We start from the raw sequence: 56,463 nt of genomic DNA, 5'->3' as shown, positions 1-56,463 counted from the left end.
CAACTGGAACTTCTCCGACGACCACCGCTCCGGGGCTGTCCTCACCCAGGGAAGCTGCGCGAGCGGCTCCTTCGGCACCGGGAACCTCAAGGAGTCCGGCCGCTGGATCCGGGACCGGATCCGGACGGCGGACGACTTCTAGACCGGCTGGGTGCCGGGTAGGGGTGAACAAGGTTCAGCCCCGCCCGGCACCCATCGTGCACCACTACGCTCCATCCATGTCTCACACCGTGTACGTGATCGGCGCCGGACCGGCCGGACTGGCAGCCGCCGCGGCCCTGCGGGCGAAGGGCGCTGACGTCACGGTCCTGGAGAAGTCGGAGCACGTCGGCAACGCCTGGCGGCACCACTACGACCGCCTGCACCTGCACACGACACGCGGACTCTCGCAGCTGCCCGGTCTCCCGATCCCGCGCGAGTTCGGCCGCTGGGTGGCCCGGGACGACGTCGTCCGCTACCTCGAGGCGTATGCCGCCCACCACGACCTGCGGATCGAGCACGGCGTCGAGGTGACGCGCCTCGACCGCGCCGACGGCGTGTGGACGATCACCACCGGCGAGGGCGACGCCGAAGGCCGGCGCGCGGCGGACGCCGTCGTCGTCGCCACCGGGTACAACCACACGCCGCACCTCCCCGACTGGCCCGGCCAGGACACATTCCCCGGCCAGGTCGTGCACGCGAGCCGGTACCGCAACCCGGCCCCGTACGCGGGCATGGACGTGCTGGTCGTCGGTGTGGGCAACACAGGCGCCGAGATCGCGCAGGACCTCGCGGAGAACGGCGCCGCGAGCGTCCACCTCGCGGTCCGCACACCGCCGCACATCGTGCCGCGCAACCAGGGGCCGTGGGCCGCGCAGTACACGGGCCTGCTGGTGCGCCACCTGCCGACCGCCTTCGTCGACGCCCTCAGCGTCCCCGTCCGCAAGGCCAGCTTCCCGGACCTCGCCCACCTCGGGCTGCCGATCCCGGAGGTCGGCCTGGCCACACGCGTGGCCCAAGGCTCCATCCCCGTGCAGGACATCGGCCTCGTCGCCGCCGTCCAGGCCGGCACGATCCGCGTCGTCAGGGCGATCGAACGGTTCGACGACGGCGACGTCGTCCTGACCGACGGCGCCCGCCTCACCCCCGACGTCGTCCTCGCCGCCACCGGCTACCGCCGCGCGCTGGAGCCCGTCATGGGCCACCTCGGCGTGCTCGACGAGCACGGAAAACCGATCTCCACGAACGGCCGTCCGGCCGCGCGGGGCCTCTACTTCACGGGCTTCACCAACCCGATCTCCGGCATGTTCCGCGAGATGGCCGCCGACGCCCACCGGATCGCAAGGAACGTCACCGCAGGCCGCTGAGACCGCGACACGACATTGCGTGAGACGGAAATTGCTTGACAGTCCGACGTCGGACCGGAAGCGTCCGGCGCATGAACCGCCGAACGTCCCTCGCAGCAGGGGCCACCGCAACCCTCGTGGCCCTCACGCTCACCGCCTGCGCACCGTCAACGGGTAGCCCGGAACCCGGTGGGGCCGCGGGGGAGGGATGCGACGGCGACGCGGTGGCGCTCGACGTGTGGTCCTGGCGCACCGAGGACGTCAAGACGTACGAGAAGATCTTCGACGTCTTCGAAGAGGCCAACCCGTGCATCACGGTGAACTTCCAGGCCCACCTCAACACCGAGTACGACCAGATCCTGCGGACCGGCCTGACCGGCTCCGACGGGCCCGACATCGCACAGGTGCGGTCCTACGGCCTGCTCCAGCCGCTCGTCGAGGGCGGCAACCTCGAGCCGCTCGAGGACCTCGTCCCGGCGCTCGGCGAGTTCGACGACGCGATCCTCGACGGCGCTCGCGGACGCGAGGACGGCGCGGTCTACGGCGTGCCCCTGGCCTCCCAGACGATCCAGGTCTACTACAACACCGCGATCTTCGAGGAGAACGGCCTGGAGGAGCCGGAGACCTGGGACGACTTCGTGGCGATCAACGACAAGCTCCTCGCGACGGATGTGACGCCGCTCGCTGTGGGCGCGCGCGACGGATGGTTCGTGCCCACGGTGCACGACGCCCTGACGTCCGCCCAGTACGGCGGCGCGGACTTCCAGCAGAAGCTGCGCGACGGCGACACCGACTTCACCGACCCGGCGTACGTCGACTCGATCCAGACGCTCAAGGACCTGCAGAAGTACATGCCCGAGGACGTGACCGGCGTGGCGTACACCGACGCGCAGGTGCTGTTCACCTCGGAGCAGGCGGCGATGTTCGCCGGCGGCTCGTACGAGCTGGCGTTCTTCCAGGAGGCGAACCCGGACCTCGAGCTCGGCGTGTTCCAGGTGCCCCCGCCGCCCGGCGCGGCGCTGGACCACCCGGTCAGCCCCGGCTACGCGGACGGGAACTGGGGCCTCTCGGCCGCCACCGAGCACCCGGAGGAGGCCGCGACCCTGCTGAACTGGCTGGCCACGCCGGAGTTCGGGCAGCTGGTCGCCGACGAGCTCAAGCAGTTCTCGCCGATCCCCGGCGTCGAGTTCTCCGACCCGGTCCAGCAGGAGATGTGGGACCTGTACCAGGAGAACCCCGCGCCGTACCTGCTGCTCGTGGACTACCGCTACGGCGACCCCGTCGGCACCGACCTGATGGGGGAGGCGGGCCAGAAGCTGTTCCTCGGCGACGCCGACGCCGAGCAGGCCGCGGGGATCATCCAGGACGGCCTCGCGGCCTGGTGGACGCCGGGCGAGTGAGCGGCCGTCGCACAGCGGCGCTCCCCACGTCGGTCGCACTGCTCTTCCTGCTGCCTGCGGCGGCGCTGTTCGCCGTCTTCGTGCTCTACCCGATGGCGACGGCGCTCAGCTACTCGATGTTCTCCTGGCGCGGCACCGCGCAGGACTCGTTCGTGGGGCTGGACAACTTCGTCACGCTGCTGACCACCGAGCCGTACCGCAGCCAGCTCCCGCGCGCCTTCGCGCACAACGGGCTGCTGTTCGTCGGCGCGATGGTCGTGCAGAACTCCGTGGGCCTGCTGCTGGCGTACGTGCTGCACAAGCGGGAGCGGATGCGCCGGCTGTTCCAGGTTCTCTACACGATGCCGTACCTGGTCTCGCCGCTCGTCGTCGGCTACCTGTGGTCGCTGCTGCTCTCGCCGCTGTTCGGCCCGGTGAACGCCGCCCTGCGCGCCGTCGGCCTGGAGTCGGTGGCCCAGCCCTGGCTGGGTGACCCCGACACCGCCCTGTGGGTGGTCGTGCTGGTGACGGCGTGGCAGTGGGTAGGGTTCCCGCTCCTGGTCTACGGCGCCGCGCTCGGGTCGCTCGACCCCACGACGGAGGAGGCCGCGATGCTCGACGGCGCGTCCTCCCGCCAGCGGTTCTGGTACGTCACGCTGCCCATGCTGGTGCCGGTGATCGGCACGGTGAGCGTGCTGACGTTCATCTTCTCCATGGAGGCGTTCCCGATCCCGTACGCCCTCGGGGGGTCCAACGGCAGCCCGGCGGGGGCCACCGACGTCATGTCGCTCCTCTTCTACCGCACCGCGTTCAGCTCGGGCGCCTCCAACGCGATAGGCGTCTCGTCGGCCGTGGCGATCCTGCTGTTCGTCGTGATCGTCGGGGTGTCGGTGCTGTTCACGCGGTGGTTCCGCCGCGTCGAGCGAGGCCTGACGTGAAGCGCGCTGCGGTGCAGGTGGTCCTCTGGGGCTACGCCGCGGTCGCGCTGGTGCCGCTGCTGATCATGGTGTGGAACTCGTTCCGCACCGACCAGGAGCTCGTCGCCGAGCCGCTCGGCGTGCCGGTCAGCCCCTCGCTGGACGCGTACCGCCAGGCCTGGGTGGAGGCGTCGTTCTCCACGTACTTCCTCAACTCGGTGCTCGTCACGACGGCGTCGGTCCTGCTGTCCACCGTCGTGTCCCTGCTGGCGGCCTACGCGCTGGCCCGGTCGCGCTCCCGGCTGATGGGCGTCATCGAGCAGGTGTTCGTGTCGGGCTTGATGATGCCCGTGTTCCTCATGATCGTGCCGATCTTCTACCTGCTCGACACGATCGGGCTCGCCTCGACCCGGACCGGCCTGATCCTGGTCTACGCGGCGGTGTCGATCCCGTTCTCGGTGTTCGTGCTGGCCACGTTCCTGCGCCAGCTCCCGGACGAGCTGGAGGACGCCGCCCGGATCGACGGCGCTGGCCCCTTCCGGACCTTCTGGTCGGTCCTGCTGCCGCTCGTGCGTCCGGCGGTGGCGACAGTGGTGGTCTTCCGCTTCGTGCCCATCTGGAACGACTTCTTCTACCCGCTCATCCTCGTGCGCGACCGCACCCAGTACACGCTGCCCGTCGGCCTGACCACGTTCTTCGGGGAGTACCAGACGTCGTGGTCCACCCTGTTCGCGGGCCTCGTCATCGCCACGCTGCCGCTGGTGGTCCTGTTCCTCGTGGCCACACGGCAGATAGTGGCTGGTCTGACGGCGGGGATGGGCCGCTGAGGGCCGGCGGATGCCGGACGGTGTGCGGCACGCCACCGGTTTGCATTCGGCGCCTGTGGTCGTGGGGCGTACCATTGACGGGTTGCCCGTGCGTCTCTCGCACATCGTCGTCAGCACGGCTGTCAGCGAGCAGCGGCAACTGAGCTGAGCATCCCCGCGCCACCCCGGGAAGCAGTAAGCCGGCGTGCGCGCACCCCCGACATTCTGGAGACCATCGAAGTGAAGAGCGCCGTCGAGACCCTGGAGCCCACCAAGGTCAAGCTGACCGTCGAGGTGGACTACGACGAGCTCAAGCCGAGCATCGATCACGCCTACGAGCACATCGCGGAGCAGGTGAACGTCCCCGGCTTCCGCAAGGGCAAGGTGCCCCCGCGCATCATCGAGCAGCGGGTCGGCTGGGGCGCAGTGATCGAGCACGCCGTGAACGACGGCCTCTCGGGCTTCTACCGTGACGCGCTCGGCGAGACCGAGCTGCGTCCGCTGGCCCAGCCCGAGATCGACGTGACCGACGTGCCGGCCAAGGCCGGCGAGGGCCAGCTGAAGTTCACGGCAGAGGTCGAGGTGCGCCCGGAGATCGAGCTGCCCGAGCTGTCCGACGTCGAGCTGACCGTGGACTCCACCGAGGTCACCGATGAGGACGTCGCGGAGCGCATGGACGCCCTGCGGGAGCGCTTCGGCACCCTGGTCGGCGTCGACCGCCCGGCCGTCGAGGGCGACTACATCGTCATCGACCTGAAGGCCGTCATCGGTGACGAGGAGGTCGACTCCGTGTCGGGCGTCTCGTACCAGATCGGCTCCGGCAACATGCTCGAGGGCCTGGACGAGGCCCTGACCGGCCTGTCCGCCGGCGAGACCACCACCTTCAAGGCGCCGCTGGCCGGCGGCGACCACGAGGGCAAGGACGCGGACGTCACCGTCACCGCGACCTCGGTCAAGCAGCGCGACCTCCCCGAGGTGGACGACGACTTCGCCCAGCTCGCCTCGGAGTTCGACACGCTCGAGGAGCTCAAGGACGACCTGAAGACCCAGGTCGCCGGCATCAAGACCTCCAACCAGGCCGTCAGCGCCCGGGACGCCCTCATGGAGAAGCTGCTGGAGACCGTCGAGGTCCCCGTGCCGACCGGTGTGGTCCAGGCCGAGGTGCACCGCCACCTCGAGTCCGAGAGCCGCCTGGAGGACGACGAGCACCGCGCCGAGGTCACCGCCGACGCGACCAAGGCGATCAAGAACCAGATCCTGCTCGACACCCTCGCCGAGAAGCTCAAGGTGCAGGTGAGCCAGGGCGAGCTCGTCGAGTACCTGGTGAGCGCCTCGCAGCAGTACGGCATGGAGCCGAGCGAGTTCATCCAGTCCCTCGAGCAGGGCGGGCAGATCCCCGCCATGGTCGGCGAGGTCGCGCGCTCGAAGGCCCTCGCGGTCGCCCTGCGCCAGATCGAGGTCAAGGACTCCGACGGCAACGTCGTCGACCTGAGCGAGTTCATCGGTTCGGAAGAGGTCGACGAGGCCCAGGCCGCGCTCGACGCGGCAGTGGCACAGGCTCAGGAGGCCGGTGACGACGAGGCACCCGAGGCGCCTGCCGAGGGCGCTGCGCCCGAGTCGTCGGAGCCCGCGAAGGCCTGACGTACACCCGGCCCGAGAGGGCCGATGCATGACGCCCGACGGCGGTCCGCACCCTCGGCGTGAGGGTGCGGACCGCCGTCCGCGTTCCCCCGGACTTCGCCGTGGGCAGCACCGATGCGCTGTAGGCGAAACGGGCTCCGAATCAGGAGTTCCGGCGGGCGGGGGCACGTTAGGGTCGAGCGAGACGTCAATGGGACGTGGTCCAGAGACGTGGTCCAACAGACGAGAGTCAGAACCGAGGAGATGGACGTGAACGATCTGCTGCGGATGGATGCCGGGCCGGTAGCACGGGCGGAGGGTGCTGGTTTCGGGCTCAACGACTCCATCTACAACCGGCTGCTCAAGGAGCGCATCATCTGGCTGGGGTCGGAGGTGCGCGACGAGAACGCGAACGCGATCAGCGCGCAGATGATGCTTCTCGCGGCCGAGGACCCCGACAAGGACATCTGGCTGTACATCAACTCGCCGGGCGGCTCGATCACAGCCGGCATGGCGATCTACGACACGATGCAGTTCATCAAGCCGGACGTGGCGACCGTCGCGATGGGGATGGCCGCGTCCATGGGGCAGTTCCTGCTGTCCTCCGGCACGAAGGGCAAGCGCTACATCACGCCGCACGCCCGCGTGCTCATGCACCAGCCGTCGGGCGGTATCGGCGGCACGGCGACCGACGTGCGGATCGGCGCGCAGCTCATCATGCACATGAAGAAGGTGCTCGCCGAGCTGACGTCCGAGCAGACCGGGCAGCCGATCGAGAAGATCATCAAGGACAACGACCGCGACAACTGGTTCACGGCCGCCGAGGCGCTGGAGTACGGCTTCGTCGACCACGTCGTCGAGAGCGCTGCGCTTGCCGGCGGCGGCGGCATGGCCAGCTGACCGCCCGGAAACTCATCAAGACCTGATCGACGAGGAGATCCACCGTGAGTCCTGAAGCCCAGTTCATCGCAGCCGCAGAGCGCCTTGCCGGTACACGCGCCCACCCGGTCGCGGGGCTGCCTTTTGCCACCGCTGGCGCCATGCCGTCCGCCCGCTACGTGCTCCCGCAGTTCGAGGAGCGCACCGCGTACGGCTTCAAGCGCCAGGACCCGTACACCAAGCTGTTCGAGGACCGCATCATCTTCCTGGGTGTCCAGGTCGACGACGCGTCCGCCGACGACGTCATGGCCCAGCTGCTGGTCCTGGAGACCCAGGACCCGGACCGTGACATCTCGATCTACATCAACTCGCCGGGTGGCTCGTTCACGGCCATGACGGCGCTGTACGACACCATGCAGTTCATCAAGCCGCAGATCCAGACCACCTGCCTCGGGCAGGCGGCGTCCGCCGCCGCGGTCCTGCTGGCCGCCGGTCAGCCGGGCAAGCGCCTCGCACTCCCGAACTCGCGCGTGCTGATCCACCAGCCCGCGATGGAGGGTGGCGGCTACGCGCAGGCCTCGGACATCGAGATCCACGCGAACGAGCTCATCCGCATGCGCGAGTGGCTCGAGCTGACGATCGCGACGCACAGCGGCAAGTCGCAGGAAGAGGTGCGCAACGACATCGAGCGCGACAAGATCCTCACCGCCGCCCAGGCGAAGGAGTACGGTCTGGTCGACGAGGTGCTCCAGTCGCGCAAGCCTGTCACGGTCGTGACGAACTGACCTTTCCGGTCGGTTCCGTCGAGACCGCTTCCGACGCCGGGGCGTGCCACCAATAGCGGTGGACGACGAGCCCCGGCGTCGGGCATGGTGGGACACGCTGCACAGAACATGACAAAATTGTCATGATGTGGTGAATATCGGTCGTGCGACCCGCCGGGCCGCCGGGCTGACAACGAGCCACCGGTGGTGTGGAATGGATCTAAGACCGCTCGACGTTGCGGATCTGCTGGGTCAACCGGCCTGTGCGGGACTCCGTGAGGGTGCACAAGGCGAGGAGACAGGTAGTGGTGCGAATCGGTGACGGCGCGGAACTGCTGAAGTGCAACTTCTGCGGCAAGTCGCAGAAGCAGGTGAAGAAGCTGATCGCCGGGCCGGGCGTGTACATCTGCGACGAGTGCATCGAGCTGTGCAACGAGATCATCGAGGAAGAGCTCGGTGAGGCAGCCGAGCTCGGACTGACAGAGCTGCCCAAGCCGCGCGAGATCTTCGACTTCCTCGAGCAGTACATCATCGGCCAGGACCCCGCCAAGCGCGCCCTGGCCGTTGCTGTCTACAACCATTACAAGCGCATCCAGGCGGGCGAGGCCGGCCGGTCGATCAACCCGGACGAGCAGGACCAGGTCGAGATCGCGAAGTCCAACATCCTGCTCATCGGCCCGACGGGCACGGGCAAGACCTATCTGGCGCAGACGCTCGCCAAGATGCTCAACGTGCCCTTCGCCATCGCCGACGCGACCGCTCTCACCGAGGCCGGCTACGTGGGCGAGGACGTCGAGAACATCCTGCTCAAGCTCATCCAGGCCGCGGACTACGACGTCAAGAAGGCCGAGACGGGCATCATCTACATCGACGAGGTCGACAAGGTGGCCCGCAAGGCCGAGAACCCGTCGATCACGCGCGACGTGTCCGGTGAGGGCGTGCAGCAGGCACTCCTGAAGATCATCGAGGGCACCACCGCATCGGTGCCGCCGCAGGGCGGGCGCAAGCACCCGCACCAGGAGTTCATCCAGATCGACACGACGAACGTGCTGTTCATCGTGGCCGGCGCCTTCGCAGGGCTGGACGACATCGTGGCCGCCCGGTCCCGCAAGCGCGGCATCGGGTTCAGCGCCCCCATGGAGTCGATAGTCCCCGACGCGGACCTGTTCGCCGAGGTGCGGCCCGAGGACCTGCAGAAGTACGGGCTGATCCCCGAGTTCATCGGCCGGCTGCCCGTCATCGCCTCCGTCTCGCCGCTCGACCGGGACGCGCTGGTGCGGATCCTCACGGAGCCCAAGAACGCGCTCGTGAAGCAGTACCAGCGCATGTTCCAGATCGACGGCGTGGAGCTCGAGTTCGACGAGCCGGCGGTGGGCGCCATCGCCGAGCAGGCGCTGCTGCGGGGCACCGGGGCGCGCGGCCTGCGCGCCATCATGGAAGAGGTGCTCCAGCAGGTCATGTTCGACGTGCCGAGCCGTGACGACGTCGAGCGCGTGCTCATCACGCGCGACGTGGTGCTCGACAACGTGAATCCGACCGTGGTGCCGCGCAAGAGCCCCGTACGGGGCCGCCAACCGCGCGAGAAGAGCGCGTAGCCCCTCTCGCCGGGTACGTCGAAGTAGAGCGCCTGTCCAGCGCTCCTGTGGTCACCACGGGAGAACTGGACAGGCGCTCTACTTCGACAACCCGGGCGAGGGTCAGCGGGTCGGGGCGGGGAGGGGCGCCCCATACAGCGCGTCGACAGCGCCGGCGAAGTCGGCGAGCACCTTCGCACGCTTCACCTTGATGGACGGCGTGAGATAGCCGTTCGCCTCCGTGAAGTCGAGGTCGAGCACCATGTACTTGCGGATCGACTCGGCCTTGGAGACCGCCTCGTTCGTGTGCTCGACCGCCTTGTCGAGCTCGGCCAGCACCTTCGGGTGCACGCGGGCCTCCGCGACCGAGAGCCTGCGCAGCCCGTTTGCCGAGCACCAGCCGGGCAGCATCTCGGCGTCGAGTGTCACGAGGGCGCCGATGAACGGGCGCTGGTCGCCGACGACGACCACCTGGCTCACGAGCGGGTGAGCGCGCATGCGGTCCTCGAGCACTGCGGGGGCGACGTTCTTGCCGCCGGCCGTCACGATGATCTCCTTCTTGCGGCCGGTGATGTGCAGGTGGCCGTGCTCGTCGAGGCGGCCGAGGTCACCGGTACGGAACCAGCCCCCGACGAACGCCTCGGCGGTCAGCTGCGGCTCGTTGCGGTACCCGCGGAAGATGTGCGGCCCGTGCAGCAGCACCTCGCCGTCCTCGGCGATGCTGACCTCGGTGCCGAAGAACGCGGGGCCCACCGACCCGATGACTATCTTCCCGGGCAGGTTGACCGACGTCGGAGCGGTGGTCTCGGTGAGGCCGTAGCCCTCCAGGATCGTGACGCAGGCGCCGCGGAAGAAGTGGCCGAGTCGTTCGCCGAGCGGCGCGCCGCCGGAGACCGCCCACCTCAGCTGGCCGCCCATGGTCGCCTTGAGCTTGCTGTAGACCAGCTTGTCGGCGATCGCGTGCTTCCGCTGGAGCGGGCGATCGGGACCGTCCGGCGTGTCCAGGGCGCGCGAGTAGTCCTCGGCGACACGGGCGGACCAGGCGAAGATCTTGGCCTTGAGGCCCGACGACGCCTTCTGCTCCGCGCTGTTGTAGACCTTCTCGAAGACGCGTGGCACGGCGAGCAGGTAGGTCGGGCGGAAGGAGCCCAGGTCGGCCACGAGGTTCTTGATGTCCGGGGCGTGGCCGAGTACGGCGTCGCCTGCGATCGTCGCGACCTCGACGAAGCGCGCGAACACGTGCGCGAGCGGCAGGAACAGGAGCGTGCGGGCGTTCTCGGCCTGCAGCAGCTCCGGGATGCCGATGGCGGCGTTCATCGCGAGGTGCGCGAAGTTGCCGTGCGTGAGCTCCACGCCCTTGGGCCGCCCGGTGGAGCCGGACGTGTAGATGATGGTCGCCAGGTCGTCCCGCCGGACGGCGTCGCGCCGGTCGGCGACGATGCCCGCGGAGAGATTGATGCCGGCCTTGCGCAGGTCGAGGATCGCCTCGTCGTCGATGAGGAGGATGTCCTCGAGCGTCGGCAGGCTGGGGCGCACGCTGCGGACGATCTCGGCGTGCGCAGCGGACTCGACGACGACGAGCCGCACGTCGGCGTCGGACAGGATCCACTGGACCTGCTCGGCGGACGAGGTCTCGTAGACCGGCACGGCCACGGCGCCCGCGGCCCAGATGGCGAAGTCGAGAAGGGTCCACTCGTAGCGCGTGCGCGACATGATCGCGACCCGGTCGCCGGCGGAGATGCCACGGGCCACGAGGCCGCGGGCGACGGCGAGGACCTCGTCCTCGAACTGGCGGGCAGGCACTGCGACCCAGGGGCCACCAGGGGTCTCGCGTCGCTCGATGAGCGCCTTGTCTCCGGAGCGGGCCACGCGGTCCGCGAGGATGGTGTTGATGCTGGTGCCCTCTGGCACCTCCACCAAGGCCGGCGACGTGGCGAGTGTCATCTGCTGCTCTCCGTTGAAGTCTTGAAGAGGTGAAGCCAGAGTTCTGGGCCTTCACCAAGTTGCGTGCCTGCTCGCAGACTGTAGCCGATCCGCGTAGCGGGTCGGAACAGCCTTCGCCGGTACGGCCCTCGGCCGGTTAGCCTCTTCCTGTGTCTGACAACGAACCGACCAGCGCTCCGGTGCCGTCCGAGATCATCCGGCTCCGCGGGAGCATCGACAACATCGACGCGGCGCTCGTGCACCTGCTCGCCGAGCGGTTCAAGATGACGCGGAGGGTCGGCGAGCTGAAGGCGGTAGGCGGTCTGCCGCCGGCGGACCCGTCGCGGGACCAGCAGCAGATCGCCCGGCTCACGGCGATCGCTGAGGAGTCGGGCCTCGACCCCGAGTTCGCGGTGCAGTTCCGCCAGTTCATCGTGAGCGAGGTCATCCGCCACCACGAGCTCATCGCCGCGCGGCACAAGGGTGACAACCTCCCTGAGGTGGACACATACGCTTGAAGGGGTTAGCCCTTTGAGGTGCCTTTGCCGCTTGCTGGTCTGAGGTCAACTTCCGGTGGTGAAGATTTGGTGCCCCGGTCACAGGCAATTCCGGCCTGGGGGTGGCGTGTCCTCGTGATCCGTCGTTTCCTGGAGGGAACGCCGGGGCGACGTCGTGCGGTACGGCTCTTCTTCGACCCCGGCGGGAGACGCGGAGGTTTGTATGAAGATCGACTGGCTCAAGCCCCTCCTCGGCCACCAGGGCCCCTTTGCGACCCTGCACCTGGACGCGACGCCGTCCGAGCAGGCCGCCGAACGTGACGTCGAAGGCCGATGGAACTCGGCGCGCAAGGACCTGGCGCAGCAGGGGACCCCGGACGCCGTCCTGGATGCCATGGGAGAGGTGGTGCTGCGACCCACGAGGGTCCCGGGACCCCACGGCCGGGTCGTCATCGCCGACGACACCGGCGTGCTGGTGGACCGCGTGGTGAACAACCCGCCGGCCGGCACGACGTGCTCGTGGGCCCCCGTGCCGGCGCTGCTCCAGGCCGCGCTGGCCGCCGACGAGTCGGTGGAGCTGCTCAAGGTGATCGTGGACCGGCAGGGCTCCGACTTCATCCGGGTGGGGCCGAGCGGCAAGGAGCACAGCACGTTCCAGGCGCCGCACGACGAGATCGAGAAGACCGGGTCCGCGCGAGGGGTCAAGCGTTCACGCATCGAGTCACGGGCGGAGGACTCGTGGGAGCGCAATGCGGAGGCGATCGCGGCCGAGACCGAGCGGCACGTCGCCGACACCAAGCCGGAGCTGGTGCTGTTCACGGGGGACAAGCGGGTCGTGTCCCTGGTGCGCGCGGCACTGACCCCGCCGACGGCGGAGAGCGTGGTCGAGGTGCCGGGTGGCGGTCGTGGCAGCGGAGTGCACGAGGGCGCCTTTGCCGAACGGGTGTCGGAGGCGCTCGACTCCTACCGGGAGCGACGCCGGGAGCGTGTCCTGGCGGAGCTGCGGCAGGAGCTCGGCCGCGAGTCGAACGCGGTGATGTCGGTGGACGACGTCGTCGCGGTGCTCGCGCGCGGGCAGGTCAAGGAGCTCGTCCTCGCTGAGGAGTACGGCACGGGCAACGCGCCCATGAACGGTCGCAAGCTCTGGATCGGCCCGGACCCGATGCACATCGCGGCCTCCCGGTCCGAGCTCGAGGCGATCGGCGTGACGGAGCAGCTGGAGGAGCTGCCGGCCTCGGTGGCGCTCGTGCGCGCCGCCGTGGGGCAGGACGCCGGCCTCACGTTCGCCCCGGAGGGCTCCGTCGAGCTCATGGACGGGGTCGCCGCGACGCTGCGCTGGCGTGACGAAGGCACGCCAACGGAGGCGCTCGCGAGCATGTCGGGGGATGATCGAAGGTTGCACTGACGTCTCGCGTTAACTCGAGGTGAATTCACCCGCCCGTTCTGGGGGACTAATGCCCCCAGAACGGGCATGAATTCGTATAGATTTTCCGTTTTACCGCCTATGGGAAAATGTTGCGTGGAAACGTGTCCGTTTTGCCCATACACACGGAAACGCATTATCGGTACGGTCACGGGCCATGGGGATGATTCATTGTGAGTACGCGCGGCTAGCCGCCGAGGACTTCGACAAGGCACGCACCGATCCGACCTGGGCGCTCGAGCACATCGACGAGCTCGCCGGCGAATGGGTGCAGATGGACCTTCCGGCACAGGAAGCGAGGTACTTCAGCATCGGGACCGTCTGGGGGCCGCTGCACAACGTGCTGCGGACGCACGGCGGGATGCCCGTCGACCCGGTGCAGGGTGGAGCCGAGCTGGGTTCCGCCGACGGGATCACGCCGGTGCGCTATCTGGGCCCAGACGACGTGGAGAAGGCTGCCGCGTTCCTGGTCGGTACGTCGTTCGACACCCTGGCGCCGCTCGCCGACGCTGCTCAGGTGTGCGACGAGGACGTCTGCCCGGACCCGGGCGAGCACGCCGCCGAGACGGACGCCGAGCGTCTGGCGCAGGCCTACGGCGAGCTGACCGCGTTCTACGGTGCCGCCGCCGAGGCCGGCGACGCGGTGGTCCTGATGCTCAACTAGCTCAAGCGATGGCTCGCCGACTTCGGTCGGCTGCTCGGCAGGCTTCACGACTTCGGTCGGTTGCCATGAGATCGGTCAATCAAACGACCGATCTCATGGCAACCGACCGAAGTCGCGGAAGGGGTGTGAGCAGCCGACCGAAGTCGTCTGCCCTGTCGGTCAGCCCTTGTTGCGCGGCGGGGCCTCACCCAGCTCGCTCGAGGTCACCACCATGCCGCCCTGGACCGCCTGGTCACCCTGCCCCTCGGCAGCGGCCACCAGGTCGAGCACACCGGTGACGCGGCCCGCGGCCTTGATGTCCTCGACCGCGGTCTCGACGGCGGTCAGCGACGCGGCCGGCACGGCCAGCGACGCGGCGACGATCGGGGTGCGCATCGAGGCCTTGGCCTCCGACTTCACCTTGCGCAGTGCTGCCAGGGCGTGTCCGGCCACGGCGAGGTCCGCCGGGTCGGAGCCGTCGGACGCCGCACGCAGCGGCCCCGAGACGGGCCACTCCGCGCGGTGCACCGAGCCCTCGCGCCACCAGGACCAGACCTCTTCCGTGGCGAACGGGAGGTAGGGCGCCAGGAGCCGCAGCATGGTGTCGAGCGCGATCGCCAGCGTGGTGCGGGCCGACGTCGTCTCGGCGGAGAGGTTCGCCGCGTCGTCACCGGCGCCGTAGGCGCGGTCCTTGACGAGCTCGAGGTAGTCGTCACAGAACGCCCAGAAGAACGTCTCGGTGAGCTCGAGCGCGCGCGTGTGGTCGTAGGACTCCAGCGCCGTGGTGGCCTGCTCGACCACGCTGGCCAGCCCCGCGAGCATGGACCGGTCGAGGGCAACGGTCACCGCCGCCGGGTCGAGCGCGATCTCGCTGCCCGCGCCGCCGCCGAACGACAGCGCGAACTTCGAGGCGTTGAGGACCTTGATCGCCAGACGGCGACCGATCTTCATCTGCCCCACCTCGAACGCCGCGTCCGTGCCCAGGCGGGCCGACGCCGCCCAGTACCGCACCGCGTCGGAGCCGTGCTCGACGAGCAGGTCCATCGGCGTGACGACGTTGCCCTTGGACTTCGACATCTTCTTGCGGTCGGGGTCGAGGATCCAGCCGCTGATCGTCGCGTTCTTCCACGGCAGCACCTTGTTCTCCAGGTGCGAGCGCACCACCGTGGAGAACAGCCACGTGCGGATGATGTCCTGGCCCTGGGGGCGCAGGTCCATCGGGTACACGCGCTCGAACAGGTCCTGGTCCCGCTCCCAGCCGCCGACGATCTGCGGGGTCAGGGACGAGGTCGCCCAGGTGTCCATGACGTCGGCGTCGCCGACGAAGCCACCGGCCTGACCGCGCTGGTCCTCGGTGTATCCGGCGGGCGCCTGGGACGTCGGGTCGATCGGCAGTGACTCCTCGGCCGGGACGATCGGGTGGTCGTAGTCGACCTCGCCGTTCGCGTCGATCGGGTACCAGAGCGGGATCGCGACGCCGAAGAAGCGCTGGCGGCTGACCAGCCAGTCGCCGTTCAGGCCGTTGACCCAGTTCTCGTACCGCACCCGCATGAAGTCCGGGTGGAAGTCGAGCTCCTTGCCGCGGCCCAGCAGCTCCTCGCGCAGCGACTTGTCCCTGCCGCCGTTGCGGATGTACCACTGGCGCGAGGTCACGATCTCGAGGGGCTTGTCGCCCTTCTCGAAGAAGTTGGCCTTGCGCTGGGTGGCCACCGGCTCGGTCGGCATGTCGCCCGACGCGACGAGCGCGTCGACGATCGCCTTGCGTGCGCTGAACGTCGTCTTGCCCGCGACCTCGGCCTCGAACAGCTCAGCGCCCGGGCCGCCGGGGAGCCACTCCGGCACCTCACGGGTGATGCGTCCGTCGCGGTTGATGATCGAGCGCGTCGGCAGCTGCAGCTCGCGCCACCACTGCACGTCGGTGAGGTCACCGAAGGTGCAGCACATCGCGATGCCCGCACCCTTGTCCGGCTCGGCCAGGTGGTGCGCGAGCACGGGGACCTCGACACCGAACAGCGGCGACTTCACCGTCGTGCCGAACAGGTGCTGGTAGCGCTCGTCGTCGGGGTGCGCGATGAGCGCGACGACGGCGGGGATCAGCTCGGGCCGGGTCGTCTCGATGTAGACGGGCTCGCCGTCGGCCTGGTGGAAGGCGACCTTGTGGAAGTGGCCGGGGTAGTCCCGGGCCTCCAGCTCGGCCTGGGCGACGGCGGTCTGGAACGTGACGTCCCAGAGACCCGGCGCCTCGGCCTGGTAGGCCTCGCCGCGCTGCAGGTTACGCACGAACGCGCGCTGCGCGGTGGCACGCGAGACGTCGCCGATGGTCTGGTACGTCTGGGCCCAGTCCACCGAGATGCCCAGGCGGCGCCACAACTCCTCGAACTGCTTCTCGTCCTCTGCCGTGAGGCGCTCGCACAGCTCCACGAAGTTGCGGCGGCTGATCGGAACCTGGTCCGCGGCCTTGACGCTCTTGCCGGTGCCCTCGAACGGGGGCGTGAAGTCCGGGTCGTAGGGCAGCGACAGGTCGACGCGCACGCCGTAGTAGTTCTGGACGCGGCGCTCCGTGGGCAGGCCGTTGTCGTCCCAGCCCATGGGGTAGAAGACCTCGAGGCCGCGCATGCGCTTGTAGCGCGCCACGATGTCGGTGTGCGTGTAGCTGAAGACGTGCCCCACGTGCAGGGAGCCCGAGGCGGTCGGCGGCGGGGTGTCGATCGAGTAGATCTCGTCGCGGGTCTTGGTGCGGTCGAACGCGAAGGTCTGCTCGGCGGTCCAGCGCTCGTCGAACTTGGTCTCGAGACCGTCCGTGCTGACCTTGTCCGGTACCTCCTTGACCACCGCGCGGACGACGTCGGCGCCGGCTACCGAGGTGGCCGAGGAGTCGAGGGCGGGTGTGGTCGCGGCCGGGTCCGTCGGCCCGGAGGAGGCAGGAGTGCTCATGCGCACCAGTGTCCCAGATTCGAGCAAGCCGAAGTACACGTTTCCACGGTCACGGAGTGATCGGTAGTTCTGCCCCGTACGGCTCAGCCGGCATCGGCGACTGCCTGCTCCAGGGTCGCGTCGGTGCAGGTGTCGGTGGCGACCGGGCCGTCGATCGAGAGCTCGACCACGGCGTCCTGGTGCTCGGGCGACGACTGGCCGCCGCCGGTGAGCTCGACCGACCAGCCGTTGGCGGCCACGGACTCCACCCAGATGTCGCCGCCGTGCTCGGAGTGCTGCTGCTCGGACATCGGCTCCATGCCGTGCTCCTCGAGCACGGGGTCGACCTGCGCGGCGAGCGAGGCGAGCAGTGCCTGGGCATCGTCGATGGTGCCGGTCCCGTTGGCGCTCGTGACGAAGAGGTAGCAGAGCCCGTCTTCCTGCTCGGTGACCGACGGGTAGGTGGCCAGGGACTCGGCCCATGTCAGGTCACGTGCGTCCGGCGTCTCCCGGAGGGCGGCCAGGACGTCGTCGTACAGGTCGGTGTAGGTGGTGAGGGCCTCGTCGAGAGGCGGTGCCTGCTCAGTGGGGCCGTCCGGCGTGCAGCCGGTGAGGGCCGTGGCCGCGAGCGCGGCGGCCAGGGCGGGGACGGTCCGGGATGCGCGCACGAGGTGCTCCTTGACGAGTCGTGGGCTGCTTGCCCGTGATCGGTCCGGACGTTATCAGCGCCCGCAGCGGCTGTCTCGACCCTGGCAGGGGGAGCACTACCCATGGTCAGCCGGCCGTGGTCAGCTGGCCATGGTCGGTGGGCCATGGTCAGCCGGCCAGGTGGGACCACTGCGGTTCCAGGTCGCGCCAGTGCCCGACGGCGGCGACGCGCCCGCCGTCGAGCACCACCACCCGGTCGGCGGTCGCGAGGGTCGCGGCGCGCGATGTCGTGCCGAGCACCGTCGTGCCGGCGGACCGCAGCCGGGACCAGACCTCCGCCTCGGTGACGGCGTCGAGCGCGGAGGAGACGTCGTCCACGAGGAGGAGGTCGGAGCCGGTGGCCAGCGCCCGGGCCAGACCGAGCCGCTGCACCTGGCCGCCCGAGAGTCGCAGGCCACGATGCCCCACCAGCGTGGCCGTGCCGCCCGCCTCGGCGATGTCACGGCCGAGCCCGGCAGCGGCCACGGGACCGGTGACGGGGCGGTCGTGGTCGAGGCGTACGTTGTCCGCGAGGGTTCCCGACACGACGTGCGGCACCTGCGCGACGTGCGCGACACGAGGCGGGCGCAGGAACGTCTCGGGATCGCTGATCTCCTCGCCGTTCCAGCTCAGCCGCCCGCCGACGTCGACGAGGCCGGACAGCGCCCCGAGCAGCGACGACTTGCCGGACCCGACCCGTCCCACGACCAGCACGAGCTCGCCGCGCCGGACCGTGAGGTCCACGCCCGCGACACCTACCGTGCCGTCGTCGTGCGTCGCGCTGACGTCGTCCAGCCGCAGCTCCCGCAGCCTGCCCGGCGCGGCGGAGGCTGTCCCCGCCGCATCTGATGCCGCCGAGTCCGACGCCGCCGCACCCGAGTCCGCCGCACCCGACCCCGCCAGATCCGACGTCGCCAGGTCCGCCGCGTCCGGGTCCGCGGTGCCGGCGAACAGGTCGAGGTCCCTGGGCACGTCGGCGAGCCGCTCCGTGCCGGCGTACCGGGAGGTGACCTCTACCCAGCGGCGGGCGGACGCGGCGCTGGTGACGAGCTGCCCCAGCCCGTACCCGATCCAGCTGAAGGTGCCTATCGAGGTGCTGACCAGGAGGGTGGTGGCGAGCGACCACGTGCCGCCGAGGTGCAGCGACCACGCCAGGACCATCGCGATCCGGCTCAGCACCGAGGGCGCGAGCCCGACGAGGAAGCTGGTGCGCTCCTCACGCAGCGAGGCCTGCACGCGGCGTCCGTCCACCCGGGCGACCTGGGCGAGGACGCCGCCGGTAGCGGCAGCGAGCTTGACCGTGCGCACCGCGTCGAGGGCCGACCCGAGCAGGCGGCCCAGCTCGGCCGCGGCGTCACCCGCGCGCCGTGCTGCGGCCGCGACGGACCGGCTGCCCAGTACCTGCGCCGTGAACATCACCGCCGCCATGGCCAGCCCGATCGCACCGGCGAGGAGGCTGTCGCTCAGCACGACGAGCAGTGCCAGCGTGAACGGCGCGGTGACCACCTCACGCCAGGCCTGGGTATGGCCGGTGAGCCGGTACTCCTCCTGGGCCCGCGCGGCGATCTCACCGGGGGCGTCACGAACCGTGCGGCGCTGCGCCGTCTGCCCGCGCAGGACGGCGAGGCGCAGCCGCAGCCGCGAGTCGGCCCACCAGCGGGCGCTGGTCAGGCGGATGGTGAACGGCAGCAGGGTGTTGGCCACCACCGCGGCAAGGACTGCGCAGGCCAGCAACCAGGGCGCCGAGCCCTGCTCCAGCTCGACGACGAGCGACGCCCACAGCCAGCCGACGATCAGACCGGTCGTGGTGAGGTAGTCGGTGAGCTCCCAGACGACTGCCGGGAGCAGCAGGCCGAGCGGACGGGCGCGCAGCGTGCTCCACACCGCGCGGGCCATCGACGTACGGGGCGGCGGCGCGGGATCCCTGTTCTGTCCGGCCCGTGCGGAGCCGCCCGCCTGGTCGTCGACGGCGAGCTCCGCGGCCGGCGTCCGTGGGGCTCGGTCGGTGCCGGTATCTGAGCCGGTACCAGAGCCGGTACCAGAGCCGGTATCAGAGTCGGTATCTGAACCGGTGTCCGCGAGCGGTTCCGTGAGCCTCGCCGCGGCGACGAGCTGGGCGAAGTGCCCGTCCGCGGCCGCCAGCCGGTCCCAGGGGCCGTGCTCCACCAGGCGCCCGCCGTCGAGCACAGCGACCGTGTCGGCATGCCGCGCGGTGGGCAGCCGGTGGGCGACGACCAGCGCCGTCCGGCCCGCCAGGAGTGCCTGGGCGGCGAGGGTTACCCGCTCCGCCGTCGCCGGGTCCATCCGGGCGGTCGCCTCGTCGAGCACGACCACCTCGACGTCGCGGACGAGGAGCCGCGCGAAGGCGACGAGCTGTTCCTCCCCGGCGGACAGGGTGACGCCGTCGGACCCCAACCGGGTGTCCAGGCCGTGCGGCAGCGACGCGACCCAGGCCTGCAGGCCGAGGGCGTCCACCGCCTGCTCGACGCGTTCGGTGGGTACCGGTGCCCAGAGCGTGATGTTCTCGGCGAGGGTCGCGGCCAGGATCTCGGTGCGCTGCCCGACGACGCCGACGCGCGTGCGCAGCTCGTGCAGGTCCAGGCCGGTGATGTCCTGACCCTCCAGGAAGACGCTCCGGGCGGGCGGCTCGACCGCCCGGGACAGCATCTTGGTCAGGGTCGTCTTGCCCGAGCCTGTCCGCCCCACCAGCGCACACGTGCTGCCCGCCGGGATGGTCAGGGACAACGGGCCCAGGCGGAAGCCACCGCCGTACCCGAACGTCAGATCACGCAGCTCGACGTCGACCCCCGTGGCGCGGCGGGGGAACGCGTCGCCGCCGACGGGTTCCTCGGGCACACCAAGCAGGTCGCGCACGCGGTGGAAGGTGCCGATCGCCTCCTCGACGCGCGGTAGCAGGCGGCCGAGGACGTCCACCCGGCCGACGAACCCCGTGACGAGCAGCCACAGCGTGACCAGCCGGGCGACGTCGAGCGTGCCTCCCGTCACCGCCCATACCCCGCCCACGAGGACGGCGCCGACCAGTGCGTCCAGCGGGAGCTCGGTGCGCAGCCGCACCCGGGAGAACACGACGGACCACTCCTCCCGGAGCCGGATCTGGCGCGCCGCCAGCTCGGCGTACCGGCGCAGCACGTACCGCTGGCCGTGGGCGGTGCGCAGGTCGTCCCGCGCGGCGATCGCCTCCTCGAGCTGAGCCATGTGGTCCGAGCCGGCCTCCGAGCTGCGTCTGCTGAGGTCGCGCAGGGGCCGCGCCGCCCGTCGCGCGAACACGAGTACCACGGCGGCCACCAGGGGAAATGCGATCCAGGCGGGCCACCACACCAGGCCGGCGGTCACCCAGCCGACCACCAGGCTGATCGCCGCCTGCCCCAGCGTGATGCCGATACCGCTGATCGCCCGCGTGAGCCGCTCGGGATCGCCGTTGACGCGGTCCAGCAGCTCGCCCACCGCCTGCTCCTCGAGCGCGGGCAAGGGCTGGCTCAGGGCCGCTGCGGCGAGGTCGACCCGAAGCATGGCCTCCGCACGGGCCACCGCACGCTGTACGACCAGCCACGTCACGGCGTCCAGCACGATGACGGCCGCGCTCACCGCGGCGAGAACGATCAGCGTGTCCCGGGCCGGATCGGCGGCCATCCGGCCCGTGACCACCGCAGCGTACGACGAGGCCCCGGCAGCCAGCAGCGCGGCCGGGACCGCGACAGCGGCCACCCGCAGTGCGCGCCGACGCCACGAGGTGCGGCTCGGGTCGCCGGGCTCGTTCGTTCGACGGCTCGGTCGAGCCGGGGTGTGGGGCATGGCTCGACTCTGCCACCGGTCACTGACACTCGGTCCGGCCTCCAGGACGCGCCGCCAGGGTGGCTCCTGCGGCCCCGTGGTCCAACCTGATGTGGGTGTCAGAGGGTCGACGTAGCGTGGATCTCGTGACCTACCGCGAGCTCGCACCGCCCACCGGCCTGCTGCCGGTGGTGGCCTGCCTGTGGGAGCACGACCTGCCGCCTGACCACGAGCAGCGGATCATCCCCGACGGTTGTGTCGACCTGGTCCGGCTCGAGGGAGAGCTCGTGGTCGTCGGCGCGGACACGGGCCCGGTGGTCGCCCGGTCGCACGCCACGGCGGCGTCGGCACGGACCAGCGGCATCCGGCTCCGGCCGGGCGCGGCGGGCGCCGTCCTCGGCATCCCTGCCTCGGAGGTGCGCGACCTGCGGGTACCGCTCGCCGACGTCTGGCCCGACGTCGGCCCGGCGCTCGCCGACGCGCTCAGCGCGGCGGACCCAGCGGGGCGGCTGGACCTGCTCGCCCGCACGGTGCTGCGGCGAGGAGCCGAACGGGACGGGCTCGTCGCGGCGGCCGCACGGCGGCTCGGGGTCCCGGGCTCGCGGATCTCCGGCGTCGCCCAGGACCTGGGCGTGAGTGAGCGGCACCTGCATCGCCGGACCGTGGACGCGGTCGGCTACGGGCCCAAGATGCTGGGGCGGGTCGCCCGGCTGCGGCGGCTGATCTGCCTGTCCGCGGGTGCGCCGTCGTCCCTCGCGGACCGTGCGGCCACTGCCGGGTACGCGAGCCAGGCGCACATGTCCGACGAGGTGCGCCGGCTGACCGGCCTCACACCCGTCCGTTTTCTGGAAGACGCCGCCCTGACGGCCGCCTAGCGTCGAAGCCATGAGCGCAACAACGAGAATCGACATCGGAGCCGCGAGGCGGTTCATCTACGACGACGCCCGGCTGCTGGAGCGGCACCGCCTCGCGGTGCTGTTCGACGGCGCACCGGGCAGCCGTGTCCTGGACGCCCTGCGTCCTTACCGGAACGACGACGGCGGGTGGGGCCACGCCCTGGAGCCAGACCTGCGCGGGCCGGACAGCCAGGTCTCGAGCGCGCTGACCGCGCTCGAGGTGCTCGCCGAGCTGGGGACCGCCGCCGACCCGGCGGTGGCGCCTCTGGTCACCGAGACCGCCGACTGGCTGGCGTCCGTCGCACTGCCCGATGGGCGGGTGCCGCACGTGCTCCCGACCGGCGTCGGCTACCCGGCAGCGCCGTGGATGGGGGAGCCGAGCGACAACGGACTCCTCACGTACGCGATCGCGGGCCACCTGTGGGAGCTGGGCGTGAACCACCCGTTCCTCGACGCCGCGACCGCGTGGTGCTGGGGACAGATCGAGGGGGAAGAAGCCCTCGTGGGCGGGTACACCGTCGAGTTCGCCGTCCACTTCCTCGACGCCGTGCCCGAGCCGGACCGCGCGGCCGCCGCGATCGAGCGGATCCGGCCGCTCCTGCGCGCCGACGGCACCATCCCCGTCGATGGCGGGCAGAACGACGAGAAGCTCAGGCCGCTGGACCTGTCCGCGAGGCCCGGTGCGCCCAGCCGGGCGCTGTTCTCCGCGGACCAGATCTCGGCGGAGCTCGACCGGCTGGAGAGCGAGCAGCTGGACGACGGCGGCTGGGACTTCGACTTCCTGCACTGGTCACCGGGGCAGACCGTGGACTGGCGCGGCATCGTCACCCTCGGAGCGCTGCAGACCCTTCGAGCGCACGGCCGGCTTCCGTAGCCTGCTCGGTCGTGTGCCGCACGAACCTCGCCACGTCGGGCGACGTAGCGGTGCACGCCCATGCGACCCGGAGCTCACTGACCGAGAGGCCGATGACCGGCACGACCACCGTGCCGTCCGTCGGCCGCTCGGGCACGTGGGTGCTCGGCATGAAGCCCACGGCCTGACCGAGGCGGATGCTGCCGGTGTACTGGGCGGCGTCGTGCACCACCGGACCGGGCCGCCAGTCGTGGTGCTCCAGGTCTGTCCCGGTCCAGAACGCCATGGCGGCCGGCGGGAGGTCCGGCCAGACCGGGAACGCCTCGCCCGCCAGCTCGCTCCGGTGGACGACGTCCCGCCCGGCCAGCCGATGGGACCCGGGCAGCACGGCAACCCGCGGAACCGCGCTGATGAGGTCGCTGTCCAGGCCCCGGTGGTCGAACGGGCTGCGGAGCAGCGCCACGTCCGCGGCTCCCGCACGCAGCTCGCCGGCCTGGGCACCGACCTCGACTATCGCCGCCCGAGCGGGCAGCTCGTCCGGGTAGCGCTCGTTGTAGGAGTCCACCAGACGCCGCAGGGGTTCGACGTCGCACGCGCGGGCCGTCACGCGCAGGTGCGGCTCCTCCCGCCCGAATCTCGTCGCCCGGGCCAGCGCGGCCTCGGCCGCCTCGACGACGACGCGGGCATCTCCGCTGAACTGCCGCCCGGCCTCGGTGAGCGCGACTCCTTGGGGCTGCCGCACGAAGAGCGTGGACCCGATGGCGTGCTCCAGCGCGCGGATCGCCCGGGACAACGCGGGCTGCGTCATCCCCAGCCGTTCCGCGGCGCGGGTGAACGTGCCCTCGTCCGCCACCGCCACGAAGTAGCGCATGTGCTTGAGATCGACATCCGGTGTCACGGCGTGAGCATCGCATGCCCAGGAGCCATGCCGCCAGGGCATACCCCCATGCCACGTGGGCCTTGGATCATTTCTCGCGACTCCGGTGTGCTGGATGCAGGGCCGGCCGACCGGCCTGCATCCAGCACAAGGAGAGAATGATGGCGCAGAACGCAGTAGTTACCGCGGGCACCCGCGGGATCGGCGCGGAGGTGGCGCGGCAGCTGGTCGAGCGCGGTTACGCGGTGACCGTGGTGGGCCGCGACGCGGTGCACGGACCAGAGGCAGCCCGCCGGATGGGCGGCGCGCGATTCGTCCAGGCGGACCTCTCGGTGCTCGCCGAGGTCCGCGCGCTGGGCGAACGGCTCGCCGCCGAGGGCCCGCTCCGGCTCCTGGTGAACAACGTCGGCGGCATGTGGTCCGAACGCCGGGAGACGGCCGACGGCATCGAGGCGAGCTTCACGGTCAACCACCTGTCCCCGACAGTGCTGACCGAGGCGCTGCTGGACGCGCTGCGCGCCGGCGGCCCGAGCCGGATCGTCGGCGTCACGTCGTCGTCCATCGGCACCCTGACCGGGCCGCCCGTCTACGACGACGTCGAACCGGACGAGTACTACGGCATGGCCGTCTCCGGCCGGGCCAAGCTCGCCCATCTCGCGTACACCCTGGACCTGGCCGAACGGCTGCGGGGCACCGGCGTCTCGGTGTTCGCGGCGGATCCCGGGGCCGCGGCCACGCCCAACGCCGCGGAGATGACCCCCGAGATCCTGCCGCCGGCCCTGCGTCCCCACTGGCAGCAGATCCTCGACCTGCAGCGCCCCGCCGCCGAGGCCGCCCGTTCGGTGGTGTTCGCCGCCACCGACCCGTCGCTGGCGGACCGGACCGGCGTCGTCCTCGACCCGGAGTGCAAGCCGTCGGACGCCCTGACCGGCGCGATCACCCCCGACCTCCTCGCGGCCTCCCAGGCACTCACCGAACGGGTGCTCAAGGCCACCCTCTGAACCAAGCCCCCGCCGTCTAGGCTGTCCGGGTGGTGACCATCGGCTATGCCGCGATGCTCGAGCAGTTCGCGCCCCGGGAGGCGGTGGAACTGGCGGCGTTCGCTGAGGCGCACGGCTTTTCCGGCGTCATGGCCGCGGACCACTTCCAGCCCTGGACCCCTGCCCAGGGGCAGGCGGGCTTCGTCTGGAACGTGCTCGCCGCGGCCGCGGAGCACACCACGGGCGACCTGGGCCCCGTGACGGCGCCGACGTTCCGGTGGCACCCCGCGGTGGTCGCCCAGGCGTCGGCGACGCTCGCGGCGATGAACCCGGGCCGGCACTGGCTGGGTGTCGGCTCGGGGGAGGCGCTCAACGAGCACGTGGTCGGCGGCTACTGGCCGGAGGCCGCCGAGCGCATCAACCGCATGTTCGAGGCGGTGGAGATCATCAAGAAGCTGTTCGCCGCATCGCTGGCCGGACGCGACGTGAAGCACGCGGGAACGTACTTCAAGCTGGAGTCGACGCGGCTGTGGACCATGCCGGCGGAGGCCCCGGAGATCCTGGTCGCGACGGCGGGTCCGGTCACCGCTCGTCGTGCGGGGCGGACGGCGGACGGCCTGATCACGCAGGCCGCGCCCCTCGACCGGATGGCGTCGCTGCTGACCCGGTTCGCCGACGGCGCCCGCGAGTCCGGCCGTGACCCGGGGCGCATGCCGAAGGCGCTGCAGCTACACCTCTCCTGGGCGCCCACGCACGACGAGGCGGTGGCCAACGCCCTGACCGAATGGCCGGTGGGCGGCATGCGGTTCCCGCGGTCCGACATCCGCTCGCCGCACGACTTCGCGCAGCTCGCGCGGATGGTGCGCCCCGAGGACTTCGAGGGGCGCGTGCTGATCTCCGCCGACCCGGACGAGCACCGGGCGTCGATCCAGCGGTACGTGGACCTCGGGTTCGACCGCATCTACCTGCACAACGTGGGCCGCAACCAGCGCGAGTGGATCGAGACGTTCGGCCGAGAGGTGCTGCCCAAGCTGGTGCGGTGACGCGCTGCTCGTGGTCGGAGGGGAGACCTCCGGACGTCAGCTCGTGGCGGCCCAGTGGTAGCCGTAGCCGTACTTTTCCTGCTTCACCTCGACCGCGAGCAGCGTACCGACGTCGGGCAGCGTCACCGTGACGGTCACCGGGTTGGCGTCCATGAGGTTGCCTTGCGTCCAGAACGTGTCCTCCGCCGCCGCGTCCGCGGGCATGCTCTTCACTGCTTTTCCGTCCGGCCCGACGGCGTAGATCCCGAGATGCGCGTGCGGCGTCGGGTTGCCGTACACCTCCGTCCCCGTCTGGTCGCACGCGAGCGTCAGCGTGGCCTGCCGCCCCTCCACCCCGATCACGTTGGCGATCCAGCACGAGCCGGCGTCCAGATGTTTGGCGTCTCCCTGCGGCCAGGGATGATCCCGGGTGCCGTCGGCGACCAGCTGGACCGGGCTCGGGCTGCTCTGCGGCGGCGGCGTCAGTGTCTGCTCCGTACCGGCGGGCTCCCGATCGTCGTCCGTGAGCGAGCTCCAGACGCCGAACGCGGCCCCTGCCAGCACCGCCGTCCCGGCGGCCACCGAGCTCAGGACCACCAGGGGCCGTCGGTGACGGCTTCGGTGTCCGTCGCTCCGCAGTACGTCGCTCCGTCGTGCGCGACGTCCGGCGCCGCGCACGCGCCCCGGCTTGACCAGCGGAAGTGTCGCGCCGGCCGGCTCGGGAGCGCCGAGCGAGTGCAGGATGGCGTCGAGGGTCGGACGGTGGTCCGGGTCCTTGACGAGGAGCGCGTCGAGGAACGGGCGCAGGTACGGGGGACAGTCGTCGTAGGACGGCGGGGACGCCGCGACCCGGTACAGCACCACTGCCGGATGGTCGCCCTCGAAGAGGTGGTTCCCGGTCGCGGCGTAGTACGCCAGCGCGCCGAGCGCCCACACGTCGGCGGCCGACGTTGTCCGGTTGCCCGATGCCTGCTCCGGAGCCATGTACATCGGGGTCCCGACCGGCTGCCCGGTCATGGTGAGCCGGGTCGCGCCGACCGAGGCAACGACGCCCAGGTCGATCAGGCGCGGTCCGTCCGGGCCGAGGATCACGTTGGCCGGCTTGACGTCCCGGTGCACCAGGCCGGCGCGGTGGATCTCGTGCAGCGCCTCGGCGACCCCGGCGACCAGGCGCAGCACCTCGTCCTCCGACAGGGGGCCCTGGGCGGCGAGGGCCTGCGAGAGGGTCGGCCCGGGGACGTAGTCGGTGGCGAGCCAGGGCAGCTCCGCATCGGGATCCGCGTCGACCAGGTTCGCGATGAACCGGCTGCGGACCTTGGCGGCGGCCCGGACCTCCCGCCGGAAGCGTGCGCGGAACTCGTCGTCGTGGAGCTGGGCGCCCCGGATCAGCTTGATCGCGACCTGCTCTCCGCGACGGTCGGTCCCGAGGTAGACGTCGCCCATGCCGCCGCTGCCCAGCCGGCTCCGGACCCGGAACGGCCCGATGGCGCGGGGATCGCCGGACCGCAGGGCGGCGGGCTCGGGTACGGGAACCGTCCTCTGAGCGGGCGGGTCGTGCAGCACCGGACGCTTCCCCCATCGATCGCAGTACGAACCAGGCACAGCTGAACCAGACAGCTGTGGCCTGGACGCCTGGCAGGGTATCGCGCCGGCACGGTCGACCGCCTTGATACAACGGCCACAAGCGGACGCCGCGCTCCGGTGTGCGGTCGTGGTGTGAGGATGGTCCCCGTGGAACGACTCAGCATCTGGGCCCCCGACGGGCTGCCCGAGATCAGCCCCGGCGACGACCTCGGCGAGCTGATCGCCGGCCTCCTGGCGAACCAGGACGAGCAGGACCGGCCGCGGGACGGCGACGTCGTCGTGGTGACCTCGAAGATCGTGTCCAAGGCGGAGGGCCGGGTCGTGGCCGCCGACGACCGCGAGCAGGCGATCACCGACGAGACCGTCCGGGTGGTCGCCCAGCGGCAACGGCCCGGGCTGCCGCCGCTGCGGATCGTCGAGAACAAGCTCGGCCTGGTGATGGCGGCGGCGGGTGTGGACGCGAGCAACACCCCGGAGGGCACGGTCCTGCTGCTGCCCGTCGACCCGGACGCCTCGGCGCGCACGATCCGCGCCGCGCTCACGCAGCGGCTCGGTCTGCGCCACATCGGCGTGGTGGTCACGGACACGGCCGGCCGGCCGTGGCGCGACGCCCTGGTCGACATAGCGATCGGCTGCGCGGGGATCGCGCCCACGGACGACCTGCGTGGCAGCACCGACGCCCACGGCCGCCCGCTCAACGTGACGGTCACCGCCGTCGTCGACGAGATCGCGGCGGCGTCCGAGCTGGTCCGGGGCAAGTCGAGCGGGCGTGCGGTCGCCGTCGTGCGCGGCATGGGCCACCACGTCACCGCCGACGACGGCCCGGGTGCCCGCGTCCTGGTGCGGAGCAGCGCCGACGACCTGTTCCGCGAGGGCTCGGCCGAGGCCTACGCCCGCGGCCTGGCGGACGGCGGCCGGTGACGGGCTGACCCCGTCGGGCCTCGGCGTACCCAGTGATTCGGCCCGAAGATCGCTCGATTCCGGGCCGGATCACTGGGCTGCCGGGGCCACCGCCCCGTCGAGCCCTACAGGGTTGGGCGGCGCGAGGTCATCTTGACGACCGGTGACGTGTCGTCCCGGTCCTCCGGGGTGACGGTCACCGACCAGTCCGGCTCCGGTCCGGCGCTCTCAGCGGTGTCTGACGCCGATACCGGGTTCGGGGCCGAGCCTGAGTCCGGTTCTGCCGTCGCGGCCGGGTTCGAGTCCGAGGCTGGGTCCGTGGCCGACGTCGGTTCGGACCCCGACTCCGACCTGGGAGTGGGCGGCGGAGGCACCGCGGGCACTCCACGCGGCGGCGTGGGCGTTCCGGAGTCGGCGGTGGGAGCCGGCGTGCGGGGTGCGGGGGCAGCGGGGTACACCACACCGGTCTGCGGCGGAGCTGCGGGTGCCGGAGCGGCCTGCTGCGGAGCGGCGGGCGACGGGCTGGCCTGCGGCGGACCTGCCGGTGCCGGACCTGTCGGTGCCGGAGCCGCCGCAGACGTGGCGCCCTCCGGAGAGAAGGCGGGCGCCGACGCTGCTGACGGGACGGTCGGCGTCGACCCACCGGACGACCCGTCCGCCGGAGCGGCACCCGCCGGAGCGACGGTCGGCGTCGGCGCTGTGCCCACCGAAGCTGTGCCCACCGAAGGTGGGGGAGCAGCAGCCGTCGTCGGCCCCTCGGCTGGCCGCGCGGGGATGACCGGCGTCGGCGTCGTCCTGGCCGGTACAGAAACACCCGCCCCGCCCCGGGTCGGCGAGGCGACCGGGTCGACGTCGGGCAGCGGGGACTCCAGCAGGACCACGTCCACGCGCGACTCCCGCATCTCCCGGCAGGTCGCGAGGCCGATGCCGCCCACGTAGTCCTCGAGGGTCTGCAGCAGCTTGAGCGGCGTCGCCAGGATCATGTGGAACCCGAACGCGGCGAACGTGTCCATGGCGGTGCGGGTGAACGCCGTGTCGGCCTTGTCGAAGGCCTCGTCCAGGAGGATCGAGCCGAAGGCGGGCGTCGCGGAGTCCGAGGCGCCGGCGAGCTGGTACCGCAGGGCGGCGGCCAGGCAGAACACGACGAGCTTCTGCCGCTGGCCGCCGGAGAGGCCGGCGGAGGAGTCGTGCACGGCCAGCGCAATGCCGCCCGCCGTGACCTCGACGCCCGTGAAGTGCACGTGCCGCCGGGTGTCGAGGCACAGTGCGCGCCACGCGCGGTCGGCGGGATCGCTCGATCCCAGGCGGCGCACCAGGCGCTCCAGCACCTCGTACTCCGGCTCGGTGTCGCTGGTGAGGGTGTCGAGGGTGGCGAGGAACTCCTCGACGGCCGCCGGCCGGCGCTCCTTGACGCGGATCTCCAGGTATCGGTCGGTGTCGAAGGGCGAGCGGCGCAGGGACGTGTTGACGCCGACGATCCGCTCGCGGATCGCCGCGGGTGCCTGCCGGATCTCGGCGGCGAGCTTGCGCAGCGCGCGCCGCGCCTGGTCGGTGAGGAGATCGGAGAACCGCGCCTCCTGCTCCGGGAGCCGCGACGTGCGGATGCGCTCCAGCACCTCGAGGTACCGCGACCGGTCGCCGACCTGCGCCGTCAGGTCGCGGGTGATGGCGGGCCAGCGGCGGCGGAACTCGGCGAGCAGCCCGACGATCTCCCGCTCGGCGGCACCGGAGGTGCGCAGCCCGGCCTCCCGCTCCGCGTCGAGCGTGCGGGACACGGTGAGCGAGACGTCGTCGATCACCTCGTGCGTCACCGTCTTGCGGACGGCGGCGTACCGCTTCTCCAGCTCCTCGCGGTGGGCGAGCGGGATGGCGTTCGTCGGGGCGTCACCGAGCTCGGCGACCACGCGCTCCAGGGAGCGGCGGTGCGCGCGTGCCTCCGCGAGCGTGTCGGCGGCCACCGCGGCGGCCGCGCGGGCCTGGTCCAGGCGGGTCTCGGCCGCTGCGACGTCCTGCGACGCCTGCAGCAGGTCCATCGTGCCGTCGAGCAGCCTGTCGAACGACGCCTGGGCGTCGGTCAGGTCGGCCTCGGCGGTCTCGATGTCCACCTCGCGCCACTCGCGGCGGGCCACGTGCCGCAGGGTCAGCTGACGGCGTACGGCCTCACGCTGCTCGGCGACGGCGTCGGCGACTGCCGCGTCGGCCTCCGCGAGACGCGCCTGCGTTGCGCGGGCGAGCTCCAGGAGCTGGTCGAGGCGGTCGTCGGCGTCCCAGCCGAGCGCCCAGTCCTCGACGCCCGGCAGCAGCGGCTGCTCGATCTCCTCGGGCCCGTGCTTGATCAGGCCGCCGCGGGTCACCGCACGCTCGTGCCGGTCGAGCCCGGACGGGTCGTCCACGCACAGGTAGTCGTACTGCTCCGACAGGCGGCGGTGCAGCCAGCCCGACATCGGGCCGTCCTTCACCTCGACCTTGTGCACGAGCGAGGCGGCATCCGTGGAGCGGGGCGCGTCGTTGCGCACGCCGACCACGCGGTAGCGCAGGCCCGGCCCGGCCCCGACGGCGCTCGCGACGGCCGCGCGGTGCGCGGGGGCCACCAGCACGACGGTGGCCAGCGGCCGCAGCACCCCCTCGATCACTGGGCGCCAGTCGGCGTCCTCCTCCCGGACGCGCAGCAGCTCGGCCGCGAACGGGAGCGCGGAGATCTCGAGCCCCGCGGCCTCGGCCACGGCCCGGCGGGCCGTGGCGAGCTCCGCCGGCACGTTCGTCTGGGTCTGCCGTACCGCCTGGATCCGCGTGGCGACGGCCTCGTGCCGCAGCCCGACGGCGGAGCGCGCCGCCAGCGCCTCCCGGATCTTCGTGTCGAGCGCCTCGGGCGCGCGCGACCGCCCGACGGTCGCGATCGCGCCCGTGGTGACGGCGGGCAGCGCACCGGTCGCGACCCCGGCGGCCGACGGGACCGGGCCCGTGACGGCTGGCACCTGCCCCGTCGAATGGGCAGGCGTATGAGCGGGCGCGACGGCGGGCAGTGCGCCCGTCAGCGTCGGTACCGAGCCTGTGGCCAGCGGCCGCGCGCCGCCGAGCTCCCACCGGGCCTTCTCCTTGAGCGCCGCGAACTCCGCGAACGTCTCGGGCATGTTCATGCCCACCGACTGCAGGTCGGTGGAGAGCTCGCCGCGCCGGGTACGGACCAGCGCGGCGATCTCCCCGGCCCGCTGGAGGCGGTCGGCCTGCGTGGCGAGCGCCTGGCCGCCCCGGGCGCCGAGCACGTTGACGGCCTGCTGGTGGGTGTTCGCCGCGACGTCCACCTCGGTGTCCGCGGCCTGGCGGTGGTGCTGCGCCCGGTCCTCGGCCGCGCGCGCCTCCGCGAGCGCGCCGTGCGCCAGGTCGAGCTTCCACGCGTCCTTGAAGGTCTCCAGCGACCCGCGCAGCGTGGCCGCGCGCACGCCGGCCGACGATCCCTCGTCGTACGCCTTGGTCAGGGACGCGAGCCGGTTCAGGTGCTCGATCTGCCGGCGCGAGGTCTCGATGTCGGCGTAGGCCCGCGCCACGTCCGCGAACTGGTCGACGGCCTGCGCCGCCAGCTCGAACGTGCTGGGCTCGTCGAGCATGTGCCCGCGGAACAGGTCGTCCAGGCTGCCCAGGTTCTTCGCCGACTGGGTGCGGTGCAGCAGCACCAGCGCCTGCTCCGAGCCGATCCCGAGCGCCTGCGTGAACGCCGCGGCGAACGGGCCGTGCCGCTCGCTCACCGTCGCAGTGGGCCAGGCGCCGGTCACGCCGGCGACGTCGGGCCCGGACCGGACGTACCGCTCGAACTCCAGCAGCCCCACGTCGTCCGGCACCACCACGTGCAGCATGGACGGGGCCGAGGACCCGCGCGTCAGGTGGAACAGGCGCACCAGCGTCACGGCGGAGTCCGGCGAGTCGGTGCCGTTCGAGTAGTGCAGCAGGATGCCCGACCACGTCGCGCCCGAACGCAGGTGGTCGGCCACCACCTCGCCCGTGCTCTCGTCGGTCCGGTGCCGCCAGGCGCCGCGCACGTACGAGACGACGTCGCGGTCGCCCGCCTCGCGCTCGGTCGCGCCGGTGCCGGCAGCGGCCACGTTGAACCGCAGGTGCTCTGGCGGGGTCAGGACCGCCGCGACGGCGTCGACCAGCGACGACTTGCCGGAACCCGAGTGGCCGGTGAGCAGGAACCCCTCGCGGGGGACCGGCACCACGTGGTGCCCCGAGAACGTGCCCCAGTTGACCAGCTCGACGCGCGCGAGGCGCCACTGTCCGGGGTGGGGCGTGTTCATGCGCTCTCCTTCGCCAGTCGTGCGTACTCGGCGCTCAGCGCCGCTACCTGGTCCGCACCGAATACGGTCCGCAGCACCGGCGAGACCACGCACCGGTCCCCGCTGAGCGGCTCCAGCATGCCCGACTCGGTCAGCCGGGCCCACGTCGCGTCCAGCTGCCGCGTGAAGTCCATGGGCGAGCCCCCGCCGCGCCGCCGGTACTGGCCGAGATGGTCGGCCGCCTCGTCGCGGCTGACCGCGACCCGCCCGTCCGGCGAGTCCAGCAGCAGGGCACGCAGGTGCAGCAGCAGCGCGGTGTCGAGGAAGGTGAGCGTCAGCTCGCGCACAACCTGCGGTGCGTCCGCCGCCGGCACGTCGCGCACGAACGCGACCTGTGCGTCGGCGTCGACCACCAGGTCGAGGTACTGGTCACAGAGGCGTTCGCGGACCATGTCCTCGTGCGACAGGAGCGCACGCCAGGTGTCCGGGTCGGACTCGGCGGCCAGGTAGGGGCCGCGCACGAGGCGGGCCAACGCGAGCCGGGCCGAGGCGGGCAGCGTGCCGTGGTCGCCCGGCCAGAGGTGGGCACCCGTGCCGGCGTCGCTCCCGGTCTCCGGGCCGCCTCCGTTCCCGATGCCCGGCGACGCCGCGCCGCTGCCGGCCGGCCGTCCTGGCCGGGCGCTGGTGAGGTCTGTGGTGCCGGGCGTCGCCTGGCCGGTTCCTGTCACGGTGGGTTCGGTCACGGGACATGCTCCTCGAACTGGTGCTGGGGTAGTACGGCCCGTCGCACGACACCGCGCGAGGACCGCCAGTTCACGTCTTCGTTCTTTCCGGTGGCCACGCCGTTCTGCTCGGCGAGCGTCAGCAGGCCGACCACGCTCGCGGCGCCCTGGGTGGCCGGGTGCGCGGCGAGCACGGACGCGACGGTGGCCCGACCCACTGCCGCGACCCGCTCGTTCACGTGCCCGCGCAGCTCGTCCACGTCGATCTCGGAGTCGCGCGCCATCGCCCGCAGCGCCGTGAGCGAGACGATCCGGGGCGGGGGAGTGGGCGCGGCGGGCGGCGCCTCCGCGTCCTCGCCGCCCGGGTTGTGCGGCTGCAGGCCGCCCACGGAGCGGGGTGCGACGGTGCCCAGCGGCAGCCTGAGGCGCATCTCGGCCCCTGGCGCGACGTCGGGGGCGGCGGCGAGGGCCGCGTCCTGCGCCTGGCCGATAAGACGACGTAGGGCGCGCTCGGCGGGCAGCTCGCCGGACCGGACCATGCGCTGCAGCGCGCGGCGCAGGCCGGCCATCGTGTCGGTGAGCTCGTCGGCGGCGTCCTGCAGCGTGGGCAGGAGGCGGCGCAGCGCCGACGCCTCGGCGGGCGCCAGGTGGACCGTGTCGAGCACCCGGCCGACGTCGTCCTGCGCCGTGTGCTCCGCCTGTCGCAGGAGGTCGCGGAACGCGACCAGGCCGCGTCCGGCCTCGGACTCGGCGAGGTGGTCCACGCCGCGGTAGATGTCGTCGAGGAACGTGTCGCGCGAGCCGTCGGACTCCAGGAGGCGGCGCCGCAGCTCGCGGTCCGTGCGCTCCAGGTCGGTCCGGACCCGGGCCAGGTCGGCGGGGATGTCGCCGGCCAGGGCGAGGATCTCGCGGGCGCGTTCCGCGGCGGACTCCGGGGGCAGCGCTGCGGAGTCGCCCCGGCGGGCCCGCTCGATCCGGGCGTCCAGGGCGGCGCGCTGCTCCAGGAGGGACGCGAGCCGTGTCTCCGGGTCGGGGTCGGCATCGGAGGCGAGCGTGTGCAGGCCGTCGAGGATCGTGCCGAGCCTGGACGGCGTCACGGCCGGGTGGGGTCTGCTCAGCCGGGAGACGAAGCGGACGGCGAGCAGAGCGCCGTCGGACAGCTCGACGGTCTCGGTGCCCGGTTCGCCCGCTACCTGTGCGGCACGCCGCCGCACGAGCACTCCCTCGTCGATCCACTCGGAGACGTAGAAGTAGCCGGAGTAGGGCAGCTCGAAACCCGCGCGGCGCAGCTCGGGCAGGTCGTCGTCGATCCGGTCGGCGAGCTGCTCCACGGGCAGCCTGCGGCGGGAGGCCCCGAGGTTGCGATCCAGCAGGACGACGGCGGCCGCGGCGTTCCTCGACCGCAGCAGCACCCACGCGGGGTGCTCCTGCAGGAGGGCGCGCACGCTGCGCGCCGCCTGGCCGCGCCGACCCGAGCCGTGCCCGGCGGACTGCCGGGGCACTGCCGCGTCACCCGGTGAGCTCGCTGTACCCATGGGGGCTGAGAGTAGTAGGCCAACGTGTCGGAGCGGCACCCCCGGCGGAATCCGCGACACCTGCCCTGTCGATGAGCCGCGACGGCCATAGACGTATAGAGTCAGTCGCACAGGGCTTGCCGGAAAAATGATCTTCACTTTCCGGGAGGCCCTGTCGTGCGTCATGGCACGTTTCGATGGCCGAGCGTCGACGGGAGGGGCGTCTTGCTCACCACTGCAGCCCAGATCGTTGTCAGGATCCGTGCCGAGCGAGGGCTCAGCATGAGTTCGCTGGCAGTGCTGGCGGGCGTACCCACGTCGACGATCAGCCGTATCGAGTCCGGTCAGGTGGAGCCCACGCTCGGCATGATCCGGCGCATCGCGCTGGGCGCCGGCTACCACCTGCACCTGCAGTACTACGACCTGTTCTCGGGCAAGCTCGAGGACCACGTCATCGGGGCCACGACCGCCGAGGGGAGGAGCGAGGGCGAGGACGATCCTGACCGCTAGAGCAGGTCCGCTGTTGTCCGTTACCTTGTGTCCTTATGGGGTGTCTGCGCGGGGGGCGCGAGAACTGCGGTGGAGGGCGTAGCCCGCACGTTCTTGCTGGTAGTGAATTAGCGCGTCATGACAACGGAATCCCGGCGCGTACCCACACTCAGGTTGTGCCGGTCATTACTCCGAGCAATATGGTCGTCATATGCCGAACGTCATGATCCCCGCCGAAGTGCGGGAGGACGTAGAGACGCTGTGGTCGTTCCACGACCTGCAGCACGAGCCGCGACCGGTCGACGTCTGCATCGGCCTGGGCGGTCACGACCTCGGCGTGGCCGACTACACGGCCGACCTCTACCTCGACGGGCTGTTCCGGCAGATCGTCTTCACGGGCGCCAACGCACCCACCACCATCGACGCCTTCCCGGAGGGCGAGGCGTTCGGCTACCGCGACCACGCCATCGCCCGCGGTGTGCCGGGCACCGCAATGCTCGTCGAGCCGGCCGCGACCAACACGAGCGAGAACCTCGAGCTGAGCCGCAAGCTGCTCGCCGAGCACGGGATCGAGCCGTCGTCCGTGCTGCTCGTCTCCCACCCGTACCAGCAGCGACGCGCGTTCGCGACGTGCCGGGCAGTGTGGCCCGACGTCGACGTGCTGTGCGTGTCCCGTCCGATGCCGCTCGACGCGTACCTCCGGACCAACGGCGACGCCGACCGGGTGGTCGACATGCTGGTCGGCGAGACGCAGCGCCTCACGCTGTACGCGGAGCTCGGCTTCATCTCCCGCGAGGAGGACGTGCCGGACGACGTGGTGGTCGCCTTCGACCGCCTCGTGGCCGCGGGCTACACGTCGCGGCTCGTGGAGGACCGGCGCCCGATCGACGTGTGACCGCGGGGTCGGCCGAGCCTGCTCGTCGAGTGAGGTAGACATCACGAACCGGGCGACCCGCACATACCTAGCGAGTCGCCCGGTTCTCCGTTACCTTCCGGGCATGGGCGACGAGAAGAAGCGCGGCAAGGATCCCAGGAAGTTCACCTGGCAGGAGATCCTGACGTTCATCGCGGGCGCCGGATACGTGGCCAGCCCGATCGACTTCATGTCGGAGAGCTTCCTTGGCCCGCTCGGCCTGGGCGACGACGCGATCGCGATCATCGTTGCCGGCGTGACCCTGTTCAAGGCCGTGCAGCGGTTCCGGCAGCACCGGCCGAAGCCGGGCGCCCCCGGGGACACCGCCTCGGGCACCCCGAAGCAGGGCGGCACGACGCCGGGGGCCGCGCCGTCGGGCAGCGCGCCGTCGGGCAGCTACGCGACGGACAAGACCATCCCGGGCACCGCCGAGGACGTGACGCCGGGCCGCAGGCCCAAGCGCTGACACCGGGCCGGGAACGGGCGGGCTGGGCGGGTCGTTGGGCGTGCGCAGGATCTGTCAGAATTGAGATTCTGCGTTTTTGCCTGAGGTTTCACCCGATCCACCTTTGACTCGAGGACGACGATGTCACGCACCATCCGCCGGGCTGTCGCACGACTGATCTGGGCCGTCACCGGCTACCGGATGCGCTCGGAACCCGCCCCGACCCGGCCCACGGTGTTCATCGGCGCGCCGCACACGTCCAACACGGACTTCTTCCTGATGCTGGCCATCGCGTTCGACATGGATCTCAAGGTCCGGTTCCTCATCAAGGACTCCTGGTTCAAGGGCCCCATGGCCGGCCTGATGCGGTCCCTTGGCGGCATCCCCGTCGACCGGAAGGACCCGGCGAGCATCGTCGAGGAGATTCTCGCGGCCGTCGAACGGGGCGAGGAGTTCCACCTGGTCGTGACGCCGGAGGGCACGCGCGGCGCCGGTTCGGGCTACTGGAAGTCGGGCTTCTACCGGATCGCGCTCAAGTCCGGATTCCCGGTGACGCTCGGATACGTCGACGGCGTGGCGAAGGTCGCCGGACTCGGGCCGAACATCCAGCTCACCGGCGACGTGGGCGCCGACATGGACGTGATCCGCGCGTTCTACAAGGACAAGTCGGGCGTCAACCCAACCAACCGCACGGAACCGCGCCTCCGCTCGGAGGACGAAACCAGCTGAGTGCTGGATATTTGTCGATTCCTGTCCGGTATGCCGACAAATACCCAGCACTCAACGTGCTCACATGGTGAGGGACGTGACCTCGTCCGGGAGCTCCATCGGGTCCATCGGGCCGTGGTGCTTGACCTCGCCCTGATCGTCGATCAGCACGACGTCGCCGTCGGCCATCACGCCGAAGTGTGCGGCGAGGTCGCCCATGCCGTCCTCGAGCTGGACGACGCCGTCGACGTCGGCCAGCGGGTCCTCCATCGGGTCGCTGTCCGCGCCGGCGACGGAGAGCAGCTCGACGCCTTCGGCGTCGGCGAGGGCCGCGGCCGTCTCGTCGCAGGTGTCGCACATCTCGGACCAGAAGAGGACGACGGCGGGGCTCCCCGCGAGGTCGGCGCCCTCGAAGGTGTCGCCGCTCGCGGTGGTGGCGGTGAAGTCGAGAGCGTCGGCCATCGTCTCGTCGTCCATCGGGGACTCCGACATCTCGTCGTCCATGGGCGACTCCGACATGTCGTCCATCGGGCTCTCCGACATCATGTCCTCGGAGCTGCCTCCTCCTCCCGGCTCTTCGGCCGAGCCGCATGCGGCGAGGGTAAAGACGCAGGTCAGGGCTATGGCGGCAGTGGCGCCGCGCTGCAGTGTTCTCATGCGCTCGACGCTAGGCGCGCTCGTCGGCGAACAACCCTTACGGCCTGGTTACCGGCTTCTTACGCGCCTGGTCCGTCGACCGCCGGGGCCAGTGAGTCGAGCACGCGCGCCAGTCCGAACTCCCAGGCGTGCTCGGGACTGGATGCCGCGTTCATCTCCTCGCCGGCGGCGCCGCCCACCCGCTGGGCCAGCGGGTAGTCGTCCCCCAGGTACCCGGCGAGCCGGCCGGCCCACCGGGCCCAGATCTGCGGCATCTCGTCGGCCCGCGGGTCGTGCCGGCGCGCGCGGGCGGCGGCCCGCACGAAGTCGAGCACGAAGGTGAGCGCGGCGTCGCGGGCGACGTCGTCCAGGGGCAGTGCCTCCAGGGCGTGCAGCTCGTGGTCGTACTTGGCGATGGTGCCGGGGCCGAACGCCGTGCGTTCGTCGTCGATCTCCAGCAGCCAGGGGTGCTCGAGGTGGAGGGCCAGGTTCGCGTCGGCGACCCGGCGCACGCGGGTACGCCAGCCGGCGTTGCCGTAGGCGGGCAGCGGCATGCGCGCGTGGGCGGCGTCGGCCATCAGGACGAGCAGGTCGTCACGCTCGTTCACGTGCGTGTACACCGACATGGTCGAGATGCCCAGGGCTTCGCCGAGGCGCCGGACCGTGACCGTGGCGAGGCCCTCGGCGTCCGCCAGCGCGCAGGCGGCATCGACGACCGCGCCGGTCGTGACGCGCGACCGCGGGCCGCGTGTGCCGCCCTGCGGGGCGGCCGGATGGTCGCGCCAGAGCAGGTCGATCAGCTCGCGGGGCATGGGTCTCCAGAATCGGTGTGACAGGCCGGGAACATTCTGCAATCATCCTACGTTGTACGCCGTACAGAGTTAATTCGATGCGAGGAGCCAGCTTGAAGATCACCGAGACCGCCCTGTCCCTCAACGTGCCCGACGTCGCAGCTTCGGCAGAGTTCGCGAAGCAGCACTTCGGTTTCACCGAGACGATGTCCGCGGACGGGTTCGTAGCGCTCACGCACCCCACGGCGGGCGTCAACATCGTGTTCCTGCGGGTCGGCCTGGGCTCCTTCAAGCCCGAACGCATCGCCGGGCCGGCCGGTCAGGGCCTGCTCCTCGCGTTCGTCGTGGAGGACGTCGACACGGAGTTCGCCCGCATCTCCGCCGCCGGGGCCGAGGTCGTCACGCCGCCCGAGACCGAGCCGTGGGGCGAGCGCTACTGCCAGTTCGCCGATCCCAACGGGATCGTGTGGCAGCTCGTCCACTGGGTGTCCTGACCGCGCCCGGCTAGCCGTGGGCCCAGCCGGACCACCGGGTCACCCGCACCCTGATCAGCGGGCCGTCCGGCCTGTGCTCGCGGTACTGCGGGTACCGCGCGGCGAGCGCGTCCAGCGCCGCCGCGCGGTGCTCGCCCTCGTGCTCGACGGTGGCGGTGCCGTCGGCCCGGACCCACCAGAGGTGCGTCCAGTCGTCGTCGTACCGGTCCACGAGGAACGCGACCCGCGGGTTACCGGCGAGGTTGCGCAGGCGCTTCAGGTCGCGCGTGGTCTTGGGCTTGTGGTCGATGGCGACGACGATCTCGTCGCCCGCCGGTGCGCCGGCTCCGGCGTCGGGCGGCGCATCACCTGTGGCGCCGCATGCCCCGCTCAGCAGCGCGAACGTCACCGGCACGAGGTGCGGCGCACCGTCGGCGTCGGCGGTGGCGAGGTAGGCGTGCCGGGCCGCGGCGAACCGGCTCCGGCAGGCGTCGAGATCGAGGCGCACGCTGCCATTGTGCCGAAGCGGGAGCTGTCGACCCCGGCGCCTCAGGAGCTGACCATGCAGTTGCTGCCAGTCCGACCCTCGGTCTGGCAGCAGGTGCATGGTCAGCTCCGTGAGGCCTCAGCCCTCCGCGGGCGCGCCCGCCTCGTAGTCGGCGGACAGCGTGACGTCGACGTCGATGTCCCTGGGCTGGAGCTCGACCTGCGCGCCGTCGCCGTCGGACATCATCCCTGCGCGCATCGCGTACATCGGGGTGTGCCCGCCGCCGCCGTTGCCGCCACCGCGCAGGCCCGCCTCGAAGATCGCGACGGGCGCGACCGGGCCGAGGCCCAGGGCGTCCGCGTACGACTGTGCGCGCACCGCCGTCTCCTCGGCGGCCTCGATCCGGGCCTCAGCCAGGAGTGCCTTGCGGGTCTCGTCGGTCAGGTTCCAGGTGATCCGGTCGACCTCCACGCCGTCGACGTCCATGACGTCGGCGAGCCAGGTCGACAGCACCTCGAAGTCGCGGAACGTGACCGACAGCCGCGCCGAGGCACGGAACCGGCGGATCCGCTGCTTGCCGCCCGTCTGGGAGTTCTTGACCCGGTCGTCGTAGACGTACGAGTGCACCGAGTCCGCGTCCCACCGCTCAGCGGCGCCCGTCGAGACGTGCGCCTTCACCTGCTCCACGAGGATGGTGTGCGTCCTGGCCACCTGCTCCACCACGTCGTTCCGGAGGGTGCCCGAGAACGCGACGTGCAGGTTGACGGTGCCCCGCTCCGCGGGATGGGTACGGGTGGCCTGACCTTCGACGGCGATGCGAGTCATACGCGGAGTCTGCCGACTGCGCCGCCCCCTGCGCCACCCGTCAGCCGATGGTGCCCTTGCCCACCGCTCCACGGACCACGGTCGGCTCGAGCCCGCAGAACTCCCCGTACCGCGCAGCCTCGGCCTCGATCGCGGCCCAGACCCCGGGGGTCGGCTCCTCGGTGAGCTCGACCGTGATCTCCACGCTCTGCGCCCTGAGGACCCGGGACCAGCCGCCGGCGATCATCCCGTCCACGGTTACGAGCCCCATGTAAAGCCAGCGGCTCGGCATGTCTTCCTGGGTCAGCGGGGGCCAGCCCTTGAAGTCGTGGCAGAAGAGCTCGTCGAACACCGACAGCAGGCGGACCGTGCCTTCGGGAGCGGGTTCCGGCAGGTCGCCGTCGGTCCAGAGGGTCATGCCGCCCAGCTCGTGGCGGGTCAGCCCGGCATCGGCCACCGCCGCGCGAGCCGCCGTCTTGGTGAGAGTGGCCCACCATGCGGCGTCCTCGGCACGGCACGGGCCGTGCCCGCGCACGTACGCGCGCACCAGGTGGATGCGCGCCTCGTCCTCGTCCCAGGTCTTCTGCTCGGGGAGCAGCCGGTAGGTGGCCTGCTTGCCTTGCATGGGGCCGCTCGCGACCAGCAGGTCGAGCTCGGCGTGCATCATGATCTGGCCCAGGTGCCAGCTGTCCACGGGCGCGCCCTCCGCCTCGGCGAGCGCCGCACCGATCTCCTTGCGGGTCAGCGGGCCGTCCGCGAGGGCCTCGGCGACCACCGCGTGCCGGCGGGGGAGCAGCGAGTGGTCGAAGTCGCGCGGCCGCTCGGCCGACAGCATCGCCCGGCGCACCCGGGGCGCCGTGACGGTCATCAGGGGCGCGAAGTCGCCGGGGGCGACGTAGTGCCAGGTGGGGCGCAGGATGTGCGTGCGCAGGATCGAACCGTCGGCCAGCGCGGCCTGTACCTCGGCCAGCGTCGCCGGCTTCGCGAGCCGCTGCGCCACGCCCCACGCGGAGGAGTGCAGCTCCTGGGACTGGACGGCGCCCAGCCGGGCGACGACGCCGGGCACGCCGTCTGCGTCGTCGGGCGGTCGCAGCGTGCCCAGGCCCACCGAGGTGAGCCGGGCGCGCTGGATCTCGCGGATGTCAGACGTAGTAGGCATCGTCGCCGCCGTGGCCGGCCGCCCGGGCGCGGCGATGCTTCACCAGGCTTCGGATCAGCATGATCGCCCCGATCACGAACAGGATCATCACGGGGATGATCGCGAGCGGTGCGAGGACGGACAGGAAGCCGAGTCCGATACTCGTGACGTCTTCCGCGGCGCTGACGACCGGTGCCGCGGTACCACCGGAGACGGTGTTGGCCACGACCCGGCCACCGGCCTTCGCGGCATGCGTGCCGAGCGCCAGGACGATGCCCGAGACGATCGGGATCCACTGGCCCGACTGCACGAACGTGCTCGGGTCCGTGACCGTGGCCGTCTCCGACATGGAGCCGGCGCCGAAGGCGATACCACCGGCGGTGGGGCGGATGACCGTCTGCACCACGTCGTTGATGGAGTCCAGCACGGGGATCTTGTCCGCGACGAACTCCAGCACCAGCAGGACGGTCAGGATCACGAGGACCCAGGGGTTCTCCAGCCACGCCCAGCTGCTCGGCAGCGACACGAGGTCCGTGAAGCGCGAGAGCACCCCGAGGAAGATGAGGGGGATCCATGCGTTGAGGCCCGCCGACAGGGCGAGTCCGGTTCCGGTGGCAAGTTCGAGCATGACTCGAAGTGTTCCACGGCACACCGACACTCCGGGGCTCGAAAGTGTCCGGTGTGCCCGATCTGTTATCAGAGTGCAGCACGAGGCGGCGGACCCCGGCCGGGGATCACGGACGTGCGTGCGTAACACCTGGAAGATGCGGACCCCGCGTGGAAGAGTTGCAGCCTTCACCGCACTGGCGCGCTGCCCGGGAGGCACTTGATGGTCTGGACGATCTTTGCCGTGGCGTCGGTGGTGCTGCTGGGACTCTCGGCGGGCGTGTTCTACGGGTTCTCGTCGTTCATCATGAGCGGCCTCGCCCGTGCCTCGGACGAGGCCGCCGGAGCCGGCATGAGCGGCATCAACGAGACGGCACTCCTGCCCGCGTTCATGAGCGTCTTCTTCGGCGCGCTCCTCGTCCCGGCGGGCACCGGCATCTGGGGCCTCGTCGAGGGGCGCGACGGCGGCGGGTGGGTCCTCGCGGGCGCCGCCGTCTACCTGGTGGGCACCTTCGGCGTCACCATGGCCCTGAACGTGCCCCTCAACAACCGGCTCCTCGCCGACCACGACAAGGCTGCCGGCTGGCGCGCCTACTGGCGGCCGTGGACCGCGTGGAACCACGTCCGCACGGTCGCCGGCATCGTGGCGACGGTGCTCGCGGCGGTCGGCCTGCTCTGACCGGTCGGCCTCCGGTGGGGGCGTCGGGGACAATCGAGCACATGCCCGCCATCGACTTTCACCGCACCCTGCCCGGATACCAGCCGACACCACTGCGGGACGTGCCCGCGCTCGCGGCGGAGCTCGGTGTCGGACGGGTGCTGGTGAAGGAGGAGTCGAGCCGGCTCGGGCTGCCGTCGTTCAAGGTGCTCGGTGCCTCCTACGCGACGGCGCGCGCCCTGGCCGAGCGGTTCGGGCTGCCCGCGGCCACGCTGGACACGGTGCGCTCCGCCGTCCGAGGCAGCACCGTCCGGCTGTACGCGGCGACGGACGGCAACCACGGCCGCGCCGTCGCGCACGTGGCGGGCCTGGTCGGGGCCGCCGCGACCATCTACTACCCGCCGGGCATCACGGAGGCCGCCAAGAAGGCCATCGGTGCGGAGGGCGCGCAGGCGGTCGAGGTGGACGGCACGTACGACGACGTCGTTGCTCGCGCGGCCGCCGACGCGGATGCCGACCCGGACGCGGTGCTGGTGCAGGACACCTCCTGGCCCGGGTACACGGAAGTCCCGCAGTGGATAGTCGACGGCTACGCCACGCTGTGCCTCGAGACGGACGACCAGCTCGCCGCTCTCGGCGTCGCCGGCCCCGACCTGGTGATCGTGCCGGTAGGTGTCGGATCGTTCGCGCAGGCTGTGGTGAGCCACTACCGCAGCTCTGGGGCCGACGGCGGAACGCTGCTCGCCGTCGAGCCCGACCGGGCCGCCGGGCTGGTCGCATCGCTGCGCGCGGGCAAGCCGGTCACGGCCCCGCCCGGCGAGACGATCATGACCGGCCTCAACTGCGGCACCGTCTCGGCGCTCGCGTGGCCGGTCCTGCGGGACGGGCTGGACGGCGCCGTCACCGTCTCCGACGACCAGGCAGCCGCCGCCGTCGACGACCTGGCACGCCTCGGCGTCGACTCCGGACCCTGCGGCGCGGCGACCCTCGCGGCGGCCCGCCTGGTGCTCGGCCGGTCCGGCTGGCGCGAGGCCATCGGCCTGCGGTCCGACGCCGTGGTGCTGCTGCTGTCGACGGAGGGCCGGGCGGCGAACCCCGTCCCCGAGGGCCGGGTCTGACCGGGTCCGCCCCGACATCACTGCCAGATCGCAGCCAGGAGTGTGCTCGTGCCCGTTTCCCTTCCCGCCGCCCTCGAACCGATCCTGCCGCTGCTGCGCTGCCCGTCGTGCGGAGCCGAGCTGGCGTCCGCCGACGGTGCGCTGCGCTGCCCGCGGCGCCACAGCTTCGACCTCGCCCGGCACGGGTACGTCGGCCTGCTGACCGGCGCTCGTGCGACGAGCGGGGACGACGGTCCGATGGCGCGGGCCCGGCGCGACTTCCTGGCGGCGGGGCTGTATGCGCCGGTCCGCGACGCGGTCGCGGAGCTCGCCGCTGAGGCGGATCCTTCCGGGCGCCCGGGACGCCAGGCGCAGCCGGCCACGGTGGTCGACGTCGGCTGCGGGACCGGCTACTACCTCGCGGGTGTGCTCGACGCGCTGCCCGACGCCGTCGGCCTGGGCCTGGACACCTCGGCCCACGCGCTGCGCGTGGCGGCCAAGGCGCACGAGCGGGCCGCGGCGGCGACGTGGGACGTCTTCCGGCCGTTCCCGATCGCGTCCGGGCAGGTCGACGTCGTGCTCGACGTGTTCGCGCCGCGCAACCCTGCCGAGTTCCACCGGGTGCTGCGTCCGGGCGGCGTCCTGGTCGTGGTGCGACCCTTCGGCGGGCACCTGGCCGAGCTGCGCAGCCAGGTCACACAGATGGTGACCGTGGACCCGGACAAGGAGCGGCGCCTGCACCAGGCCCTGGACCCGTACTTCGAGCCCGCGCGCACGGTGGAGGTCGAGTACACGACGCCGCTGACCCGGCAGGAGGCGGTCGACCTGGTGCTGATGACGCCGAGCGCGCGCCACGTCACGGAGGCGGAGCTGGCCGACGACGGCGGCCTGCCCGAGCAGGTCACGGTGTCGGTGCTGGCCACGGCCTATCGCAGGCGGTGACGCTGGCCGCGCTCAGCATCGAGGATGCTGACAGACGGTCTTGGCGATCATGGCCCGGTCTCGTCCGCGGTGGTTGAGGGGAACGGCGACGGCAACACGTCGCAGCCGTCGGGAGGCAGGGAGTCGGACGGCTGTCCGGGCCTTTCCGGCCTCGGCGTCGCTCGGGTAGCCGTCGGCGACGACGCGCACTCGCGCGGACCGAGGGACGGTCCGGTGCTCGGGGTGCTCGTCGGCGTGGTGGGGGTCGGCGCGAGCGAGGCCGGGGCGCCCGGCATAACCGCTCCCGGTTCAGGCCACAGCAGGGCCGTGCCGATTCCGGCCCCGCCGAGCAGGGCCACCGTGGCCGCCAGCGCCCACACCGCGGAACGACGGCGGGGGAGTGCCGGCCGCTCTCCGTACCGGAGGATCTCCACCCCGGACGACGAGGCGTCGTCGGGCTCCGGTTCTGCAACGGGACGGGACCGTGTACGCACCAGCGCGTCCGAACGCGTTCGGGTCAGGTCCAGCTCCAGGTCGACCTGGCTCAAGGCACGCCGCGCGCGGGTCAGGGTGTCTTCCGTCTTCCTCATCAGGTCTCCTGACCTTCGGTCACGGTGCGGTAGGCGGCGCGCAGTCGACGTCGTGCCCGGTACACCTTGGTGGCCGCGGACGCCGTCGTGCAGCCGAGCACCTGGGCGATCTCGGCGGTGCTCAGCTCAGCGGCGGCCAGCAGCTCGACGACCTCGCGGTCTGCCGGGCGCAGGAGCGCCAAGGCACGGTGGAGGACGTCGAGCTCGTCCACCAGGCGGGCGTCATCCGGGCCAGGAGCCTTGGGATGCCGGAGCGTCCGCTCGGCGAGCGCCGTCCGACGCCGCTCGGCCCGGACCTGGTTGGCCAGCACCCGCCGGGCGATGGCGAACAGCCAGGCCCGCGGGTCGTCGGGGATCTCGCCCTTGCGCCAGGCGATCGCGAAGACCTCCGCCACGACGTCCTCCGCCTCGGCCGCGCCGAGCCGGGTTCGCGCGTACCTGTGCACGGCGCGCGCGTGGTCGGCGAACAGCGACTCGGTCTGGTCCGGCGAGAGCGGACCTGAGGAGACGTCGCGTGGCTCGGTATGGGTGGACAGGACGTCTCCCGGGGGTGCGGCAGTGGGACGGGTGCGGGCTGCTGTGGGCCTGCGAAACGGTCGGTGTCCGGGAGCGGTCTCGCCATGACACCTGGTCGATGTCGTCCACGTCACATCACTGCGCCGGACGGGCCGTCGCCCGTGCCGGTCCTGTCAGGCGTTCTTCGCGGCGGCCTTCTGCGCCTTCTTGAACGCGCGGACCTCCAGCAGCGCCTCGGCGCTGGTCACGTCCGCGATCGACCGGTGGGAGCCCTCTTCGCCGAACTCGCCCGCCGCCTCGCGCCAGCCCTCAGGCTGGACGTCGCGCTGCTTGCCGAGCAGGGCGAGGAAGATCTTGGCCTTGCGCTCCCCGTAGCCGGGCAGGGCGTTGAGCCGCTTGAGCACCTCGCGACCGGTCGGGGCTCCGCCGTCGGCGCCGGGCGCGGTCCAGATCTTCGCGGCGTCGCCGTCGTACTCCTCGACGATCGTGCGGGCGAGCTCCTGCACCCGACCTGCCATGGACCGGCCGTACCGGTGGATCGCCGGGGGAGTGGTCGCCATGGTGGTGAACTCGTCAGGGTCGGCCTCGGCAATGGCGTGCACGTCGAAGGAGCCCATGCGGTCGCGGATCTTGGCCGGTCCGGCGAACGCGTGCTCCATCGGGAACTGCTGGTCCAACAACATGCCAGTGAGGAGCGCGAAAGGGTCGTCGCTCAGCAGCTGGTCCGTGTCGGTGTCGCCGGTGATCCAGAGCTGGGTAGCCATGTCTCCATCTTGCATCCTGCCCGGCCCCCGAGCGCCCTGACTGACAGATACCCGCTCAAAAGGGCAGCTGCCCCAGCCGACGACGGCGGCCGTTCTGAATCGTTGACCACAGCAGTTGCTGCCAAGGTGGGCCTTTGTCTGGCAGCAACTGCTGTGGTCAACGGACGTGTCGGCGCGTGGCGCGTTACGGGGTCCGTGGTCGCCCAGATCAGGGGATCAACCGGTCCACTATCTCCAAGGTGTCCGAGGTGAAGTGCCCGTCGTCGCGCACCACCAGCGTCCCGCCCAGCCTGTCGAACATGGCCCGACCCTGGTCGGCGTCGCAGCCGAACTCGTCCTCGACCGAGTTGAGGAACACCAGGTCACGGACGTGCGACCGGATCGCCGCCCAGTCGTACGAGTCCTGCAGCACCGGCTCGGGCTGGTCGTTCGGCAGCGTCGAGTACCCGGCAACGAGCACCGCCTGCGCCACCGAGACGTCCAGGTGTTCGAGGAGCGCCAGCAGCAGGGCAGCCCCGCCCGAGTGCCCCACCAGGACGGTGTCCTCGTCGAACGTGTGCGCGGCGAGCACCGTGGGCAGGAACTTGGCGACCGGCTCGACGTTGGTGCCGGGGTGGTGCGGCGTCTCGACGTCGTACCCGCGAGCGCGCAGCCGGCCCGCGAGCCACGGGTACCAGATCCACTCCGGCCGAGCGCCGCTCCCGTGGAAGATGATCGCCCTGCGTCCCATCAGCTCTCCCTCGAAGCCGACGACGCCTCGGGCGCCACACCGAGGTTGACCTGGTCCAGCACCGGCTCGAACCCGATCGCCGCGTACACCCGGTTCGACACCGGGTTGTTCCGGTCGGTGTAGAGGCAGACCCGGTCGCCGGCGTCGAGCACGCGCTGAGCCACCTCGGCGACCATCGCCCGCGCGTACCCGCGTCCACGGTGCTCGGCCGGCGTGTAGACGGGGCCGATCCGGACCACGCCGAACGCCGGCGGCCGCATGCCCGTCAGGTGCACCACCTCGCCGTCGACGTCCCACAGCCAGACGGTGCCCTCCTCGATCCAGCGCTGCGCGCCCTCGATCCGCAGCGGCTCGGCCGCCGGCGGGCGCCCGGCCTGGGCATCGGCCTCCGGGTGGAACTCGGCGAACCACGCGGTGACCAGGTCCAGGTCGGCAGGCGTGGCGGGGCGCGCTCTGCCCGACGGCGCCGGGTCGGGCGCGGTGACGTGCTTCGCCTCCCAGAGTCGGTCGGGGCGGTCCTCGAACACCATTCCGCCGGTGGACCGCAGCACCTCGTCGGTGAAGATCCGAACAGCGGGCAGCGGGCCGTTCGCCGAGATCAGGGGCGGTTCGCCGGACCGCACCGTGTGGTCGAGCGCGGTGCGGGCCAGCAGCTGCGCCGCGTCGTCGGGCAGCGCCGGGACCCAGACCGTGTGCGGCGCGTGCGGCATGGTGCGCATCGACACGGCGACCACTACGTCGTCCGCGTCCCGCACGACCGCCCACCACATCGGGTGCTCCGGACGCGGCCCGCCGGGCGCGAACGTCCGCGCGGCGTGGTGCGTGACCGAGGCGACGACGCTCCAGAGCACCGGCTCGGCGGCCAGGAGGTCGCCTGCCACCGCCAGGACTGCCGCCGGATCATCGAGGAGCTCGACGCTGTGTGCGGTGGTCATGCCGAGATCCTGGCACGCGGCGCCCGTCCGATCGAGCCCTTTCGCAGGCACCCGCGGCCGACGTGCCCCGCGCAGCAGCTAGCGGACCAGGCGCACCTCGAGCACGTCCGTGTCCGGGTCGGTGACGGTGACGCCGTCGGGCAGGAACCCCGCGCGCTGGAAGAACTTGCGCGCACGCGGGTTGGTCGCGTACGTCCAGAGCTGGGCCGACGTACCGGGCGGGAGGATGTTCTCCAGCAGGGCGTGACCGACGTTGGTCCCGTGGAAGTTCGGGTCGACGTACAGCTCGTGCAGCTCGATGGCGCGGACCGGCGGGTGGCCGAGGTGCGGGCCGGACGGGTTCTTCATCGCGAAGCCGACGATCTTGTCGCCGACCTCGGCGACCAGCGCCTTGTTGCCCGCGGCGAGGATGCGCATCCAGCCCTCCGTGCGGGTCCCGAGCGTCTCGGTTTTCCAGTGCTCGGCCGACAGGAGCTCGCCGAAGACCGCGCGCCGGGTGGTCCAGTGCACCGCGGCGATACCGACGGCGTCGTCCGGGATCGAGGCGCGGATGTGGAAGTCAGACATGAGTCGAACCGTAACCCGACTATCTGACCATCCGTACCTCTGCGAGGTCGGCGGTGGTCGTGTCGACGACCCGCGTGCCCTCCATGACGAACCCGTTGCGCTCGTAGAAGCGCCGGGCGCGCGGGTTGTCCTCCGCGACCCACAGCTGCGCGCCGGTCCCGGGCGGCACGACGGCGTCCAGCAGGGCCTGGCCGACGCCGGTTCCGTGGTGGGCCGCCAGGACGTACAGCAGGTACAGCTGCCGGCCGCGCATCGGGAGCACGTCCTCCTGCTCGACGGCGTCGCCGGACATCGCGATGCCGACCACCTCGCCGCCCACCTCGGCGAGGACGGGCGCCGCGCCGTTCGCCAGCCACCGCTCCCAGGTCTTCGTGCGCCGCTCGAGCGTGGCAGTGGCCCAGAACTCGGGCGGGAGGATCTGACCGTAGGTCGTGACCCAGGTCGTGTGGTGCACCCGGGCGACGGCTGCGGCGTCGGACAGCGTGGCTGTGCGCAAGTTCACGACGCGAAACATACTCCCGCGCCGGGGCGGTCGATGACACGCGACCGCCGCAGCGAAGTCAGGCGGGGTGCAGGGTACCGACCAGGCAGTCCTCGATACCGACCGCTGACATGAGCTTCGACGGCACCGAGCCGAGCCACCCGACCGCCTCGTACGCCGGCACGAGCCGGACGTCCTTGACCAGGAACTCCGTACCGCCACGCGTCAGCCGCACGGTTCCGGCGCTCATCGTGTTGCGCGCCCAGTCGGTGCCCGAGCCCCACGGGAGCGGCAGCACCGCGACGATCTCCTGCTCGGGCCGGGCCGCGAACGCGACCAGCGGGGTGCTGTACTCCTTTCCGGACTTCCGTCCGACGTGGTGCAGCACCACCCACGGCGAGACCTGCCCGGCGATGCGGAGCATCCACGGGTTGACGATTTTTCCTGCCTTGACGACGAGATCCGGTGCGGCCATGGCTCCCATCATGGTTCAGGTACGCGGATCCGTCAGCATGGGGGCGCTGCTCGCGAGCCGCCGGAGTCCCGGCTGGACCTCAGCCGCGGTCGAAGCCGCGGTCGAAGGAGAGCACCGGGCGTCCGGTACGTGGATGCGTCAGCACGTCGACCCGTACCCCGTACACCGGCTCCAGAACCGCCGGGACCAGCACATCGGAGACCGGGCCCGACGCGACGACCCGACCCTGGTCCAGCAGGACCAGGTGGTCGCACGTCGAGGCGGCCAGGTTGAGGTCGTGCAGGGCGGCGACGACGGTCACGCCGTCCGCCGCGAGGTCACGCAGCACCCGCATGGCGTGCAGCTGGGCAGCGATGTCGAGGTGGTTGGTCGGCTCGTCGAGCAGGATCAGCCGCGGCTGCTGCGCCAGGGCGCGGGCCATGTGCACGCGCTGGCGCTCGCCGCCCGACAGAGTGCCGACCTCACGGTCGGCGAGCTCGGCGGCCCCCGCCGCGGCGAGGGCCGTGTGCGCGGCGGCGCGGTCGGCGTCCGAGTCGCCCGCGAGCAGGGAGCGGTGCGGTATACGGCCCAGGAGCACCGCGTCCAGCACGGACAGCGGCAGGTCGGTAGAGGCGTCCTGCTCCACGAGGGCGAGCAGCCGGGCGCGTTCGCGGCGCGGCAGCGCGCGCAGGTCGGCGCCGTCGAACGCCGTCGCCGGGTCCGACGCCGGGCCCGACGCCGATTCCAGGGCCGACGACGACGCGCGCGCCCCGCCGTCGGACGGCGAGGCGGCGCGCCCCGCCTGCTGCACCCCGGCGAGAACCCGAAGCAGCGTGGACTTGCCCGAGCCGTTCGGCCCCAGCAGCCCGGTGACGGCGCCGCTGGGGGCGACCACCCCGACGTCGTCCAGCACAACCCGCCCACTGATGTCCCAAGACACCTGTCCAGCCTTCAACCCTCGTTGAGTGCTGGATATCTGCCCTGTCGGAGGCGTCTGGGTGGACAAATATCCAGCACTCAACGGTTTCCCTTCCAGAGCAAGAGGGCGAAGATCGGGGCGCCTATGGCCGCCGTGACTATGCCTACCGGGAGCTCGCGGGGCTCGAAGATCGTGCGGGCGAGGGTGTCGGCCCAGACCAGGAACGATGCCCCGGCCAGCGCGGACAGCGGCAGCAGCAGCCGGTGCCGGGCCCCGGTGAACAGCCGCACCGCATGCGGCAGGATCAGCCCGACGAAGCCGATGGACCCGCTCTGGGACACGAGCGCCCCGGTCAGCAGCGCGACGCCGATCAGCAGGATCCAGCGCGCGCGGTTCACGGGCACCCCGAGCGCGGCGGCGGCGTTGTCCCCGAACGTGAACGCGTCGAGCACTGACCCGGTCAGCGCCAGCAGCGTGCCGAGCACCAGGACGGCGCCGCCCGCGATCGCCACCGACGTCCACGTCGCCGACGCGACGGAGCCCATGAGCCAGGACAGGACCTCGCGGAACGCGTCGCCCTTGGCGGACCAGAAGATCACGAACGACACGGCCGCCGCGCAGAGCTGGCTGATCGCGAGCCCCGCCAGCACGGTGCGGGTCGGCGTGATCGTGCCGAGCGCACCCGCCAGCCCCAGGGCGAGCGCCAGCGCCCCGACGGCGCCGGTGAACGCCGCGACCGGCAGCAGGAGCGGGACGCCGGCGAGCAGCACGAGCACCGCGCCCAGCGACGCGCCCGACGACAGCCCCAGCAGGTACGGGTCCGCGAGCGGGTTGCGCGTGAGCGACTGCATCACCGCGCCGCACAGCGCGAGACCCGCGCCCACGGCGGCGGCGGTGAGGATGCGCGGCATCCGCAGCTGCCACACCATGCCGTCGCGCAGGGCCGAGAGCGGCTCCAGGCCGAGCGCGCCGCCCAGCCCGAGATGGGTCGCGACCGAGCGGCCGACCTCGGACAGGGCGAGGTCGGCCGGGCCGATGGTCACCGCGACGCCGATGCTCAGGACGAGCGCGAGGGTCGCGACCGGCAGGGCCAGGCCGGGTCTCGACGGGCGGGTCCTGAGCCTGTCGAAGGGCGACCGACGGGCGGCCGTGAGCGTCGACGTCACAGGTCGAGGTCCGCCAGCTGGTCCACCACCGAGGCGACGGCATCGACGTTCCGGACGCCGGCCTCGGTCGCCGGGAACGGCACCACCACGTAGCGCCCCTCCTTGACCGCCGTCATCTCACGGGTCGCCGGGTTCGACTCCAGCGTCTCGATCTTCGCGTCCGCGGGGTTCCACGCGGCGTCGACCAGCACCAGGACGTCGGGGTCGGCCTCGACCACGTTCTCCCAGCCGAGCGAGGTCCACGTGTCGTGGACGTCGGCCGAGACGTTGGTCAGCCCGGCCGCCTCCATGATCATCTGCGGCGCGCCGATGCCGGCGCCCACGTACGGGGTGTCGTCGCCCGAGGACCACCACAGCGCCGTCAGTCCGCGGTCGTCCGGCTCTATGGCGCCGAGCGCGGCACGCTGCTCCTCGACGAGCCGGGTCGCGGCGTCCTCGGCGTCGAACAGGGAGCCCACCTCCACGATCTCGTCGAACACCGTGTCGAAGGTGAGCGGGTCCGGCATGTACCCGTCCTCCTTGCAGGCGGCGGGGGAGACGTACGTGGCGACGCCGAGCTGGGCGAGGGTCTCGCGGTCGCCCGCGGTCTCCGCCGTCAGGTTGGACTCCCAGCCCGCGTAGACGAGGTCCGGCTCCAGCGCGAGCGTGGCCTCGGAGCCGGGCGCCTCGGCCGCGAACGGCTCCTCGACGGCGGGCACCGACTCCAGCGAGTCCGGCACCGGACCGTCGAGGAACGCCGAGCCGACTATCCGGTCGCCCAGGCCGAGGGCCAGCAGCATCTCGGTGGTCGACGACTTGATGGTCACCACGCGCTCCGGCGGCGCCTCGACCACCGTCTCGAAGCCGCAGTTGTCGAGGGTGACGGGAAAGCCGCCCGCCTCCGGCGACGCGCCTCCGGCGTCCGGCTCACCGGAGGCAGAGGCCGAGCAGGCGGCGAGGGCGAGCGCGGTTACGGCGGCGATCGCGGGCAGGGCGACAGCACGGGACGGACGGACGCGAAGGGGGTGCACGCGAGGGCTCCAGGGGTCGACGAACATCCCACAGCGGGACAGCCATGGGGTGAGCAGCGACGCGCCATCTCGCGTCCAGGCGGGAAGCGGCTCACACTGAGAGCCACGTCAACGAGCCAAAGAAGGCTCGCGACCCGTCGTCACGATACACCGGCCCGATTCGGCCCCCACGGCCGTTTCGCTGTCGGCGTCGTCCCCGGTCCGGCGCGGACCAAACGCCTGTGCCAGCGGCAGGCACCGCCGGAACAAACGTCACGTCCCGGAAACGGGTAGGGGCTCGCAGCGGAAACAGGCCCCGGCTTTGCTAGGTCACCTGCTGAGGCGAGGGAGTTTGCATGAGCACCGTCCGAGTTGCGTTCACACAGGCACGCTGGACCGGCGACAAGGAGTCCATGATCGCCCTGCACGAGGGGTGGGCCAGGGAAGCCGCGAGCCAGGGCGCGCAGGTGATCGCGTTCCAGGAGCTGTTCTACGGCCCGTACTTCGGCATCACGCAGGACCCGGCCTACTACCGCTACGCCGAGCCCGCGGACGGGCCCACCGTCGAGCGGTTCGCGGCGCTCGCGGCCGAGCTCGGCATCGTCATGGTCCTGCCGATCTACGAGGAGGCCCAGCCGGGCGTCCTGTACAACACGGCGGTGGTGGTCGACGCCGACGGCACCGTGCTCGGCAGCTACCGCAAGCACCACATCCCGAACCTCGACAAGTTCTGGGAGAAGTTCTACTTCCGGCCCGGCAACCTGGGCTTCCCGGTCTTCGACACCGCCGTCGGCAAGATCGGCGTCTACATCTGTTACGACCGGCACTTCCCCGAGGGCTGGCGGGAGCTGGCGCTGAACGGCGCACAGATCGTCTTCAACCCCAACGCGACCAAGCCCGGGCTGTCCAACCGGCTCTGGGAGATCGAGCAGCCGGCGGCCGCGATCGCCAACGGCTACTTCGTCGTGGCGAACAACCGGGTGGGCCTGGAGGACAACGAGTACGGCTCCGATGCCGTGAACTTCTACGGGTCCTCGTACGCCGTCGGGCCGGACGGGAACTACGTGGGCGAGATCGCCTCGGCCACGAGCGACGAGCTCGTCGTGCGCGACCTCGACCTGAACCAGGTCCGCGAGGTCCGCGAGCGCTGGCAGTTCTTCCGCGACCGCCGCCCGGACGCGTACACCGCCATCACCGCGCCGTAGCGGACAGGCAGGCGAAGTAGAGCGTGCGTCCGGACAGGCGCTCTACCCCGCAGCCTGCAGCACGGCGAAGTAGAGCGTGCGTCCGGACAAGCGCTCTACTTCGCGGCAGTGCGAGACCGGCTCGGAAGACCGACATGGAGGGCACGATGACGATACTCATCACCGGCGGGACGGTCGTGAACGCGACGGGCACGGTAGTGGCCGACGTGCTGATCGACGGCGAGAAGGTGGTCGCCGTCGTCCTGCCAGGAAGCACCGCCCTGGGGGCGGACCTGGCCGCGACCGCGGACCGCGTGATCGACGCGACCGGCAAGTACGTGGTGCCCGGCGGCGTCGACGCGCACACCCACATGGAGCTGCCGTTCGGCGGCACGGCCGCGAGCGACACGTTCGAGACCGGCACGACGGCGGCGGCGTGGGGCGGCACCACCACCATCGTCGACTTCGCCGTGCAGAAGCAGGGCGAGCGCGTGCAGGACGGCCTGGAGGCGTGGCACAAGCGCGCGGCCGGCAACTGCGCCATCGACTACGCGTTCCACCAGATCATCGGCGGGGTCGACGACGACTCGCTCGCCGCGATGCGCACCCTCGTCGACGAGGGCATCACGAGCTACAAGATGTTCATGGCCTACCCCGGCGTCTTCTACGCGGACGACGCCCAGATCCTGCGCGCCATGCAGGTGGCGAGGGACGAGGGCCTGCTCACGATGATGCACGCCGAGAACGGGCCGGCGATCGACGTCCTGGCCGCCCAGCTCGTCGCGGCCGGCAAGACGGATCCCTACTACCACGGGCTCGCGCGCCCCTGGCAGCTCGAGGAGGAGGCGACGCACCGGGCCATCATGCTGGCCGACCTCACGGGTGCGCCCCTGTACGTGGTGCACGTCAGCGCCAAGCAGGCGGTCGCCCAGCTCGCGGCCGCCCGGGACGCGGGCAAGAACGTGTTCGGCGAGACCTGCCCGCAGTACCTGTATCTGTCGCTGGAGGAGCAGCTCGGGGCCTCCAGCGAGGAGTGGGGCGCCTTCGAAGGTGCCAAGTGGGTGTGCTCGACGCCGCTGCGCGCGCGGGCCGAGGGACACCAGGACGCGATGTGGCAGGCCCTGCGGACCAACGACCTGCAGGTGGTCTCCACCGACCACTGCCCGTTCTGCATGACGGACCAGAAGGAGCTGGGCCGGGGCGACTTCCGGGCCATCCCGAACGGCATCGGCTCCGTGGAGCACCGCATGGACCTGCTCTACCAGGGCGTGGTCACCGGCCGGCTGAGCCTGGAGCGCTGGGTCGAGCTCTGCTCGGTGACCCCGGCGCGCATGTTCGGCATGTACGGCACCAAGGGCGTCATCCAGCCGGGCGCCGACGCCGACATCGTCGTGTACGACCCGGCGGGGCTCACCACGCTCGGCGTCCGAACGCACCACATGAACATGGACCACTCCGCGTGGGAGGGCGTCGAGATCGACGGGCACGTCGACGCCGTCCTCTCGCGCGGCGAGGTGGTCGTGGACGACGGCGGGTTCCACGGCCGGGCCGGTCACGGCCGGTTCGTGAAGCGCGGCCTGAGCCAGTACCTGGTCTAGGGGGAGACATGGACTTCGGGATAGTGCTGCAGAACGACCCGCCCGCCACGCGCGTGGTGGACCTCGCCCGCCAGGCCGAGGACCAGGGCTTCGACTACGTGTGGACGTTCGACTCGCACCTGCTGTGGCAGGAGCCGTTCGTGATCTACCCGGCGATCCTGGCGGCCACCGAGCGGGTGATCGTCGGCCCGATGGTGACCAACCCGGCGACGCGCGACTCGACGGTGCTGGCCTCCATGTTCGCGACGCTCAACGACACGTACGGCAACCGGACGATCTGCGGCATCGGCCGCGGCGACTCCGCCGTGCGCACGCTGCACGGGCGACCGGCCAGCCTGGCGACCCTGCGGGAGTCGGTCACCGTGATCAAGGACCTCGGCAACTCGCGCGAGGCCGACGTGGGCGGCAGCCCCGTGCGGTTCGCCTGGTCGAAGGGCTCCGAGCTGGACGTGTGGGTCGCGGCGTACGGGCCCCGGGCGCTGGCGCTGACGGGCGAGGTGGGCGACGGGTACATCCTGCAGCTCGCCGACCCCGACATCGCCGCGTGGATGATCGGCGCCGTCCGGGAGGCGGCTGAGGCCGCGGGCCGGGACCCGGGGGCGATCAAGTTCTGCGTGGCCGCGCCGGCCTACGTGGGCGAGGA

54 protein-coding genes (2 of these 54 running past the window's edge) are annotated in these 56,463 nt (G+C 71.6%); 28 read left to right on the top strand and 26 right to left on the bottom strand.

Annotated features, from left to right (window positions below; all coding sequences use genetic code 11):
• The 9 genes from ACFO6V_RS16945 to clpX all read left to right on the top strand — a co-directional run.
• On the top strand, positions 1–142 hold the final stretch of the coding sequence (locus ACFO6V_RS16945) for a cellulase family glycosylhydrolase (RefSeq protein ID WP_377137179.1). 1,115 nt of this gene lie to the left of the window's left edge; only the last 142 of its 1,257 coding nucleotides appear in the window; its start codon lies beyond the left edge, outside the window; the stop codon is at positions 140–142.
• Positions 143–218: 76 nt separating this feature from the next.
• Positions 219–1,346 carry a flavin-containing monooxygenase gene (locus ACFO6V_RS16940; protein ID WP_377137177.1) on the top strand — a complete coding sequence of 376 codons (1,128 nt, stop codon included), beginning with the start codon at positions 219–221 and terminating at the stop codon, positions 1,344–1,346.
• A gap of 71 nt (positions 1,347–1,417) precedes the next feature.
• Positions 1,418–2,725 (top strand): ABC transporter substrate-binding protein, encoded by a 1,308-nt coding sequence (locus ACFO6V_RS16935; RefSeq protein ID WP_377137175.1) that lies wholly within the window; start codon positions 1,418–1,420, stop codon positions 2,723–2,725.
• Positions 2,722–3,642: a carbohydrate ABC transporter permease gene (locus ACFO6V_RS16930; protein ID WP_377137173.1), complete on the top strand. Its 921-nt coding sequence runs from the start codon at positions 2,722–2,724 to the stop codon at positions 3,640–3,642. The genes ACFO6V_RS16935 and ACFO6V_RS16930 overlap by 4 nt, the downstream gene beginning before the upstream one ends.
• The gene (locus ACFO6V_RS16925; protein ID WP_377137171.1) at positions 3,639–4,448 is read left to right on the top strand and encodes a carbohydrate ABC transporter permease; all 810 of its coding nucleotides are present in this window, start codon (positions 3,639–3,641) and stop codon (positions 4,446–4,448) included. Before ACFO6V_RS16930 ends, ACFO6V_RS16925 begins: the two co-directional genes overlap by 4 nt.
• A 219-nt stretch (positions 4,449–4,667) precedes the next feature.
• Positions 4,668–6,068 (top strand): trigger factor, encoded by a 1,401-nt coding sequence (gene tig, locus ACFO6V_RS16920; protein ID WP_377137169.1) that lies wholly within the window; start codon positions 4,668–4,670, stop codon positions 6,066–6,068.
• Positions 6,069–6,311: 243 nt separating this feature from the next.
• Positions 6,312–6,947 carry an ATP-dependent Clp protease proteolytic subunit gene (locus ACFO6V_RS16915; RefSeq protein WP_357450314.1) on the top strand — a complete coding sequence of 212 codons (636 nt, stop codon included), beginning with the start codon at positions 6,312–6,314 and terminating at the stop codon, positions 6,945–6,947.
• A gap of 44 nt (positions 6,948–6,991) precedes the next feature.
• Positions 6,992–7,711, top strand: coding sequence for an ATP-dependent Clp protease proteolytic subunit (locus ACFO6V_RS16910; RefSeq protein ID WP_377137166.1), 720 nt, complete (start codon positions 6,992–6,994; stop codon positions 7,709–7,711).
• A 284-nt stretch (positions 7,712–7,995) separates the two neighbouring features.
• Positions 7,996–9,285 carry an ATP-dependent Clp protease ATP-binding subunit ClpX gene (clpX, locus tag ACFO6V_RS16905; RefSeq protein ID WP_377137164.1) on the top strand — a complete coding sequence of 430 codons (1,290 nt, stop codon included), beginning with the start codon at positions 7,996–7,998 and terminating at the stop codon, positions 9,283–9,285.
• A gap of 102 nt (positions 9,286–9,387) precedes the next feature.
• Here the strand turns inward: clpX and ACFO6V_RS16900 are convergent, their stop codons facing one another.
• Complete coding sequence (locus ACFO6V_RS16900; RefSeq protein ID WP_377137162.1) at positions 9,388–11,208, bottom strand: AMP-dependent synthetase/ligase; 1,821 nt, start codon at positions 11,206–11,208, stop codon at positions 9,388–9,390.
• A 149-nt stretch (positions 11,209–11,357) separates the two neighbouring features.
• On the opposite strand from ACFO6V_RS16900, the gene ACFO6V_RS16895 reads away from it, so the two are divergent.
• From ACFO6V_RS16895 to ACFO6V_RS16885, 3 genes are all read left to right on the top strand, one after another.
• The gene (locus ACFO6V_RS16895; RefSeq protein WP_357450302.1) at positions 11,358–11,705 is read left to right on the top strand and encodes a chorismate mutase; all 348 of its coding nucleotides are present in this window, start codon (positions 11,358–11,360) and stop codon (positions 11,703–11,705) included.
• A 202-nt stretch (positions 11,706–11,907) separates the two neighbouring features.
• Positions 11,908–13,089: a baeRF2 domain-containing protein gene (locus ACFO6V_RS16890; protein WP_377137160.1), complete on the top strand. Its 1,182-nt coding sequence runs from the start codon at positions 11,908–11,910 to the stop codon at positions 13,087–13,089.
• A gap of 175 nt (positions 13,090–13,264) precedes the next feature.
• Positions 13,265–13,771 carry a DUF1877 family protein gene (locus ACFO6V_RS16885; protein ID WP_377137158.1) on the top strand — a complete coding sequence of 169 codons (507 nt, stop codon included), beginning with the start codon at positions 13,265–13,267 and terminating at the stop codon, positions 13,769–13,771.
• Between the two features lie 159 nt (positions 13,772–13,930).
• Here ACFO6V_RS16885 and valS read toward each other — a convergent pair whose 3' ends face one another.
• From valS to ACFO6V_RS16870, 3 genes are all read right to left on the bottom strand, one after another.
• Entirely contained in the window at positions 13,931–16,684 is a 2,754-nt protein-coding gene (valS, locus tag ACFO6V_RS16880; RefSeq protein WP_377137156.1) for a valine--tRNA ligase, read from the bottom strand.
• A gap of 83 nt (positions 16,685–16,767) precedes the next feature.
• Positions 16,768–17,331, bottom strand: coding sequence for a hypothetical protein (locus ACFO6V_RS16875; protein ID WP_377137154.1), 564 nt, complete (start codon positions 17,329–17,331; stop codon positions 16,768–16,770).
• Between the two features lie 148 nt (positions 17,332–17,479).
• Positions 17,480–21,163, bottom strand: a complete 3,684-nt coding sequence (locus ACFO6V_RS16870) for an ATP-binding cassette domain-containing protein (protein WP_377137151.1) — start codon at positions 21,161–21,163, stop codon at positions 17,480–17,482.
• Between the two features lie 116 nt (positions 21,164–21,279).
• On the opposite strand from ACFO6V_RS16870, the gene ACFO6V_RS16865 reads away from it, so the two are divergent.
• A complete protein-coding gene (locus ACFO6V_RS16865) occupies positions 21,280–22,017 on the top strand; it encodes an AraC family transcriptional regulator (protein WP_377137149.1) in 738 nt (245 codons plus the stop codon).
• 10 nt (positions 22,018–22,027) lie between these two features.
• On the top strand, positions 22,028–22,912 hold the full coding sequence (locus ACFO6V_RS16860) for a hypothetical protein (RefSeq protein WP_377137147.1): 885 nt from the start codon (positions 22,028–22,030) through the stop codon (positions 22,910–22,912).
• Here the strand turns inward: ACFO6V_RS16860 and ACFO6V_RS16855 are convergent.
• On the bottom strand, positions 22,863–23,789 hold the full coding sequence (locus tag ACFO6V_RS16855) for a LysR family transcriptional regulator (protein ID WP_377137145.1): 927 nt from the start codon (positions 23,787–23,789) through the stop codon (positions 22,863–22,865). The two genes, ACFO6V_RS16860 and ACFO6V_RS16855, sit on opposite strands and share 50 nt — an antisense overlap.
• Before the next feature lie 140 nt (positions 23,790–23,929).
• Here ACFO6V_RS16855 and ACFO6V_RS16850 point away from each other — a divergent pair, with 140 nt between their 5' ends.
• Both ACFO6V_RS16850 and ACFO6V_RS16845 read left to right on the top strand, forming a co-directional pair.
• Positions 23,930–24,769: an SDR family NAD(P)-dependent oxidoreductase gene (locus tag ACFO6V_RS16850; protein ID WP_377137143.1), complete on the top strand. Its 840-nt coding sequence runs from the start codon at positions 23,930–23,932 to the stop codon at positions 24,767–24,769.
• 29 nt (positions 24,770–24,798) lie between these two features.
• Entirely contained in the window at positions 24,799–25,791 is a 993-nt protein-coding gene (locus ACFO6V_RS16845) for a TIGR03557 family F420-dependent LLM class oxidoreductase (RefSeq protein WP_377137141.1), read from the top strand.
• A 36-nt stretch (positions 25,792–25,827) separates the two neighbouring features.
• Here the strand turns inward: ACFO6V_RS16845 and ACFO6V_RS16840 are convergent, their stop codons facing one another.
• A complete protein-coding gene (locus ACFO6V_RS16840) occupies positions 25,828–27,333 on the bottom strand; it encodes a protein kinase domain-containing protein (protein WP_377137139.1) in 1,506 nt (501 codons plus the stop codon).
• Between the two features lie 159 nt (positions 27,334–27,492).
• Here ACFO6V_RS16840 and cofE point away from each other — a divergent pair, with 159 nt between their 5' ends.
• Positions 27,493–28,275, top strand: a complete 783-nt coding sequence (cofE, locus tag ACFO6V_RS16835) for a coenzyme F420-0:L-glutamate ligase (RefSeq protein ID WP_377137137.1) — start codon at positions 27,493–27,495, stop codon at positions 28,273–28,275.
• A gap of 104 nt (positions 28,276–28,379) precedes the next feature.
• On the opposite strand, the gene ACFO6V_RS16830 is transcribed toward cofE, so the two are convergent.
• From ACFO6V_RS16830 to ACFO6V_RS16820, 3 genes are read right to left on the bottom strand one after another with little or no spacing between them, the layout of a single operon-like run.
• On the bottom strand, positions 28,380–32,546 hold the full coding sequence (locus ACFO6V_RS16830) for an ATP-binding protein (protein ID WP_377137135.1): 4,167 nt from the start codon (positions 32,544–32,546) through the stop codon (positions 28,380–28,382).
• On the bottom strand, positions 32,543–33,268 hold the full coding sequence (locus ACFO6V_RS16825; protein ID WP_377137133.1) for a DUF4194 domain-containing protein: 726 nt from the start codon (positions 33,266–33,268) through the stop codon (positions 32,543–32,545). Before ACFO6V_RS16825 ends, ACFO6V_RS16830 begins: the two co-directional genes overlap by 4 nt.
• Positions 33,265–34,782, bottom strand: a complete 1,518-nt coding sequence (locus ACFO6V_RS16820; RefSeq protein ID WP_377137131.1) for a DUF3375 domain-containing protein — start codon at positions 34,780–34,782, stop codon at positions 33,265–33,267. Before ACFO6V_RS16820 ends, ACFO6V_RS16825 begins: the two co-directional genes overlap by 4 nt.
• A gap of 156 nt (positions 34,783–34,938) precedes the next feature.
• On the opposite strand from ACFO6V_RS16820, the gene ACFO6V_RS16815 reads away from it, so the two are divergent.
• From ACFO6V_RS16815 to ACFO6V_RS16800, 4 genes are all read left to right on the top strand, one after another.
• The gene (locus ACFO6V_RS16815) at positions 34,939–35,271 is read left to right on the top strand and encodes a helix-turn-helix domain-containing protein (protein ID WP_377137129.1); all 333 of its coding nucleotides are present in this window, start codon (positions 34,939–34,941) and stop codon (positions 35,269–35,271) included.
• A gap of 190 nt (positions 35,272–35,461) precedes the next feature.
• Positions 35,462–36,145, top strand: coding sequence for a YdcF family protein (locus ACFO6V_RS16810; protein ID WP_377137127.1), 684 nt, complete (start codon positions 35,462–35,464; stop codon positions 36,143–36,145).
• 103 nt (positions 36,146–36,248) lie between these two features.
• The gene (locus ACFO6V_RS16805) at positions 36,249–36,629 is read left to right on the top strand and encodes a DUF1232 domain-containing protein (protein WP_377137125.1); all 381 of its coding nucleotides are present in this window, start codon (positions 36,249–36,251) and stop codon (positions 36,627–36,629) included.
• A gap of 120 nt (positions 36,630–36,749) precedes the next feature.
• On the top strand, positions 36,750–37,337 hold the full coding sequence (locus tag ACFO6V_RS16800) for a 1-acyl-sn-glycerol-3-phosphate acyltransferase (RefSeq protein ID WP_377137123.1): 588 nt from the start codon (positions 36,750–36,752) through the stop codon (positions 37,335–37,337).
• A 60-nt stretch (positions 37,338–37,397) separates the two neighbouring features.
• On the opposite strand, the gene ACFO6V_RS16795 is transcribed toward ACFO6V_RS16800, so the two are convergent.
• Both ACFO6V_RS16795 and ACFO6V_RS16790 read right to left on the bottom strand, forming a co-directional pair.
• Positions 37,398–37,973 (bottom strand): redoxin domain-containing protein, encoded by a 576-nt coding sequence (locus ACFO6V_RS16795; protein WP_377137121.1) that lies wholly within the window; start codon positions 37,971–37,973, stop codon positions 37,398–37,400.
• Between the two features lie 59 nt (positions 37,974–38,032).
• The gene (locus ACFO6V_RS16790) at positions 38,033–38,764 is read right to left on the bottom strand and encodes a TetR/AcrR family transcriptional regulator (RefSeq protein WP_377137119.1); all 732 of its coding nucleotides are present in this window, start codon (positions 38,762–38,764) and stop codon (positions 38,033–38,035) included.
• Between the two features lie 92 nt (positions 38,765–38,856).
• On the opposite strand from ACFO6V_RS16790, the gene ACFO6V_RS16785 reads away from it, so the two are divergent.
• Positions 38,857–39,237: a VOC family protein gene (locus ACFO6V_RS16785; RefSeq protein WP_377137117.1), complete on the top strand. Its 381-nt coding sequence runs from the start codon at positions 38,857–38,859 to the stop codon at positions 39,235–39,237.
• 10 nt (positions 39,238–39,247) lie between these two features.
• Here ACFO6V_RS16785 and ACFO6V_RS16780 read toward each other — a convergent pair whose 3' ends face one another.
• The 4 genes from ACFO6V_RS16780 to ACFO6V_RS16765 form a co-directional block, all read right to left on the bottom strand.
• Positions 39,248–39,724, bottom strand: a complete 477-nt coding sequence (locus tag ACFO6V_RS16780) for a TIGR03668 family PPOX class F420-dependent oxidoreductase (RefSeq protein WP_377137115.1) — start codon at positions 39,722–39,724, stop codon at positions 39,248–39,250.
• Between the two features lie 117 nt (positions 39,725–39,841).
• On the bottom strand, positions 39,842–40,528 hold the full coding sequence (locus ACFO6V_RS16775) for an SIMPL domain-containing protein (protein WP_377137113.1): 687 nt from the start codon (positions 40,526–40,528) through the stop codon (positions 39,842–39,844).
• A gap of 40 nt (positions 40,529–40,568) precedes the next feature.
• On the bottom strand, positions 40,569–41,666 hold the full coding sequence (locus tag ACFO6V_RS16770; RefSeq protein WP_377137111.1) for a winged helix DNA-binding domain-containing protein: 1,098 nt from the start codon (positions 41,664–41,666) through the stop codon (positions 40,569–40,571).
• The gene (locus tag ACFO6V_RS16765; RefSeq protein ID WP_377137109.1) at positions 41,650–42,273 is read right to left on the bottom strand and encodes a DUF4126 domain-containing protein; all 624 of its coding nucleotides are present in this window, start codon (positions 42,271–42,273) and stop codon (positions 41,650–41,652) included. Before ACFO6V_RS16765 ends, ACFO6V_RS16770 begins: the two co-directional genes overlap by 17 nt.
• A gap of 201 nt (positions 42,274–42,474) precedes the next feature.
• Between ACFO6V_RS16765 and ACFO6V_RS16760 the strand changes: the two genes are divergently transcribed.
• Genes ACFO6V_RS16760 through ACFO6V_RS16750 form a run of 3 tightly spaced genes read left to right on the top strand, consistent with a single transcriptional unit; the run spans position 42,475 to position 44,948 of the window.
• Positions 42,475–42,930 (top strand): anthrone oxygenase family protein, encoded by a 456-nt coding sequence (locus ACFO6V_RS16760; protein WP_377137107.1) that lies wholly within the window; start codon positions 42,475–42,477, stop codon positions 42,928–42,930.
• A gap of 41 nt (positions 42,931–42,971) precedes the next feature.
• Positions 42,972–44,027: a diaminopropionate ammonia-lyase gene (locus ACFO6V_RS16755; RefSeq protein ID WP_377137105.1), complete on the top strand. Its 1,056-nt coding sequence runs from the start codon at positions 42,972–42,974 to the stop codon at positions 44,025–44,027.
• Positions 44,028–44,075: 48 nt separating this feature from the next.
• Positions 44,076–44,948: a putative RNA methyltransferase gene (locus tag ACFO6V_RS16750; RefSeq protein ID WP_377137103.1), complete on the top strand. Its 873-nt coding sequence runs from the start codon at positions 44,076–44,078 to the stop codon at positions 44,946–44,948.
• A gap of 47 nt (positions 44,949–44,995) precedes the next feature.
• Here the strand turns inward: ACFO6V_RS16750 and ACFO6V_RS16745 are convergent, their stop codons facing one another.
• From ACFO6V_RS16745 to ACFO6V_RS16695, 11 genes are all read right to left on the bottom strand, one after another.
• A complete protein-coding gene (locus ACFO6V_RS16745) occupies positions 44,996–45,517 on the bottom strand; it encodes a hypothetical protein (protein ID WP_377137101.1) in 522 nt (173 codons plus the stop codon).
• Complete coding sequence (locus ACFO6V_RS16740; protein ID WP_377137099.1) at positions 45,517–45,963, bottom strand: RNA polymerase sigma factor; 447 nt, start codon at positions 45,961–45,963, stop codon at positions 45,517–45,519. Before ACFO6V_RS16740 ends, ACFO6V_RS16745 begins: the two co-directional genes overlap by 1 nt.
• Positions 45,964–46,206: 243 nt before the next feature.
• Positions 46,207–46,797: an HhH-GPD-type base excision DNA repair protein gene (locus tag ACFO6V_RS16735; RefSeq protein WP_377137097.1), complete on the bottom strand. Its 591-nt coding sequence runs from the start codon at positions 46,795–46,797 to the stop codon at positions 46,207–46,209.
• Between the two features lie 208 nt (positions 46,798–47,005).
• Entirely contained in the window at positions 47,006–47,527 is a 522-nt protein-coding gene (locus ACFO6V_RS16730; protein ID WP_377137095.1) for an alpha/beta hydrolase, read from the bottom strand.
• Complete coding sequence (locus ACFO6V_RS16725; RefSeq protein WP_377137093.1) at positions 47,527–48,462, bottom strand: GNAT family N-acetyltransferase; 936 nt, start codon at positions 48,460–48,462, stop codon at positions 47,527–47,529. The genes ACFO6V_RS16730 and ACFO6V_RS16725 overlap by 1 nt, the downstream gene beginning before the upstream one ends.
• Positions 48,463–48,540: 78 nt before the next feature.
• Positions 48,541–49,029, bottom strand: coding sequence for a GNAT family N-acetyltransferase (locus tag ACFO6V_RS16720; protein ID WP_377137091.1), 489 nt, complete (start codon positions 49,027–49,029; stop codon positions 48,541–48,543).
• Between the two features lie 19 nt (positions 49,030–49,048).
• Positions 49,049–49,531, bottom strand: a complete 483-nt coding sequence (locus ACFO6V_RS16715; protein ID WP_377137089.1) for a GNAT family N-acetyltransferase — start codon at positions 49,529–49,531, stop codon at positions 49,049–49,051.
• A gap of 58 nt (positions 49,532–49,589) precedes the next feature.
• The gene (locus tag ACFO6V_RS16710) at positions 49,590–49,985 is read right to left on the bottom strand and encodes a nitroreductase family deazaflavin-dependent oxidoreductase (RefSeq protein ID WP_377137087.1); all 396 of its coding nucleotides are present in this window, start codon (positions 49,983–49,985) and stop codon (positions 49,590–49,592) included.
• Between the two features lie 79 nt (positions 49,986–50,064).
• Entirely contained in the window at positions 50,065–50,904 is an 840-nt protein-coding gene (locus ACFO6V_RS16705; RefSeq protein WP_377137085.1) for an ATP-binding cassette domain-containing protein, read from the bottom strand.
• 77 nt (positions 50,905–50,981) lie between these two features.
• Positions 50,982–52,049 (bottom strand): putative F420-0 ABC transporter permease subunit, encoded by a 1,068-nt coding sequence (locus tag ACFO6V_RS16700; RefSeq protein WP_377137083.1) that lies wholly within the window; start codon positions 52,047–52,049, stop codon positions 50,982–50,984.
• Positions 52,046–53,059, bottom strand: a complete 1,014-nt coding sequence (locus ACFO6V_RS16695; protein WP_377137081.1) for a putative F420-0 ABC transporter substrate-binding protein — start codon at positions 53,057–53,059, stop codon at positions 52,046–52,048. The genes ACFO6V_RS16700 and ACFO6V_RS16695 overlap by 4 nt, the downstream gene beginning before the upstream one ends.
• 335 nt (positions 53,060–53,394) lie before the next feature.
• Between ACFO6V_RS16695 and ACFO6V_RS16690 the strand changes: the two genes are divergently transcribed.
• From ACFO6V_RS16690 to ACFO6V_RS16680, 3 genes are all read left to right on the top strand, one after another.
• The gene (locus ACFO6V_RS16690) at positions 53,395–54,243 is read left to right on the top strand and encodes a nitrilase-related carbon-nitrogen hydrolase (RefSeq protein ID WP_377137079.1); all 849 of its coding nucleotides are present in this window, start codon (positions 53,395–53,397) and stop codon (positions 54,241–54,243) included.
• A 146-nt stretch (positions 54,244–54,389) separates the two neighbouring features.
• Entirely contained in the window at positions 54,390–55,820 is a 1,431-nt protein-coding gene (gene hydA / locus ACFO6V_RS16685; RefSeq protein WP_377137077.1) for a dihydropyrimidinase, read from the top strand.
• A gap of 8 nt (positions 55,821–55,828) precedes the next feature.
• On the top strand, positions 55,829–56,463 hold the 5' portion of the coding sequence (locus ACFO6V_RS16680; RefSeq protein WP_377137075.1) for a TIGR03842 family LLM class F420-dependent oxidoreductase. It continues 394 nt past the right edge of the window; 635 of the gene's 1,029 nt are visible here — the first part of the coding sequence; it begins with the start codon at positions 55,829–55,831; the stop codon falls past the right edge of the window.

The sequence above is a fragment of the Promicromonospora alba genome, assembly GCF_042654905.1.
Lineage (GTDB): Bacteria > Actinomycetota > Actinomycetes > Actinomycetales > Cellulomonadaceae > Promicromonospora > Promicromonospora alba.
This window is presented reverse-complemented; position numbering and strand designations above follow the sequence as displayed.

Bases quoted from the DNA above. Each gene is read 5' to 3' on its own strand.
- ACFO6V_RS16805 (WP_377137125.1), top strand. From the start codon at position 36,249: ATGGGCGACGAGAAGAAGCGCGGCAAGGATCCCAGGAAGTTCACCTGG.
- ACFO6V_RS16690 (WP_377137079.1), top strand. From the start codon at position 53,395: ATGAGCACCGTCCGAGTTGCGTTCACACAGGCACGCTGGACCGGCGAC.
- ACFO6V_RS16765 (WP_377137109.1), bottom strand. From the start codon at position 42,273: ATGCTCGAACTTGCCACCGGAACCGGACTCGCCCTGTCGGCGGGCCTC.
- ACFO6V_RS16745 (WP_377137101.1), bottom strand. From the start codon at position 45,517: ATGAGGAAGACGGAAGACACCCTGACCCGCGCGCGGCGTGCCTTGAGC.
- cofE (WP_377137137.1), top strand. From the start codon at position 27,493: ATGGTCCCCGTGGAACGACTCAGCATCTGGGCCCCCGACGGGCTGCCC.
- ACFO6V_RS16890 (WP_377137160.1), top strand. From the start codon at position 11,908: ATGAAGATCGACTGGCTCAAGCCCCTCCTCGGCCACCAGGGCCCCTTT.
- ACFO6V_RS16830 (WP_377137135.1), bottom strand. From the start codon at position 32,546: ATGAACACGCCCCACCCCGGACAGTGGCGCCTCGCGCGCGTCGAGCTG.
- valS (WP_377137156.1), bottom strand. From the start codon at position 16,684: ATGAGCACTCCTGCCTCCTCCGGGCCGACGGACCCGGCCGCGACCACA.
- ACFO6V_RS16900 (WP_377137162.1), bottom strand. From the start codon at position 11,208: ATGACACTCGCCACGTCGCCGGCCTTGGTGGAGGTGCCAGAGGGCACC.
- ACFO6V_RS16790 (WP_377137119.1), bottom strand. From the start codon at position 38,764: ATGCCCCGCGAGCTGATCGACCTGCTCTGGCGCGACCATCCGGCCGCC.
- ACFO6V_RS16810 (WP_377137127.1), top strand. From the start codon at position 35,462: ATGCCGAACGTCATGATCCCCGCCGAAGTGCGGGAGGACGTAGAGACG.
- ACFO6V_RS16800 (WP_377137123.1), top strand. From the start codon at position 36,750: ATGTCACGCACCATCCGCCGGGCTGTCGCACGACTGATCTGGGCCGTC.
- ACFO6V_RS16725 (WP_377137093.1), bottom strand. From the start codon at position 48,462: ATGACCACCGCACACAGCGTCGAGCTCCTCGATGATCCGGCGGCAGTC.
- hydA (WP_377137077.1), top strand. From the start codon at position 54,390: ATGACGATACTCATCACCGGCGGGACGGTCGTGAACGCGACGGGCACG.
- ACFO6V_RS16755 (WP_377137105.1), top strand. From the start codon at position 42,972: ATGCCCGCCATCGACTTTCACCGCACCCTGCCCGGATACCAGCCGACA.
- ACFO6V_RS16770 (WP_377137111.1), bottom strand. From the start codon at position 41,666: ATGCCTACTACGTCTGACATCCGCGAGATCCAGCGCGCCCGGCTCACC.
- ACFO6V_RS16775 (WP_377137113.1), bottom strand. From the start codon at position 40,528: ATGACTCGCATCGCCGTCGAAGGTCAGGCCACCCGTACCCATCCCGCG.
- ACFO6V_RS16760 (WP_377137107.1), top strand. From the start codon at position 42,475: ATGGTCTGGACGATCTTTGCCGTGGCGTCGGTGGTGCTGCTGGGACTC.
- ACFO6V_RS16735 (WP_377137097.1), bottom strand. From the start codon at position 46,797: ATGGCTACCCAGCTCTGGATCACCGGCGACACCGACACGGACCAGCTG.
- ACFO6V_RS16730 (WP_377137095.1), bottom strand. From the start codon at position 47,527: ATGGGACGCAGGGCGATCATCTTCCACGGGAGCGGCGCTCGGCCGGAG.
- ACFO6V_RS16710 (WP_377137087.1), bottom strand. From the start codon at position 49,985: ATGGCCGCACCGGATCTCGTCGTCAAGGCAGGAAAAATCGTCAACCCG.
- ACFO6V_RS16870 (WP_377137151.1), bottom strand. From the start codon at position 21,163: ATGCCCCACACCCCGGCTCGACCGAGCCGTCGAACGAACGAGCCCGGC.
- ACFO6V_RS16885 (WP_377137158.1), top strand. From the start codon at position 13,265: ATGGGGATGATTCATTGTGAGTACGCGCGGCTAGCCGCCGAGGACTTC.
- ACFO6V_RS16820 (WP_377137131.1), bottom strand. From the start codon at position 34,782: ATGGGTACAGCGAGCTCACCGGGTGACGCGGCAGTGCCCCGGCAGTCC.
- ACFO6V_RS16850 (WP_377137143.1), top strand. From the start codon at position 23,930: ATGGCGCAGAACGCAGTAGTTACCGCGGGCACCCGCGGGATCGGCGCG.
- ACFO6V_RS16940 (WP_377137177.1), top strand. From the start codon at position 219: ATGTCTCACACCGTGTACGTGATCGGCGCCGGACCGGCCGGACTGGCA.
- ACFO6V_RS16915 (WP_357450314.1), top strand. From the start codon at position 6,312: ATGGACGTGAACGATCTGCTGCGGATGGATGCCGGGCCGGTAGCACGG.
- ACFO6V_RS16935 (WP_377137175.1), top strand. From the start codon at position 1,418: ATGAACCGCCGAACGTCCCTCGCAGCAGGGGCCACCGCAACCCTCGTG.
- ACFO6V_RS16860 (WP_377137147.1), top strand. From the start codon at position 22,028: ATGAGCGCAACAACGAGAATCGACATCGGAGCCGCGAGGCGGTTCATC.
- ACFO6V_RS16720 (WP_377137091.1), bottom strand. From the start codon at position 49,029: ATGTCTGACTTCCACATCCGCGCCTCGATCCCGGACGACGCCGTCGGT.
- ACFO6V_RS16795 (WP_377137121.1), bottom strand. From the start codon at position 37,973: ATGAGAACACTGCAGCGCGGCGCCACTGCCGCCATAGCCCTGACCTGC.